Below are 57671 nucleotides of genomic sequence, written 5' to 3'. Positions count from 1 at the left end.
TCCGTCGTGGCCCGGGTCTCGACCTTCAGCTGGGCGTCCTGGGGGGCCACCAGGTGCCGGACGGGCGTCCCGTCCACCACGGGGAACCGCAGGCGCAGCGCCGGGTGCCGCTTGACCAGCCGGTTCACCGCGATCTGCAGCGGCAGCCGGCGCAGCGGCGTCCGGAACCTGAGCGCCACCGCCAGGTTCGACACGCCGCTGTCCGGCGCGAGCTGCTCCAGCACCCAGAACGAGTACGGCACCGCCGACAGCGGGCGCGGCTCCTCCACGGAGGCGGGCAGCTCCGGCTGCGGCCTCGGGACGGGGACGCGTTGCAGCGGATGATCGGGGTCGAGCGCGGCCCAGTCCACCCGGCCGCCACCCGTCCAGAAGCTGGCCACGGCGGCCAGCAACCCGGCCCGGTCGGGACCCGCCTCGACCTCGGCCCCGGGGTTCGCCCGCGTGAGGGCGGTGAGCGTGTCGTGCGGCGAGGGGTCGTCCACGAGGGCCGCCGGGTCCGGGACGGCCGGCAGGACGCCCCAGGCGGCGAGGGTGGCGGCCAGCCCGTAGGCGGTGGTGAGGGCGGGTGACGCCTGGACGCCGCGGGCTTCGAACACCTCTTCGCACACGTCCACGGCCTCGGTGAACACCGGCTCCACGCCGTACAGACCGGCTGCCCCGGCGGAGAGGGCCGGGCTGACCGGCTCCTGCTCGTAGTCGTGCTCCCGACCCAGCGCGAGGGCGGCCTCCGCGGCGCTCCGGCAGACCACCGCGCCGCGCACGGGGTGGTGGGCGCGTCCCTGCTGCAGGGTGCCCGCCACGTCGGCGTAGCGGTCCTCCGGCAGCCCGGCGAGGAAGCCGGCCAGGCTTCGCCGTACCGACTCGGCCTCCTCGCGGGTGCGGCCGGACCACACCACGACCCGCGGACGGCCGTCGCCCGGCGCGTGCACCGGCGGATACCCTTCCTCGACCTCCAGGTCGCCGGGCCAGATCACCCGGTGCACCAGGTCGCCGTCGAGCAGCGCCCGGTCGAGGAGGCGCAGGACCAGGGTGCCGCGCAGCGTTCCCGGCGGCAGCTCGCCGGCGTCGGTCACGGCGAGCTCGCACTCCCCGGCCAGCAGCGCGGCGCAGGCCTTGCCCACCCCGCCGTACAGCCGGACGACCTGCGCTCCTGGATCGTGCCCCGCCTCCTCGGCCGCCCCGGCCTCCAGCGGGAAACGCCCCACCGCGATCACCGCGACGGGCTGTTCGTGCGAGGTCACCGACCTTCCTCGCGGATCCTGGCGCGCACGTCGCGGCGGCTGCCGCCCAGCGGACGGCGGCGGACGCCGTCCTGCCGGGCCGGGGCGGCCTCCTGGCCCTTGGCGATCAGGTGCGAGAGAGCGCGCAGGTTCGGGTGGGTGAACATCGCGGTGACCGGCAGCTTCAGGCCCAGCGCCGCGGTGATCTCCTCGTGCAGCTCGACCAGCGCGAGCGAGTCGAAACCGGCTTCGAAGAAGTTGAGGTCGGGATCGAGGGCGCGGCCTAACCTGCGCTCCACGAGTGATGCAACCGCGTCGGCCTGGGTCATCCGGCGTCCTTCGTCTCGCCTGCGATCGGACGGGATCACCGTCCGCCTCCCAGCATCCTTCCCGAGCGCCATAATCCACCACAAGCCCGTATTCATCGGGATTTCGGGCACGCCAAAAGCCCGTGGAGCCGCCGCGCCGGGCCTGACATGGCGCTACGCGGCGGACGAGCACGCACCGAGCAGGAAAGCTCGCCGACCGTACGCGCCGGAGCGGCGGCCGGCTCCGTCACCCCCCGGCGAGCTCGGCCTTGAGGCGGTCGGCGATGTCGGTCCTGAGGGCCTTCTTGTCGATCTTCCCGACCTTGGTCCAGGCGAGCTCCTCGACGACGACGAGCCGTTCGGGCAGCTTGAAGCGGGCGACCTCCGCGCTCTCCATGCGCGCCCGGATCTCCTCCAGCGTGACCGTCGCCCCGGCCCGCGGCACGACGTACACGCACACGCGCTCCCCGAGCACGGGGTCCGGCATGGCCACGGCGGCGACCTGGCTCACGGCGGGAAGGGGGCATGGTCGCCAGGCCCAGCCGTCCGAGCAGTGCCTTGCCGGTGTGCTCGTCGTACCGGCCGGGCGGGACGGCCGGCGCCCGCCAGAGGGTCGAGGCGGCCGGGCGGGCCGGGCGCGCGCGGGCGTCGGCCAGCAGCGCGGCGGTGGCGGCGGCGACGCCGCGGGCGTCGGCGGCCACGGGCACGCCCGACCCGCGCAGGGCCATGCGGTCGCGGACGACGTCGTCGCCGGTGCCCGCCAGCCCGAGGACGACGGGGACGCCCGCAGTCAGGCCTTCGGCGACGGCGGCGACGACGTCCACCGCGTCCGGTTCGTGCAGCACGTACCCCGCGATGACGTCGACGCCAGGATCGGCGCCGGTGGCGGCGAGCACCGCCCCGAGCTCGGGCCCCGGACGGCCGGTGTCGACCGGGTTGCGCTGGAAGGTCAGCGGCGGCAGCAGCCCGGCCAGGGTCTCCCTGGTGCCGGGAGCGAGCTCGGGCACCCGGATCCCGCGTCCGCGCAGGTCGTCCAGGAGCAGCAGGCCAGGACCCGCCTGGGCGGTCACGATCCCCACCCCCGGGTCGGCGCACGGGCGGGCCCGCGTCACCGCCAGCGCGCCGACGGCGTCGACGAGTTCGCGTTCGTCGTCCACGAGGACCGCCCCCGCCTGGGCCAGCGCGGCGCGCGTGGTGCGCCAGGAGGTCGCCAGCGCCCCCGTGTGCGAGGCGGCGAAGGCCCCGACGTCGTGGCGGCCGACGACCAGGGCGACGACCGGCCGGGTCGCGGTGAGGCGGCGCACGCTCTCGACCAGCCGTGGGCCGTCCGCCACCGACTCCACGTGCAGCGCGACGGCGGCGGTGCGGGGGTCGCCGGCGAGGTGGTCGAGGACGTCGGGGGCGGTGACGCCGGCCGCGTTCCCGAGGCCGACGGCGAGGCTGACGCCGTGCCCGGCCTCGGTCAGCGCGAACGCCAGGGCGTGGTTGACGCCGCCGCTGGCGGCCACGACGGCCACGGCGCCCGGCCGCACCCGGTGGGCGCCGGGGACGAAGCTGGCGGTCAGCCGCGCGTGCGGGGCGAGGAAGCCGCTGGTGTTGGGGCCGAGGAGGCGCAGGCCCGAGTCCCGGGCCAGGGCGGCGAGCCGTCGCTGGTGCTCGATCCCGGCGCCGCCCGCCTCGGCGAACCCGCCGCCGCACACGACGGCGGCCCGCACGCCCGCCTGCGCCGCCTCGGCGAGCACGCCGGCGCAGGCCGCGGCGGGCACGCAGAGCACCGCGAGATCGACGGGCCCGGCCGCGGCGGCGGCGCCGACGGACGGGTGCATGGTGTCGTCGCGCGCGTTCACCAGCGCCAGGAACCCCCCGAAACCGGACAGCGAACGGGCCATGGCGGCGCCCAGCTTGCCCGGGTCCCGGGACGCGCCGACGACCGCGACACCCCGCGGACCGAACAACGGGCCAAGATCGCCCATGGGGGCACTGCCGCCTGGTCCGCGGCCGTCCACGTGCGCGCTCCGACCGGGTCCCAGGCCGTTCATGAGAGCACTCCGACCAGGTCGGCGCGGCCGGAGAGCACTGTGGTCAGCGCCCGGTCGCGGTCGGGCTCGCGTTCGATCAGCAGTGCGGGCAGTCCCGCGCGCATCCGTGCCTCCTCGCACAGCCGGGTACGGGCCAGGGCCGTGCCGCCGTGCACGGCGACCAGGGTCGCGCCGGCCGCGGCGAGCCCGGACAGGTCGGGCAGCCCGTCCTCGTCGTCCGGCGCCTCCAGCAGCGCGCCCCACGCGCCGGGCAGCGGCGTCGCGGAGAGCGGCAGGTCGTTCCTCCCCCGGACGGCGGCGGGAGCGCCGTCCGCGCCGGGCAGGACGTCGAGCAGCCGCCCGGACGCCGACCACCCGGCGGCCTCGAAGCCCGTCTCCAGGGGCGCGGCGCCGTGCCGGTCGAGCCACCGGCGGTGGGCCGCGGCGACGAACCGCGGCGCGCGTCTGGCCAGGCGCGCGTCGGAGATGCTGCGGGACAGGAAGTGGTAGGCGAACTGCCACGGCTCGAGAGCGTCGTGGTAGCTGCCGAAGCTCTCCCACCAGGCCAGGCTGGGCCGCGCCGAGTCCTGGATGTGCCGGACCGGCGGCTGGGCGGCCCGCTCGTAGCCGGCGAGCGCGGCCGCCAGGTCGCCGGGGTGCCCGGCCAGCGCCCGCGCGAGCGCGACGGCGTCCTCCATGGCCATCTTGGTGCCCGAGCCCACGGAGAAGTGCGCGGTGTGCGCGGCGTCGCCGAGCAGCACGACGGGCCGCGGGGCCGTCGTGTGCCAGTGGCGGGTGCGGCGGGTGCGGAAACTGGCCCAGCGGGAGTTGTTGGTGAGCAGCCGGCCGCCCGCGATGTGCTCGGCGAACAACGTCTCCAGGTACGCCTTCGAGCGCAGGTCGCTCTCCCCGGGCGGCAGGCTCTCGTCGAACGCGTCGAGGCCGGCCCGCCGCCAGGACGCCTCGTCGGTCTCCACGATGAACGTCGACATGGTGTCGGAGATCGGATACCCGTGCACCGCGAAGACGCCGTCGGGGCCGCGTTCGTGGACGAAGGTGAGCCCGTCGAAGAGGTGGTCGGTGCCGAACCAGACGAACTTGGCCGCGGCGGTCTCCACCTGCGAGCCGAGGCCGGGGCCGAGCTCCTCGCGGATGCGCGAGGAGGCCCCGTCTGCGGCCACCACCAGGTCGTAGCCGGCCAGGTCGGCGAGCGTCACCTCGGTGGAGAACCGCAGGTCCGCCCCGACCGCGCGGGCCCGTTCCTGCAGGAGCAGCAGGAGCGTGCGCCGGACGACCGCGGCCATGCCGTTGCCGCCGCACCTGATGCGCTCGCCCTTCAGCCGGACCTCGATGTCGTCCCAGTGCCTGCCGTGCTCGGCCAGGGCCGCGCGCAGCACGGGGTCCGCCTCGTGGATCGCCTCCAGGGTCCGGTCGGAGAAGACCACCCCGAAGCCGAAGGTGTCGTCGGCGCGGTTGCGCTCGAAGACGGTCACCTCCGACGACGGGTCCGCCTGCCGGATCAGCGCGGCGAAGAACAACCCGCCGGGCCCGCCGCCGGCCACCGCGATGCGCATGGCCCGCTACTCCTTGGTCGCCAGGCCGAGGATCCGGCCGAGCACGGCGCTCAGCGCCGCCTCCGGATCGTCCGCCATCGACGCGGACCGCCAGGCCACCATGTGGTCGGGACGGACCAGGAGCACCCCGTCCTCCCCGACCTCGGACAGGGCGCGGTAGTCGCCGTAGCTGTCCTCGTAGTCGCAGCCGCGGCCGATCGAGCGCACCCGGACGGGCACGCCCAGCCGCGCGGAGACGCGCTCGGCCGCCTCCCGCCAGGCCGCGCCGCCGACGCCGGTGAGCAGGGTGAACCTGCCCCGGCCGCACAGGTCGAAGGTGGAGACGCGCTGCTGGTCCCTGGTCAGCCACACGTGCGGCAGGTGGCGTCCCGGACGGGTGGAGGCGAAGTAGTAGACCTCCTCGTCCCGCGGCGCGGGCTGCTCGGGCGTGCCGTCGGGCACGATCGCGCCGGACGTGTAGTGCTGGTTGGTCTCGACGCCGTGCGTGTTGAAGCACATGATCGTGGCCTGCATCGCGGCGTCGAACGCCTGCCGCCGCTCGCCGCCCTCGGCCGTCAGCGACAGCAGGGCGTCGAGGGCGTCGCGCAGTTCCGCGGCGCCGGAGGCGGGCGGCAGGCGCAGCGCCATGAAGAGCTGCGGCATCAGCCCGTCACTGCGCTTGGCGCGCTGGACGATCTGCCTGGCGACCGGCAGCCGCTCGTCCCGGTAGCTGTCGAGCAGCGCCGGGGCGGCCTCGCCGCGCACCACCATGGCGAGCTTCCAGCACAGGTTGTAGCTGTCCTGGATGGAGGTGTTGGAACCGAGGCCGTTCATGGGCGAGTGCCGGTGCACGGCGTCGCCGACGCAGATGACCCGGCCCGCCATGTTGTCGGTGGCGTAGACGTCGTTGACCGCCCAGGTGGAGATCGACTCGACCGTCACCGGCACCTGGTCGTCGCCGATCAGCTGGTGGGCGATGCGGACGCCGTCCTCCTCGGTGAGCGAGGGATGCCCGGCATTGACGTCGTAGCCCCACACGCCGACCCACTTGGTCCACGGGCGCACCATGCGCAGCACGCCGATGCCGTTGCCGTCGTGGCCGACGCCCGGCTGGACGAACCAGTACATGTCACCCGGCCGGTGTTCGACGAAGCGGGTGAGGTCCGCCTCGAACACCACGTTGATCGAGCCGCCGAGCCCCATCTTGCCGACCAGCGGCAGGCTCGCCTGCGCGGCGACGGTCGAGTTGCCGCCGTCCGCGCCGATCAGGTACTTGCTGCGGATGCCGTACTGCTGCCCGGTCAGCCGGTCCTTGACCAGGGCGGTCACGCCGTCGTCGTCCTGCGTGAACGTCAGCAGCTCGGTGTTGAAGCGCACCGACGACCCGCGCGCGGCGGCGGCGTTGACCAGGATGGGCTCCAGCACGTGCTGCGGCAGGTCGCACACCGAGCACGGGCTGGCCAGGTCGTGCTCGGCCTTGAAGTGCGGGTGGGTGTACCACGTGCGCAGGCGGCCGAGCTCCTGGCCGGCGAGGCTGGTGGCGTACACGTGCTCGCCCATCAGGTGCTGCGGGGTGGCGTTCCTGGTCACCTCGCCCTCCAGCCCGAGGTCGCGCAGCACCTCGACGCCGCGCTGGTTGGTGATGTGCGCGCGAGGCGTGTTCGAGACCCCGGCGTACTTGTTGAGCACCACGTTGGCGATGCCGTACGTCGACAGCAGCGCCGCGGCGGTGGCGCCCGCCGGGCCGGCGCCGACGATCAGCACGTCCGTCTCCACGACGGGGGTGAGGGTTTCCATGTCAATGGCTCCTGGAAGGGAGGGACGTCAGTGCCGGTGGCCCCAGAGGTCGGGGCCGGGGATCTCGGTGACCTGCCAGGTCGCGTCGTCGATGAGCACGCCGCCGCTGCCGAACTCGGTGTGCACGCCCACCGGGGACTCGGCGTAGAAGGAGAACATCTGGTCGTTGCTGTGCCGGCCGAGCGTCATGGTGACCGGGACGTCGCGGTCGAGCACCAGGTCGTAGGTGCGCCCGACCTGGTCCATGTCGGGCACCTCCAGCATGAAGTGGTGCAGGAACGGCTGGTGGATGCCGAAGAACGGGCCGTCCACGAAGGCGATGCTGTGGTGGCGCGGGTTCGTGTGCAGGAACGTGGCCTGGAACGGCCTGCGCATCGTGTCGCTGATCTTGAAGCCCAGGACGTCGGTGTAGAACCGCTGCTGGGCCGCCACGTCCGGGCTGGCCAGCACCACGTGGCCGAGGCCGAGGTCGCCCGTGACGAACCGCTCGATGTCCCGCGCCGAGGTGAACTGCCCCTCGCCCGCCGAGGCCCCGTGGAACAGCTCCACCCGGTTGCCCGCCGGGTCGAGGAAGTGTGCCATGCCGGCCACGCGGCGGATCTCCAGCTCGCGCTGGGTCGCCTGACGGGCCAGGACGCCGTGGTCGCTCAGCTCGTCGAGCGCGGCGCTCAGCGCGCCGGCGTCGGCGACCTCCCAGCCGTAGTAGGCGCCGCCGTCCTGCTCGCCGGCCTCGACGGTGATGCGGTGGTGAACGTCGTCGATGCGGAAGTGGGTGACGCCGTCCTCCCCCGCGACCCGCTGCATGCCGAGGATGTCCGTGGCGTAGGCGGTGAAGGCGTCCGGCTCGCGCGCGGACAGGCCGAGGTAGCCGAGCTGCTTGATGTCCATGCCTGATGTCTCCTGTCGTACGGGGTCAGAACGCGTCGGTGAGGAAGCCCCGCAGCAGCGCCGCGTACTCGGCGGCGCGCTCGATCTGCACCCAGTGGCCGCAGTGCGGGAAGATGTGCAGCTGCGCGTTGGGCAGGTGCTGCTGCAGGAAGACGCTGGAGTCGGGGGTGACGAACCGGTCCTCGCGGCCGTGCACGATGAGGAACGGGTGCGGCATCCGGCGCAGCGCCGACGGCGGCACGGCCATCTCGGCGGGCGAGGAGGAGAAGAAGCGCTCGAAGGAACGCCGCACCTCGGGCCGCATGACCTCCTGGTAACGCGTCTCGGTGATCTCCGAGATCGACGTGCCGAGCGCGTCCTCGTCGTGGACGAACCACTTGGTGAGGTTCTCCAGCGCGCTGATCGTCGGGTCCTTGTAGAAGGACACCATCCGCATGACCTCGGGCGTCGGCTGCGAGTGCCCGCCCGCGCTGCCCATCAGGGAGATCCGGTCGAAGCGCTGCGGCGCCGTCATCACCAGGTGCATGGCCAGGGCGCCGCCCATCGAGTTGCCGACCAGGTGCGCCCGCTCGACGCCGCGGGCGTCCATCAGGGCGAGCACCTGCTCGACCCGCAGGCGCATCCAGCCGGTCAGGCTGCCCGGCATGTCCTCGGGATGGTCGGTGCGGCCGTAGCCGACGAGGTCGGGAGCCAGCACGTGGTAGTCGTCGCTGAGGGCGGGCACGAAGCCGCTCCAGTTCGACACCGCGTTGGCGCCGGGGCCGCCGCCGTGCAACAGGATCACGGTCTCGCGGTCGTCGTCGCCGCTTTCCAGAAAAAATGTGGAATAGCCGTTGGTCTCGACGGTGCGCTCGGTCACTGGAATGGGTTCCTTCCCGTGCTGTACGGGCATTGCCCGGCATGATCTGCTGATCGGGCGGACGGCTGTGATCGGCCCGCGGGGCGACGGCGGGCTTGCCACTCGCACCCCTCGCATTGCTAACTTGTGCGCTGTCGCACCACCGTAGACGGACACCACGTTGATGCGCTTCGTACGATCTGTCGTTAGTTGTCGGCGCCGATCCGACGCTGTGTCGCAGGACAGGAGCAACCCCGGTGAGCCTTGATGACGCCGTGCAAGATCTGGCCGATCGCCTGGGCGTGGCGCTCGTGGTGGTCGATCGCGACCTGAGGACCGCGGCGTTCAGCGTCCACGACACCGACGCGCGGCTCGCCCGGCTGGCCCGGCTGCTCGCCGGCTCGACCGCCCCGCTGACGAAGCCGCTGGTGGAGGAGCACCGGCTGCGCCAGGCCAGGCACGGCGTACGGGTCCCCCAGGACGACGGCGAGCTGGTCGTGCTGCCGCTGCGTCATGAGCAGCAACTGCTCGGCTACGTCTATTACGTCGAGGACCGGGAGGCGCCGCGCGCCGACGACCTCGCGGTGCTGGAATCCGCCGCGCCGGAAATGGGCGCGCTGCTGTCGCTGCGCATCTCCGATCGGCGGCACGGCACCGAGAATTCGCGGCAGCTGCTCGCGGAATTGCTCGGAGAATCGCCGGAGAAGCGCGCGAAGGCGGCCGGGAAACTCGTCCGGGACAATCTCATCGACGATGTCGAGCATTATTCCGTGCTCGTTCTCCGGGCCCCGGCATCGGCGCCCAGATCCATTACCCGGCTGGCCGTCGAGGCGACTCTGGAATTCACCACGAGATCGACGACGGTGAAAATCGTCGGCGCCGTTCTCGGGGCGGAGGGAATCGTTCTCTTCCCGCGTCCGGTGAATCACGACAGGCTCGAACGCGCGCTCGCCGGTCCCGGCCTGGAGGCGGTCGTGGCGGGCGTGGGCAGCGTGAAGCCGTCGCTGGCGGAGGCGGTCGACTCCTACCACGAGGCCCGGCTCGCCCACCGCGCCTCGCGCCTCGATCCGCAGCGGTACGGCAAGCGCGTCTTCTGGGACGACCTCGGCCTCGACCGCCTGCTCCTGCAGCTGCCGCTCGACCGGCTGACGCCGAGCCAGTTCCCCGACGGAGTGCGGCGCCTGCTGGACGCGCCGCACGGCGTCGAGCTCGCGGCGACGCTGGAGGGCTACCTCGACAGCGGCGGCGAGATCCAGAGCGCGGCACGGCGGCTGCGCATCCACCGCAGCACGCTCTACTACCGCCTCGACCGCATCCGGGAGGTCATCGGCTGCGACATCACCGACGGGTCGATCCGCCTGGAACTGCACGCCGGTCTCCGCATCGCCCGCCTGGCCGGGCTGTGGCCGCACGAGTGAGCCCCATGGCCGCGCGGTGGAAGCGCTCCGGCAGGCGAGGCGGGCGGGCCTCGCCGTCGTGTTGCCGTCCTGCCGGGATGTTGCCGCCCGCTTGCCCCCACCGGCAAGCCCGGCGTCGACCGGCGCGCAACCGCCGCCGCCGATCGTGGCTTCCGACCGCGATCGGAAGGGACGGCCGCCATGGAACAGCGCAGGGTGATCGAACGGCACGGCGTCTCCGCCATGCCCGAGCATCGCCGCACCGCCCGCCCCGCGAGCGTGACGTGGGTGCTCGTGGGGTCGAACCTGTCGCTCAGCGCGACGGTGTTCGGCTGGCTGCCCGTCACCTACGGCCTGAGCTGGTGGCAGATCGTCGCGGCCGCCGTGGCGGGCACCGCGCTCGGCCTGATGGTGGCGGCGCCGCTGGCGCTGCTGGGGTTCCGGGCCGGGACGAGCAACACGGTGGCCGCGGGCGCGCATTTCGGCGTGCGCGGCCGGCTGGTGGGCTCGCTGATCGGGCTGCTGCTGTCCCTGGGATACACGGCGGTGGCGATCTGGACGGGCGGCGAGGCCGTCGTGGCCGTCCTCGCCCGGTTGAGCGACGCCGTGCCGGACTCCGTGCCGGGCGCCGGGCCGGGCGAGGCGGCGCGCGCGGCGGCCTACGCGGGCATCGCGGTGCTGGTGGCGGCGCTGGCCGTCGGCGGGTTCGAGCTGATCTCCCGCATCAGCGCGCTGCTGGTGGCGCCGATGGCGCTGGTGCTGGCCGCCGGAGTGGTCGCGTACGCGCCGGGCTTCGACCCGTCCTGGTCCGCGGCCGCCGCCGGTCGGCCGGACGGCGCATCGGCGTGGATCCTCGCCCTGGTCACGGCCGGGATCAGCGGCCCGGTCGCCTACGCCACGATCATCGGCGACTACACGCGTTACCTGTCGCCCAGACGGCACAGCGCGGCGAGCGTGGTGTGGTCGTCGGCCGCCGGGCTGTTCTGCGGGCTGCTGGCGCCCACGTTGTTCGGCGCCTTCGTGGCGATCTCGACGCGGGCGGAGAGCGCGTACCTGGAGAGCCTGGTACGGGCGGCGCCGGCCTGGTACGTGCCGCTGCTGCTCTTCGCGGCCGTGGCCGGGTGCCTGGGCGCGGCGGGCGTGCCGCTGTACAACATGGGGCTGGAGCTGCACGGCCTGTTCCCCCGCACGTCCAGGACGGCGGGCGCGGCGGTGGCGACGGCGATCACCGTCGGGCTGGTGTTCGCCGGCCGTTCCACGGTGGGGGTGGAGCAGGCCGTGACCGGGTTCGTCGTGGTGCTGACCGTGCTGGCCACGCCGTGGGCGGTCATCGCGCTGATCGGGCACCTGCGCTGCGGACGGGTGTACGACGTGCGGGACCTGCAGGTGCACAACAAGAGCCTGTCGGGCGGCCGCTACTGGTACGCCGGCGGCTGGAACCCGCGGGCCTGCGCCGCCTGGCTGGCGGGGGCCGCCGTCGGCCTCCTGGACGCCGACAGCCCGCTCTACACCGGCCCGCTGGTCGTCGTGACCGGCGGCCTGGACGTCGGCTTCCTGCTGTCCGCGCTGGTCGCGGCCTGCGTCTACCTGCTGCTCGGCACTGGGCACCGGGCCGGCGAGCCGATCCCCGACTGGCGGCAGGCGTACCTGTGGCCCGCCGCCGGCCGCTGAAGAACACCCGTCCCCGCCCGACCTCATCAGGAGAGCGTCATGAGCCTCGACCACACCCGAGCGACCCGGCTGTGCCCGGTGAGCGACCTGGACGACCGGCTGCGGGCCGCGGTCACGGAATACGCCGGGCAGCAGCTGCTCGGCGACCTGGCGGAGACGGCCGACATCTGCTGCGAGACCCGCAGCGTCCCCGTCCCGCCGCCGGGCCGCGGGCGGCGTGGCCTGCTCAACGGGCTGTTCGGCGCGTTCAGGGCGGCCGGGCTGGAGAGCGGGCCGTTCACCACGGCCGCCGTCGTCACGCCGGGCGTGATCGTGATCGCCACCGTCACCGACGGGGGCACGCAGGTGCGGCTGGGCGCCAGGCTGGCGGACGTGTCGCTGCACGTCGCCGACCCCGCCCTGTACGGGCGGGCCACCGGGGTGGACGTGCAGGCGCGGTGGTTCGGGTCGTCGGACGCGAGCTCGTACCTGCTGCCGCTCGACACCGGGCCGGCCGGGCAGGCGTTCCTGGCCCGGCTGCGCGAGCTGACCGCCGCGGCCCGGCACAGGTGAGCGGTCAGGCGCGGCCCGTGCCCGCGTCGTCGCCGAACCGGACCGCGAGCTGCGTCCGGCCGCGCACGCCCAGCTTGCGGTAGGCGCTGGACAGGTGCGTCTCCACGGTCTTCACATCGATCACCAGCTCCTCGGCGATCTCCCGGTTGGACCGGCCGCGCGCCGCGAGCAGGGCCACCCGCCCCTCCGACGGCGTCAGCCCGTACGGCTCGGCCGGGCGGACGGGCTGCGCCGCCGCCGCGGCCCAGCCGTCCGCGCCGATCCCGGCGAAGACGGCGGCGGCCCGCTCGGCGCTCTGCCTGGCCGCGGCCCGCTGCCGCAGCCGTGTCTGCGCCTGGGCCAGCGCCAGCAGCGTGCGGCCGAGCTCGAACGGCATGCCTGCGGCGGTGAACTCCGCGCAGGCGGCGCGCAGCTCCTCGGCGGCCCGTTTGGGCGAGCCCGTGGCCACGAGCAGGAGGCCACGGGCCCGGCCCGCCACGCCCCTGGCCAGCGGCCGGCCGATCAGCCGCGCCGACCTGGCGGCCCGCTCGGCCAGCTCGGCGGCCCGGTCGAGACGGCCGAGCGCCGCCAGCGCCTCCACGTGGTCGGACACCGCGGTCGGGCACACCACTTCGAGCGCCGCTCCGAGGGCCGTGGCCGCCTGCTCCATGTGCTCCAGGTGCCGTGCCGCCTCGGCCGGGTCGCCCGCCGCCAGTTCGACGAAGCCGAGCAGGGCCCGCAGGCACAGCGCGCCCGTGCCCATGCCGGACCGCAACGCCACGGTCAGGCCCTCCTCGGCGATCGGCCGCGCCCGGTCCAGCTCGCGCCGGTGGGCCAGCACCAGCGCCTCGGTGAACAGGGCGGACGTGGACGGCGTCCCGGTCTCCTGCCCGGCGCGGCGGGCGAGCGCGGCGCGTTCGGCGGCGGCGTCGAGGTCGCCCGCCAGGCACTCCACCTCCGTGGCCCACATGAGCGCGGACGGGATGTAGGCCTCGACGCCGGCCGCCACCGCCGCCGTGCGGACGGTGTCGAGCGCCGCCCGTGCCGCCGGCAGGTCGCCGAGCGAGCGGTACAGGTAGCCGGCCACGTGCAGCGCGGCGAACGGGGAGCGGTCCAGCGGGTTGTCGTAGGACGGCTCGGGCACCGCGGCGGGCGGCCTGGCGGTGCGCATGAACTCGATGGTGATCGTGGCGATGGTGGCCTCGTCGTGCAGGGCGGCGTCCCCGGTGCGGGTGGCCACGGCCAGCAGCTCGCGGGCGTGCCCGGCGGCCCCGGCCAGGTGGCCGACATGCATGCGCGAGTACGCGAGGTCGGCCAGGATCGGCACGAGCAGCTCGACCGACTCCCCCGCCTCCAGCCTGGCCTGCTGGTTGGGGACGAGCGCGCCGGCGTAGTCCCCCTCGCAGAAGATCGCCCGGTTGAGCAGGAACAGCACCTCGGCCTTGACCGGCCCGGACGGGCACCGCTCCACGACGTCCTCCAGCAGCGCGCGGGCCCGGGACGCGCCGCCGCTGGTCAGCAGGTTCGCCGCGGCCTCGATCCGCCGCCTGGTGGCCAGGTCGTCCTGCTCGGGCGGGGTGAGCCGGGCGGCCCATTCGGCCAGCTCCCCCGCCGTGTACGGCGCCCCGCGGGCCACCGCCACCCGCGCCGCCTCGTGCAGGGCGTCGGCGGCGACCGCGTCGGGACCCGTCGCGGCCAACGCCAGGTGCCTGGCCCGCTCCTCCGGCCCGGCCGCCGTGCGGGCGAGCCTGGCGTGCATCTCGCGCCGCCTCGCGGCTCCGGCCGACTCCAGGACGGCGGCGCCGTACAGGGGGTTGGCGAAGCGCGGGACCGGACCGCCGGTGACGACGACGTGCCTGGCGACCAGCTCGGCCAGGCCCTCGTGCCCCGCGGGCAGGCCGTCCAGCAGCCCGGCGCGGGCGCGCGCGGCGGAGGCGAGCATCAGCGCCACCTCGGCCGCCGCCTCCGACAGGCCGTCCATGACGGTGCGTAACAGGTGCCGCAGGCTCTCCGGGACGGGCAGCTGCGCATCCGGGTCGGGCCGGTCGTCCAGGGTTCTGGCCAGCTCCAGCGCGAACAGCGGGTTGCCGCCGCCGGCCTCGTGGACGACCCGCAGCAGAGCGGGCCGCGGCGGCCGGCCGTACCGGGCGGTGAGCAGGGCGCCGATGGTGTCGGCGTCCAGGGGGCCGAGCTCGCGCCGTTCCACCCGGTCGGGAGGCACGGCGTGGGCGAGCGGGGGCCGGGACAGGTCGCCGGTGCCCGTGCCGGTGCCGGTGCGCAGCGTGGCCAGCACGCCGGCGGGCTGTTCCAGCCGGCGCAGCGCGAAGCCGAGCACCGCCTCGGTGGACGGGTCCAGCCATTGCAGGTCGTCCACGCCGATGATCAGCGGCCCCTCGTCGGCGTACCGTCTGAACAGGTGCAGCACGGCCAGCGCGACCGCCCGCTGGTCCGGCGGCGTGTGGCCGGGCCGCTGCCAGAGCAGCGCCACGCCGAGCGCGTCACGCAGCGGCTCGGGCAGCGCGCGGACCGCCGGGGAGTCCTGCTGCCCGTCGAGCAGGTCGCCGAGGCCGGAGTAGATCAGCCCGGTCTCCGTCTCCCCCGGGCGGCAGGCGAGCACCCGGCCCGCGCCGGCCCTGACGGTGGACAGGGCGGCCGTCCACAACGACGTCTTGCCCATGCCTGCCGCGCCACTGATCATGAGCATGCGGGGGCCGGCGTGCGGGAGGCCGAGCCATGCGCGCAGCGAGTCCAGCTCGGCGTCTCTTCCGAGGAGGCGTTCGCCCATGTTCACCTGCCGTGGAACCGCCCCTCGGCGCGGCCGGGACGGTGGGGGCATCGTTCCGTCACGGCTCGTGGAGCGTAACAAAGCATGATCCTCGGGGAAAATGTCGCGCGGGTTCAGGGGTTTCCCTGAGGACGTGACGGACCCCGGCGCCTTTACTCGTCGTCGACGATGTCAGCCCCCTGCCCGGAGGTAGCGCCCGGTGGCCGCAAACATCCGCGTCGCCGTACTCGGACCCGTCGAGCTCGTCGCCGGTCACCGGCGTACCGGCCTGCCGCGATCCCGCCTGCGCGCGGTGCTGGGCCTGCTGGCGTTCACACCCGGCCGGGTGGTGTCGGTGGAACGCCTGGTGGACGGCCTGTACGGCGAGCAGCCGCCGGCGGAGGCCGTGCGCACGCTGCACACCTACATCTCCCACCTGCGCCGCAGGCTGCGCGAGGCCGGTCTGCCCGAGGTCCTGGAGACCCGCGCGCCCGGCTACCGGCTGGCGCTCGTGCCCGGCGAGGTCGACGCCGCCGTCTTCGAGTCCGAGGTGCTGCTCGGCCGTGGCCTGCTGGCGGAGGAGGTCTCGGACCGGGCGGCCGGCGTGCTTGCGGGCGCGCTGGAGTTGTGGCGGGGCGACGTGCTCGCCGACTGCCAGGTGCACGGCTGGGCGCACGGGGAGATCGAGCGGCTCAGGGAGATGCGGCTGTCGGCGACGGAGGACGTCCTGACCGCGCGGCTGCGCCTCGGGCTGCACCGGGCCGCCGCCGAACAGCTGGAGCACCTGGTCGTGGAGCATCCGCTGCGCGAGCACCTGTGGGAGCTGCTCATGATCGCTCATGCCCTGTCGGGACGGCAGGGCGACGCCCTGGCCACCTTCCAGCGGGCCCGCCGGGTGCTCGACGAGGAGCTCGGCGTCGATCCCGGCCCGGCGCTGCGCGGGATCGAGGCGAACGTGCTGCGCCGCCGGCTCACCGCCGAGGACCTGTTGCCCCCGGGCGTCGCGCCGGTCGTGCGGCAGGTGACGGCCGCGCCGGCGGCTCCGGCGGGCGTGCGCACCGGCGTCCCGGCCCCGATCACCCGGCTCGTCGGGCGTGCGGCGGACCTGGCCGAGCTGCGTCCCCTCGTCGAGGGCCACCGCCTGGTGACGCTGACCGGCATGGGCGGCGTCGGCAAGACCCGCCTGGCCATGGCTATGGCCGCGGGCATGGCCGCGGGCATGGCCGCGGGCGCGGGCGCGGGCTTCGACGGAGTGCACTTCGTGGAACTGGCCCAGGTCGAGGACCCCGAGCTGGTGGCGCCGGCCGTCGCCGACCTGCTCGGCGTGCACACCACGGGCGGCCACTCCACGCTGCGGGCACTCGCCGAGCATCTGGGGACGCGGCGCGTGCTGCTCGTGCTCGACAACTGCGAGCACCTGGCCGACGCCTGCGCCGCCGTCGCGCACGAGCTGCTCACGAGCTGCCCGTCGGTGCACATCCTGGCCACCAGCAGGGAGACGTTGCGTGTGGGAGGCGAGCTGGTGTGGCGGGTGCCGCCGCTGGGCGCGCCGCCGTCGGCCGAGCTGTTCCTGGAACGCGCCGGGCTCGGCCCCCTCACCGGCCTGGACGACGACCAGCGGGCCGCACTGTCACTGATCTGCGCCGACCTGGACGGACTTCCGCTGGCCCTGGAGCTGGCCGCGGCCCGGGCCAGGGTGCTGACGCTGCCCCAGATCGCCGAGCGGCTGCACGACCACTTCACGTTGCTGACCGGCGGCCCGCGCACCTCGCCACCGCAGCACCGGACGATGCGGGCCGTCATCGACTGGAGCTACGCCCTGCTCGACGACGGCGAGCGCGAGCTGCTGGGCGCCCTGTCGGTGTTCCCCGGCGGTTGCGACCTGACGGCGGCCGCCGCCGTCTCGGCCGAGCACGACGTTCTCGACCTGCTGGGACGGCTCGTCGACAAGTCCCTGGTGACCGTCGAGCCCACGCCGTCCGGCGCCCGGTACCGCATGTCGCAGACGATCCGCCAGTTCGCCGCCGGGAAGCTGACCCCGCAGCGGCGCGACCTGATCGCGCGGCGGCACGCCGAGCACTACCTGGCCTTCGCCGAGAAGGCGGAGGGCGAGCTGAAGGGGCCGGGGCTCGGCGCGGCGCTGGACCGCGTCGCCGCCGAGCACGACAACCTGCGCGCCGCCTGCACCTTCGGCGCCGCCGACGAGGTGGCGCTGCGCATCGCGGGGGCCGTCTGGCGCTACTGCTACCTGCGCGGCCACTACTCCGAAGGCCGCCACTGGCTGGAGACCGCGTTGCGGCACGCCGGGGCCGCCGCGGAGCCGTACGTGGCCAAGGCGCTGGGCGGCGTCGCGACGCTGACCGCCTACGAGTGCGACTACGCCCCCGCCACCGGGTACGCCGAACGCGCCCTGGCCGCGTACCGGCGGCTCGGCGACGCGGCCGGCGTGGCGCGGGCGCTGAGCATGCTGGGCGAGATCGCCCGCGAGACCGGCGACTTCGACCGCGCCCTGCGGACCCACGAGCAGGCACGGCAGGAGTACCGGACCGCCAGGGACGTCTGGGGGGAGGCGTTCCAGGTCGAGATGCTCGCCCTGGCCTCGTGGCTGGCCGGGCGCTTCACCGAGGCGCGGGCGCGGGCGCGGGAGGCGCACGACGCGTTCGTCCGGCTGGGCGACAAGGAACGCATCGGCTGGACGCTGCTCGATCTGGCCGCCTGCGACCTGTACGACGGCGCCCCCGCACGCGCGCGCGACCTGCTGCTGGAGGCCCTGGCGCTCTTCGAGGACGTCGGCTTCCCCGAAGGGCTCGGCTGGGCCGACAACCTGCTGGCCCTGGCCGACCTGACCGGCGCCGGGCCGTCCGGGGCGTCCGGGGCGTCCGGGGCGTCCGGGGCGGATCTCGGGGCCGCGGCCCGGCGGCTGGGCCGCGCGCTCGACGTCCAGCACCGCCTGGGCGACCTGTGCCGGTCGTCGAGCGTGGTGGAGGCCATCGCCCGCACCCTGCACCTGGACGGCTCCCACGCCGCCGCGGCCGAACTGCTCGGCGGCGCCGCGGGGATCCGCGAGACGATCTCGGCGCCCGTGCCGCCGTGCGAGGCGGCCGACCTCGCCGCGCTGGAGAGCGGCCTGCGTGCGGCACTGGGGGCCGACGGCTACCAGGCCCGCCACACCGCCGGCCGCCGCCGCACCGTCGCGGACACGGTGACCGCGGCCCTGGCCGCCGCCGAGGCGACCGCCAGATGACGACAGGACACGTCATGCTCGTTCACGCCGCGAGACGACGACAGGACACGTCACGCTCGTTCAGGCCACGGAACGACGTCAGACGGACGTCACGTTCGTTCGGCGGCCGCGGGCTGAGGCGAGCCGGGTCACGCCGGCGCCGCCACGGAGCCGGCGGCGAGGAACCGGCGGCCGGGCGGCCTGACCTCCGCCGGTCCCCCGCCGTCGGGCGCCTCCCCGCCGTTCCCCGGCACTTCCCCACCGGCTCCGGGCACCTCCTCGCCGGGCCCTCGCGGCGCACCCTCGTCCGGCTCCGGCGGCAGCTCCTCGCCGGGCGTTCGCGGTGCCGCCCGTCCGGGGGCAGGCGGTGTATCGGGGGTGTGCAGCGATGCCACGTCGGCGCCTCCTTCGACGTTCCGTCCCGTCGTTCTCGCGACCAGGGCTACGCGGCTCCGGTTGCCGGAATGTTGCACCGCTGCTGCCCCCATGGCGGGACGGCTACATCGGCGCCGAGCGGGTGATGCAGCGGGGGTCCGGGTCCTGGGCGGTGGCGAAGAACGCCGCGAACACGACCTGGTCGTCCTTGCGGTCGGTGCTCGTGACGAGCGGCCGTCCGCCGTCGACCAGCGGCAGCGCGGTGTAGGTCGTTCCTGGTTCGACAGCGCGCTCGAAGGCCCAGGCGTTCCGGTAGCCGTCCCTGATCCGCATCTTCACCACAGTCGTGGACCCGCCGTGGTCGACGCGGAAGGTCAGCTTGTGCCAGGCGCGGCCCCCGCCCGGCAGGTTCTCGAAGGTGGCGGTCGCGTCGAGCTCGTACCGGAGCGCCTTGCTGCCGTACGTGTGACAGCCGAGCTGGAGGTCGGTCGCGGCGTGCGCCGGCGACGCCACCGCGAGCAGCAGAGCACTCGCGGCGGCGGCCGCCCCGGCCGCTTTGCCGGTTCCGATCACTGATCTGGTCATTGGTCCCCCTTGTGAGACTGACGTCGGACAGCCTCAGCAAAGAGGACCGCTGTTGCGCGGGGCTGGCCCCGCGCTTGCACCGCCGGTCAGCGTGGCCCGCGTCAGTCGTCGAGGGCCTGGTAGAGGGTGGTCCAGAAGTCGTTCATCAGGTGGGCCGGGTTGGGGACGGAGTAGCCGAGCTGGCAGAGCAGGACGCCGGTGAGCCCGTTGACCGGGTCGGCGTAGGCCGAGGTGCCGCTGCCGCCGTCCCAGCCGAACTGGCCGACCGGGGCGTAGTCGCCGCGGTAGGTGCGCACCGCCATGCCCATGCCCCAGCCGCCCTGCTGTCCCTGGCCGAAGGAGACGTGCACGTTGTTCCTGGCCAGGGCGGTACGGGCGTCGTTCTGCCGCGGAGTGAGCCGGTTGGTGGTCATCAGCTCGACGGCGGGCCGGGACAGGATGCGGGTGCCCCGGTGGGTGCCGCCGTTGAGCAACATCCGGAAGTAGGCGTGGTAGTCGTCGGCGGTGGAGACCAGGCCGCCGCCGCCTCCCTGGAACGCCGGCGGCTTGCTCCACCGCCCGCCCTCAGGCTCGTCCCAGACGAGGAACTCGCCGGTGGCCGGGTCGGGGGCGTACAGGGCGGGCAGCCGGTCGATCTGGTCGGCGGGCACGTGGAAGCCGGTGTCGGTCATGCCGAGCGGTTCCAGGACGCGCTCGCGCAGGAACTCCTCGAACGGCCGGCCGGTGACCCGGGAGACGAGCACGCCGACCAGGTCGCTGCTGATGTGGTACTGCCACTGCTCGCCCGGCTGGTACATCAGCGGCAGCTCGCCCAGGCGGCGCAGCCACTCGTCCGGCTCGGGCATCTCGACCGGCAGGTTCGGGGTGAGGCCCCGCTCGAAGATCGCGTTCATGATCGGCTTGCCCAGCGCGGTGAAGTCCATGCCGAGCCCGAAGGTGGAGGTCAGCACGTCCCGCACGGTTATCGGCCGGTGGGCCGGGACGGTGTCGTCCAGCGGCGCGCCGGGGCTGGTCAGCACGCGCCGGTCGGCCAGCTCGGGCAGCCACGGGTCGATCACGTCGTCCAGCCGCAGCCGGCACTCGTCCAGCAGCACCATGGCCGCCGCGATCGAGACGGGCTTGGACGTGGAGGCCATCCGGAAGACGGTGTCGCGGCGCATGGGCGCGCCGCCGTCGTGCCGCATCGTGCCCATCGCCTCGACGTGCGTCTCCTCGCCGCGGCTCACCAGGGCGACCAGGCCCGGGATCCGGCCCGAGTCGACGTGCCGGGCCAGCACCTCGCGCAGCCTGCGCAGCCCCTGCTCGGAGAAGCCGTTCCCGCCGATCGCCATGATGGTGTCTCCTTTGTCGCGGTGGTCGTTCCGCCGGACCGTTGTCCGGTCCGGCGGCCATGGGTCAACCTTCGCGAAGCGCCCTGACACCGGACCGTCACCGCACTGACGCCGCCGCTGACACGCCCGCTCCGGGCCGTCGGCGACGACGTGCCCAGGCCGCGCCTCGCCTCGGGCACGCGTGACGTCAGCGCTTGACGGAGACCAGCCGGTCCACGGCGAACGGGACGATCTGCGGCTGCGGGGCCTTCGTGCGCGCCGCGCTCTGGCCGCAGAGCCCCAGCAGGAGATGGTCGACGGTGGCGTAGTCGATCGGGCTGATCTCGATGATGCCGTTCTCGTCCAGGCTCTGGTACTTCGTGCGGTTGACGCCCATGGAGAGCTGGCGGACGCCGTCCGGGCTGGTGTAGGAGTCGGTGGCCATGCCGAAGACCCCGCCGCTGTGCCCCCAGAACCGTCCGCACGGCAGGTCGGTGGCGTAGATGCCGAGGCCGTAGGCCCCCGACACGCCGGCCACGGGCACGGTCTTCTGCATCTCGGCCAGCTCGGCCGGGCCGATCAGCCCGCCGCGCAGCAGCACCCGGTAGAACTGGTTGAGGTCCTCCATCGTGGACACGACGGCGCCCGCCGTGCTGATCCACGACATGTTGTAGACGCTGTAGTCCTTGGGCGGGTCGATGAAGCCGAACATCGACTCGTACGCCTTGGAGTGCGGTCCGGGGATGACCGGCGTGCGCGGGAAGGACGTGTGCCGCAGGCCCGCCTTGCGGATGACGTTGCGGGTGATGTACCGCTCGGCGTTCTCGCCCGTCACCTTCTCCAGGAGCAGGCCGGCGATCAGGTAGTTGGTGTTGGAGTAGATCCCCGGCGTGGCGCCCGGCTCGCCGGTGGGCGTGGCGGCCAGGCCCAGCTCGACCAGCTCCCGGCGGGAGAAGGTGCGGAAACGGTTGTCGTCGAGGCTCTCGAACGTGCCCTGGAGCAGCGAGGGGAAGGCCGGGCCCACGTGGTCGGCGATGTGGCTCGTGTGGTTGAGCAACATCCGCACGGTGATCTTCTGGCCGCGCTCGCCCGGCACCACGTCGGGCAGGTAGCGGGCGATGGGGGCGTCCAGCTCGACGGCGCCGCGGGCCACCTGCTGGAGCAGGGCCACCGCGGTGAACGTCTTGGTGATGCTGCCGACCCGGTGCAGCATGTCCGGGCGTACGGGGCGCCTCGTGGCGACGTCGGCCACGCCGGAGGCGCCCCGCCAGCTGCGCTCGCCGTCGCGGACGGTCGAGTAGATGCCGTACATGCCGGCCTCGTGCACGGCGTCCAGCGACTGCCGCAGCGCCTGCCGGTCGAGCCCGGTCTCCCGCGCGGGGGCGGCCTGCGCCGGGCCGGCCGCCAGCACCATCCCGGCGGTCAGGGCGATGGCCGAGGCGTTCTTTCCAAGCGTCCGGATGTTCATGGCGTAAGCATGATCCGAACGCGGTTCCGCGGTCAGTCCCGGCTGTCATCGGCTGCACATGACAGGAGTCATGACCGGCCGCGCAGCGGACGCACCCGGGTGCCGCCTCTCGGGAGGAACCCCCGGAACTTCCTTGTTACTTAGAGTTGTCGCTTATTTACTCTACGTATAACCTGGAGGCATGACACGTCTTCCCGCCTTCGCTTTGAGCGCCCTGGCCACCACGCTGGTCGCGGCGTCGCTCCCCGTCTCCGCCCACGCCGCCACCGGCACGTTCTTCTACACCAGGGCCAGCAACGGACAGGAGACCACCCTCAACATCCCGACGCCCAACGGCGCCTGCCTGCCGATCTCCGGCGGCGCCCGCAACGCCCACAACGACACCGACGCCGACGCCACCCTGTACACCAACAGCAACTGCACCGTCTTCGCCGGATTCGTCGGCTCCCGCAACTTCGAGACCTTCACCGCCCCCTTCCCGACCTTCGTCAAGTTCGGCTAGAGGCGCGCGCCTTCGACCCCCTACCGGGGGCGGGTGTCAACGAGCCGCTGTCGCCTGGGCCGCGGGCGTGAACCAGGCGGTCGAGGGCGGCGACAGGAGGCAGTAGAGCACGCCCCCGGCCAGCACGAGGCCGGCGACGCCCCCGATGCTCGGGCCGCTGATCATTCCCCAGAGCTGGGTGGCCGCCAGGACCGCCTCGACGGCCACTCCGGTCCAGCGGACCCACGGCCGGCGCGACCTCATCCTGGCCACGACCAGGCCGATGGTCACGCCGATCAGGACATAGATCAGGACGGGGATCAGCAGTATCCCGACGAGCGCCGCCTCCACGAGGCCCGTCACCAAGACGATGAGACTCAGGGCCACCAGGACCACCTGAATGCACATGACGGTTCGCGCGGCGCGCAGTACGGCGGGTAACGGCAGGATTCGCTCGTTCATCGGTCTCCTTCAGCAGATCGACCTGTTCCCCGAGGCTGATGCCATGATCTCCCTTCATTGTCGACCTGGTGACCGACTGCCGAAATTTGCCGCAAAAACGCAACAAGACCGGCATGCCCCAGGGCGTCAGGACGCCCGGAGGGCCCGTTCGAGGCCGCGGATCAGCTCGGTGAGCGTTCGCTCGTCGGAGCCGAACGTGATGCGGACATGCGTGTCGGGACCGTGCATGTCGGCGCCGCGTACGGTCGCGATGCCGTGCCGCAGGAGCGCGTGGTCGATGGCGGCCGGGGTCTCGCCGAGGCGTGAGCAGTCGGCGAGCAGGAAGGCGCCGCCCATGGGCCGGACGGGCCCGGGGAGGCCGCTCGCGGCGATGCCGTCGCAGACGAGGTCGCGCTTGGCCTGGTAGGTGGAGAGCGCCCGGTCGAGCCAGTCGCGCGGGCCGGTCAGGGCGGCGACCGCGGCCCGCTGGGGAACCGCTCCGCAGCACACCGCCTCCCACTCGAAGCGGCGGTTGAGCGCGTCGATGACCGGTGGCGGCGCCAGGACGTAGCCGAGCCGCCAGCTGGCCAGCGCGTAGTACTTGCTGAGGCTGGTGACGGTGACCAGGTGCGGCCAGCGGTCGGCGTACGCCTCCACCGGGTGGTAGCGGTGGCCGTCGTAGGTGAAGTGCTGCCATGAGTCGTCGGAGATGACGAGGAGCCCGTGGCGGGCGGCGAGGTCGACCACGGCCGCGAGGGTGGCGGCGTCAGGGAGATAGCCCGTCGGGTTGGTCGGATTGCACAGCAGCACGGCCCGGCTGCGGCTCGTGACGGCGGCCTCCAGACCGGCCAGGTCGAGCGCCCAGCCGTCGCTCTCGCGGGACGGGACGCCGACGGGCGTCGCGCCGGCCTCGCGGACGGCGCCGTCGAAGAAGTAGGTGGGGGTCGGCACGATCACCTCGTCGCCCGGCGCGAGCACCGTGCGCAGCACGAGGGAGAGCCCCTGCATCGCTCCGTGGGTGATCAGCAGGCGGCGCTCGGGATCGACGCGCAGGCCGTGCTCGCGCTCCAGTTCGGCGGCTATCGCGGCGCGCAGTTCCGGCAGGCCGCGGGTGTCGCGCGGATCGGGCAGGTCCATCGCGCCCGCCACCGCCCGCCGTACGTGCTCGGGCATGGGCAGGATCGGGGCGCCCGCGAGCGGGAGCATCCGCACGCCGTCGCGGGCGCTGCGCTCCGCGCGGGCGCGGGTGCTCATCGCCCCCAGCGCCGGGAAGTCGCTCGCGGCGGGAAGGGACCAGGAGTTTCGCTGCATGGGACGAAGCATCGCACACTGAGATATCAACAACAAGAATAGATATCTCTATCCAGTTCCCGACGACCGAGCTGCTGTATCAACGCTGTGAATTGGTATCCTGGCGCGATGTCCGACATTCATGGTGTGGTCAGCGGAACCCCGCACATCCCCGCGCTGCTGCTGGTCGGCACGGACGAGACCGGCCTCGACCGCACCAGTCAGGCATATCGGGCGATCCGCCGCCAGATCATCGACCTGACGCTGTCGCCCGGCAGCAGTTTCACCGAGACGTCGCTCGCCGAGCAATGGCGCATCAGCAAGACGCCGGTGCGCGAGGCGCTGGCCCGGTTGCGGCGCGACGGGCTCGTGACCGCGCTTCCGCGCGCGGGCTACGTCGTCAGCCCGATCACGCTGCAGGACACCGACGCCCTGTGCGCCCTGCGGACGCTGCTGTCCGGCGAGGCGGCCGCCGCCGCGGCGCGCCTCGGCGTCACGGCGCCGGCGCTCGAACGGCTCGAAGCGCTGTCCAAGGTGCCCATCGCGCTTGCGGCGGGCGAGGTGGAACAGGAGGAGTCGCTCCGCGCCGGCATCGAGTTCGAGGGCATCATCGCCAACTTCAGCGGCAACCCGCGCCTCGGCAAGGCGATCGTCGACGTGCTCGACGAGCTGGAACGGGTTCTGCGCATGGCCGCGTTGATCGATCCCGGCATCGCGAGCCCGCCCGGCGAGCTGGGGGCCGTCTACGAGGGGCTGCGCGCGCGTGACGCGGACGCCGCCCGGGACGCGATGCGCGCCCGGTGCGAACGCGTGCGCCGCGACCTGCTGCAGGTTCTGGCGAAGAGCACCTCGGTGAGCAGGGCGCACATCGAGCTGCCCGCCTCGCGCCCGCCGGCCTAGCCGGCGCCGGGCGGGGGCCGGGCCTGCGAGGTGCGGCGCGTGGCCGGTCGGAGGCGAGGCCGTCCGACCGGGCCCGCGGGGTGCGGCGCGAGGCCGGGCCGTCCGGTCAGACCGCCGTCGGGAAGGAGAGGTCGCCGCGGTGGCGCGGGCCGTCCTCCCTCTCCTCCGGCCACCGGCTGGTGACGGCCTTCGCGCGCGTGTAGAAGGCGACGCCCTCAGGGCCGTGCATGTGGTGGGCGCCGAACAGCGACTGCTTCCAGCCGCCGAACGAGTGGAACGCCATGGGCACCGGGATCGGCACGTTGACGCCGATCATCCCGACCTGGACGGAACGCTGGAAGAGGCGCGCCGCATGGCCGTCCCTGGTGAAGATCGCCGTGCCGTTGGCCAGGTTGTTGCCGTTGATCAGGCCGATCGCCTCCTCCAGCGAGCCGACCCGCACGACGACGAGCACCGGGCCGAAGATCTCGTCGCGGTAGACGTCCATGTCGGGCGTGACGTGATCGAACAGCGTCGGCCCGACGAAGAAGCCGTCGCCCCCGAGGTCGAGCTTGCGCCCGTCGACGACCAGGTCGGCGCCCGCGGCGACGCCGGAGTCGATGTAACCCCTGATCCGGTCGAGCGCCTCCGCCGACACGACCGGCCCCATCTCGGACCCGGCCTCCAGTCCCGGCCCGACCTTGATCGCCTGCGCCTTCTCGCGCATCAGCTCGACGAGCGGCCCGGCCACGTCGCCCACCGCGACGGCGACCGAGATCGCCATGCAGCGCTGGCCCGCCGAGCCGTACCCGGCCGCCACCAGATGATCGGCGGCGTGGTCGAGGTCGGCGTCGGGCAGCACGACGGCGTGGTTCTTGGCGCCGCCGAGCGCCTGGACGCGCTTGCCGCCCGCGGTCGCGCGCTCGTACACGTACCGCGCGACCGGCGTCGAGCCGACGAACGACACGCCGGCGATGTCCGGGTGGTCGAGGATCGCGTCGACCGCGACCTTGTCCCCGTGGACGACGTTGAAGACGCCGTCGGGCAGACCGGCTTCGGCGTAGAGGTCGGCGATGAGGTTGGCCGCCGACGGGTCGCGTTCGGAGGGCTTGAGCACGAACGTGTTGCCGGTCGCGATCGCGATCGGATGCATCCACAGCGGGACCATGGCGGGAAAGTTGAACGGCGTGATCCCGGCGCAGACGCCGAGCGGCTGCCGGAAGGAGAACAGGTCGACGTCGGTCGAGACCTGGTCGGAGTACTCGCCCTTGAGCAGGTGCGGGATCCCGCAGGCGAAGTCGATCACCTCCAGGCCGCGGACGAGCTCGCCTCTGGCGTCGTCGAGGACCTTGCCGTGCTCGGCGGAGACCAGCCGCGCGAGGTCGTCGAGGTGCTTGTCGACCAGCTCGCGGAAGGCGAACATCAAGCGCGACCGCCGCATGACCGAGGTGTCGGCCCAGGCCGGCAGGGCGGCCCGCGCGGCCCGCACGGCGGCGTCGACGTCGTCGGGCTCGGCCAGCAGCACGTCGGCCTGGTGCGTGCCGGTCGCGGGGTTCCATACCGGGGCGGTGCGGCTGGACCGGCCGGCGGTCTCGCGGCCGTTGATCCGGTGCCGGATCATCCTGACTGTCCCTGTGCTCACAGAAAGCTCACCTTCTCGTGGGGTGCTGGTTGCGGGTGTTCGGCGGCGCCGCGTCAGACGATCAGGTCGCCGCCGTTGATGTCGATGGCCGCCCCGGTGATGTACGCGGCGCGGTCCGAGGCGAGGAAGGCGACGAGCTCGGCGACCTCCCAGGGCTGCCCGGCGCGGGGCACCGGGAACGACCGGGTGGCGTGTTCGAGTGCCTCTCCGGGCAGCAGCGCGCGGGCCATCGGGGTGTCGATGAGTCCCGGGCAGACGGCGTTCACCGTGATGCCGTCGGGGCCGCAGTCCTTCGCCAGGTGCCGGGTGAGCCCGAGGACGCCGTGCTTCGCCGTCGTGTAGTGGGCGCCGCCCGCGGTGCTGATGGTCTTGCCGGCGGTGGAGGAGAAGTTGACGATGCGGCCCCAGCCTCGGGCGCGCATCGCGGGAAGCGCCTGCTGGCAGCACAGGACCGTCCCGAGCACGTTGACCGCCAGCACCTGGTTCCACTCGGCCCGGGTGATCTCCTCGAACGGGGTCGGCGGTGCGACGCCCGCGGCGTTGACCAGGATGTCGAGCCGCGACCGCGCCTCCAGCAGCGCGGCGAACGCCCTTTGGACCTGGTCGCCGTCCGTGACGTCCACCGCGAGCGACCGGACGCGGTCCGCCGGCACGGCCAGCGTCGCCGCCAGCTCGGCGGGGCCGGGCGCGGCCAGGTCGAACACGGCGACGGTCGCGCCGCGGCGGGCCAGCGCGTGGGCCGCGGCCAGGCCCATGCCACTGGCCCCGCCGGTCACGATCGCGACCCGGCCCGCCAGCTCACTGCCGTCGGCGCTGGTCGGCGCCCGCAGTCCGTCGGCGCTGGTCGGCGCCCGCAGTCCGTCGGCCGTGCTCATGAGCCGGCCAGGACGGCACGCGCGCGGCCGAAGGCGGCTGCGGCCCGTTCGAGCTGGCCGGCGGTGTGCGCGGCCGAGACCTGCACCCTGATCCGCTCCTCGCCGGCCGGGACGACCGGGTGGGAGAGCGCGAAGGCGAGGACGCCCTCGCGGCGCAGCGCCGCCGCCACGTCGCGGGCCAGCGTGCCGCCGCGCAGCATCACGGGGATGATCGGATGCTCCCCTGGCGGCACCTCGTAGCCGAGGTCGCGCAACGCCCGGCGCAGCCAGGCGGTGTTGGCGGCCAGGCGTTCCCGCAGATCCGGACGCCGCCGTGCGATGCGGATCGCCGCCAGCGCCGCCGCGGCCAGCGCGGGGGCCATGGCGTTGGTGAAGATGTAGGGCCGCGAGACCTGGCGCAGCGTCTCGACCAGCGCGCGGTCGCCCGCGACGAAGCCGCCGGCCGCGCCGCCCAGTGCCTTGCCGAGCGTCCCCGTCAGCACGTCGACGCGTCCCTTCAGCCCGAAGTGCTCGGGGGTGCCTCCGCCGGTCGGGCCCAGCACCCCCGTGGCGTGCGAGTCGTCCACCACGAGCACCGCGTCGTGGCGTTCGGCCAGCTCGCAGAGCCGGGGCAGCGCGGCGACGTCGCCGTCCATGCTGAAGACGCCGTCGGTGACGATGAGGCGGTGCCGCGCGCCGGCGGACTCGGCGAGGTGGCGTTCGAGCTCGTCGAGGTCGGCGTGGGCGAAGACGCGCCGCCGGGCCCGCGTGAGGCGGATGCCGTCGATCAGGCTGGCGTGGTTGAGCGCGTCGCTGAGGACGACGTCCTGCGGGCCGAGCAGGGCGTCGAAGAGGCCGAGGTTCGCGTCGAAGCAGGAGTTGTGGAGCACGGCGTCCTCGGCGCCGACCAGCTCGGCGATGCCCGCCTCCAGCTCGCCGTGGACGGCCCGGGTGCCGCAGAGCACTCGGCCCGCCGCCACCCCGAGCCCCGTCTCGCGCAGCGCCCGCCGGGCCGCGTCCAGGACCTCCGGGTCGCCGGCGAGCCCGAGGTAGTCGTTGGAGGCGAAGTTGACCAGCCACTCCCCCGCCACGCCGAGCGCCGGCCCCTGGGCGCCCGAGACCACGAGGTCGCGGCGCAGCCCGGTGGTCGCCCGGCGTCCGTCGAGCTCGGCGCGGAGCCGGTTCAGCAGCGCGGCGTTCACGCCCTGCCTCCCTGCCGGTCGGCGGCGGTCATGACAGGCTCCCGTCCAGCCGCTCCATCCGGCGTCCCGCGGTGAGCAGGACGGCCAGCCCGGCGACCATGATGATCGCGATGGCCAGCAGCGCGTAGGTGAAGCTGCCGGTCGCGGACGCGATCGTCCCGGTGAAGTACGGACCGATGAATCCGCTGACGTTGCTGACGGAGTTGATCAGGGCGATGCCGGAGGCGGCGGCCGCCTCGGTCAGGCCGATCGCCGGGATCCGCCAGAACTGCGGCATCGCGGTGATGATCCCGGCGACGCTCAGGCAGACGGCGAGCACGAACAGCGTGCCGCTGCTGGTGAAGGTCGCCAGCAGCAGCCCCGCCGCGCCGAGGGCCATCGGTACGGCCGTGGCCGTGACCGCCGTCCAGCGCGCGGCGAGGCGAGCCCAGGTCAGCAGGGCGACCGCGGCCACCACGTAGGGGATCGCGGACAGCAGCACGCTGCTGACGTCGGCGGAGTCGCCGACGCTCTGCGTGATGGACCTGATCATCGTGGGCAGGAAGAACTGCAGCGGGTAGAGCCCGAACGCGATCGCGAACCACGTCACGGCCATCGCCCACACCCGGCCGCTGGTCAGCGCCTGGCGCAGCCCGGTGAGCGCCCCGCGGGCGCGCTGTTCGGCGGCTTCGGCGGCCAGGAGGTTCTCGATGGCGGCCTTCTCCTCGTCGTCGAGCCAGCGCGCGTCGGCCGGGCGGTTCGGCAGGAAGACGAAGATCAGGACACTGACGACGACCGTCAGGATGCCCTCGACGAGGAACAGCGCCCGCCAGCCCGCGACGCCGAACAGGCTCTGGCCCCACTCCAGCAGCGCGGCGGCCAGCGGAGAGCCGATGATCGAGGACAGCGGGATCATCACGATGAAGGCCGACAGCGCCCAGGAACGCTGGCGGCGCGGGAACCAGAACGTCAGGTAGAGCAGGATCCCGGCGGCCAGACCGGCTTCGGCGAACCCGAGCAGGAGCCGCGCGGCGAACAGCGTGGCCGGGGAGTTCACGGCCGCGGTCGCCGCCGTGACCAGCCCCCACGTGATCATGATGCGGGCGATCCACTTCCGCGCGCCGAACCGGCTGAGCATCATGTTGCTCGGCACTTCGAACAGGACGTAGCCGATGAAGAACAGCCCGGCGGCCAGGCCGATCTGGCCGCTGCCGAGGCCCAGGTCACGGGACATGGGCGCGGCGATGTAACCGACGTTCGCGCGGTCGATGTAACTCGCCACGTAGGCGAGGCCGACCAGGGGCATGATCCGGACGCCCACCTTGCGCCAGGTGCGTGGTGAGACGGTGCTCGGTGGTGTCGCGACGGGTGAACTCATGGGGGGTTCCAATCGGTGTGGGGGGTGTGCAGCGGCTTCAGCGCGCCCGGCCTCGCAGCCTGGCGGTGGCGTCCCTGTCGATCACGCCGTCCGCGGTGATCACGACGCCGTAGTCCCGTTCGGCTCCCTCGTGGGTCACCTTGCCGTCGAGGACGTCTTCGAGGACCAGTTCGGGGATACGTTCGAAGGGGACGCCGTGCCCGCCGCCGCCGGCGGTCACGTGCCGGTGGCGGGTTCCCGCGGTCATCTCGAAGTGCGGTTTGGACTCCAGCACCCGTTCACCGGGACCGCCGGGGTCGAGCACGTTGAGCGAGGGGGTTCCCGGTGCGCCGCCGGCCAGCCCGTACGGCAGGAACCTGCGCCGGTCGGACCTGATCTGCACCTTGGCCTCGGCCGCCAGCAGCGTCATGTCGCGGAAGGTCGCCAGGCCACCGCGCCAGCGGCCCGCTCCGCCGCTGTCGGGGAGGTAGCCGTAACCGTCGATGCGGAGGTGGCCGGAGCGTTCCAGCTCCTCGACCGGCGTGTTGGTCAGGTTCGCGCCCAGGGAGCTGATCCCGTCGACGCCGTCGCGGTCGGGACGCGCGCCCCACGCCCCCGCCAGCGGGTCCCACAACACCATGGACTCCCCGTCCGGCCCGACGAGGCCGATCGCGATCCCGTCGGGCCCGCCTTCCCCGGCGGCCGGCACCCGGGCGGGGAACACCGGGGCGAGCGCCCCGAGGACGGCGTCGATGATCCGGAAGCCGACGAGCCCGCGGGCGCCGCGCGCGGCCGGCCGCCGGCCGTTGAGGATGGAGGCTTCCGGGATGACGAAACTGAACGGCCGGTAGAAGCCGCTGTTGGCCGGGATGTCGGAGGCGAGCACGCCCTGCAGGGCGGCGTAGGCGGCGGAGCGGGTGAAGGAGGCCGTCGCGTTGAGCGCGGAGTCCACCTGCGGCGAGGAGCCGGTGAAGTCGAGCTCGATCCCCGACCCGGACAGCGTGACCTTGACCCGGATCGGGATCGGCCCGGACCCGAGGCCGTCGTCGTCGATGTGGTCGAGGAACTCGTAGGCGCCCGGGACGGCCTCGGCGAGCGCGGCGCGCAGCAGGGTCTCGGAGTAGTCGAGCAACTCGTCGACGAGGGCGGCGAGCCCGTGGACGCCGTGCCGCGCCGCGAGCGCGCGCAGCCCCTCGGCCCCGGTGTGGCAGGCCGCGAGCTGCGATTCGAGGTCGCCGCGCAGCAGCTCGGGCTCGCGGACGTTGCGCAGGATCAGCCGCAGGAACGTCTCGTTCACCGTGCCGGCCTCGACGAGGCACGACGGCGGGATCTGCACGCCTTCGGCGAAGATGCTGGTCGACTGCACGGCCATCGAACCGGCGGCCCACCCGCCGACGTCGGTGTGGTTGACGACCGTGACCGCGAAGCCCAGGAGGTCCGCTCCGGCGAACACCGGGGCGACCGCGAAGATGTCGGGCAGGTGCATGCCGCCCAGGGACGGGTCGTTGAGCAGGTAGACGTCTCCCGGACGGATCCGGTCGCCGAACTCGTCGAGGATCGCCTCCATCGCGTCCGGGATGGACCCGAGGTGCACCGGCAGGGTGTTGGCCTGGGCGATCACCCGGCCGTGCGCGTCGCACAGGGCGGCGGAGAAGTCCATGCTGGACGCCACGAGCTGCGAGTGAGCCGTGCGCAGGATCGTGATCGCCATCTCGTCGGCGATCCCGGTGACGGCGTTGCGGAAGACCTCGAAGGTCACGGCGTCGCGGATCATGAGGCGCTCCAGGTGATGACGATGTTGTTGAGCCGGTCGAGGTGCACCCGGGCGCCGGGCGGGACGAGGGTGGTGGCGTCCATGTCCTCGACGACCATTGGTCCCTCGACCGGTTCCGGGCCGAGATCCGACCGGCCCACGACGGGCGTGGGCATGGTCCGCTCGAACCGGCACGCGCGGACGGCGGGCTCGCCGCCGGGGGCGAGGGGCAGGCTCAGCACGTCCGCGATGGACACCGGGGTGGGGAGCCGGCCGCGTACCCGGAGGTTGACCAGCTCCACCAGCTCGTCCGTGCCGGCCCGGCCGTAGGTGCGCCGGTGCTCGGCGTGGAAGCGGGACCGCGTCTCGGCGAGCAGGTCCTCGGTGAGGTCGCCGTCGGGCACCCGGATCCGCAGCTCGAATCGCTGGCCGCGGTAGCGCATGTCCAGGAGCCGGTCCACGACGGCGTCGGCGCCCAGCTGGTCGCGTACGAGGGCGGACAGCCGCGCGAACTCCGCGGCGAGCGCGCCCACGTCGGCGAGGCCGGCCCGGTACGGGGTGAGCTCCTGGCGTTCGGTGTCGGCCACGAGCAGGCCCAGGCTGCTGAACAGTCCCGGATGCACGGGCACGATCACGGTCGAGATCCCCAGCTCGCGGGCCAGCGCGGCGGCATACAGGGGGCCCGCGCCGCCGAAGGCGACCATGGTGGCCTCCCGCGGGTCACGCCCTCGTTCGCTGGTCACCGCCTTGACCGCGGTCGTCATGCTCGACACGGCCACCTGGTACGCGCCGCGCGCGGCGCCCGCCACGTCGTCGCCGAGCTGCTCGGCCACCGCCGACAACGCCTTCGCGGCCAGCTCGGGGTGGATCGCCACCCGGCCGCCGGCCAGCGCGTCGGGGCTGAGGTAGCCGAGCGTCACGTTGGCGTCGGTCAGGGTCGGCAGCTCGCCGCCCTGGCCGTAGCAGGCGGGCCCGGGACGCGAGCCGGCGCTGACGGGCCCCACGTGCAGGGCGCCCGCCGCGTCGACGGAGATGACGCTGCCGCCGCCGGAGCCGACCTCGGCGATGTCGATCGACGGCGCCCGCACCGGGTACCCGGCGCCGGAACTGAGACCGCGGGCGCCGTTCATGCCGCCGCCGACCTCGTAGTCGGCCGAGACGAACGGCTCACCGTGCTCGATCAGGGACGCCTTCGCCGTGGTCCCGCCCATGTCGAACGCGACCACCGTGGACAGGCCCATCAGCTGGGCGAGCTTCTGCACGGCGGTCACGCCGGCCGCCGGACCGGACTCGATGATCTGCACCGGCCGTCGCGCGACGGAGGCCGCGTCGAGCAGTCCGCCGCTGGACTGCATGACCAGCAGGGGCGCGCGCACCTTCGCCGAGCGCAGCCCCGCTTCGAGCCGGGTGAGGTATCCGTGCACGGTGGGGCCGACGTAGGCGTTGACCGTGGCGGTGCTCGTGCGTTCAAACTCGTGCGGCTGTGGGGAGACGTCGACCGACGCCGTGACGTACACGCCGGGCAGTTCGGCTCGCAGCAGCGCGGCGACCCGCCGTTCCTCGTCCGGGCGTACGTAGGAGTTGATCAGGCACACGGCCACCGCTTCGATGCCGTCCGCGCGCAGGCGTCCGGCCAGGGCGCGGATCTCGTCCTCGCCGGCCGGTGGGGCGAGCCGGCCGTCGGCCGTGATCCGCTGGTCGAGTTCGTGCCGGTCGCGTCGCCGGGCGAGGGGTTCGGGCTTGGACCATGACAGGTCGTAGAGCACCGGCCGGCGCAGCCGCCCGATCTCCAGCACGTCGCGGAAGCCGCGGGTGGTGACCACCGCGGTGCGCACGCCGTTCATCGACAGGATCGCGTTGGTGGCGACGGTCGTGCCGTGCAGCATCGCGACCACGGCCTCGGGCCGGGCCCCGGCCAGGGAGAGCACGCCGGTGGTCGCCGCCACCACGCCGGCGCCGTAGTCGGGCGGGGTGGACAGCACCTTCATGGGGACGACCTCGCCGTCCGGCCCCAGCGCGATGACGTCGGTGAAGGTGCCGCCGATGTCGGCGCCGACTCGCCAGCCGGCCGGTCGAGGATCGTGACTGGGGGGCACTGGATCTCCTTCGTTCTACGGAGCGACTGGGATCACAGTACGAGTGGGTTGAGATATCAGCAATGCCTAGTTGTCATTTTTATATGAGTCAGGTGATATGACTTGCCTAGGTCGTCAGCGTGATTCCGGCTGGTCCCACCCTTGGCTGCGCGCGTCGTCCTTGGCGAGACAGAGCATGCGCAGATGGTCGCGGAGCGCGGAATGCGTGACCGCGCCCAGCCGCCCTTCCCAGGGCTGCACGGCGGAGCGGGCGTACCGCAGGTCGGAGACGGACACCAGGTGGCCGGGGCCACGTTCGGTGAACGTGGCGGCCCGCATCGCGTCGGTGAGGGTGCCGTCGGTGGCGACACGCAGCAGCACGGTCAGCCAGCCGTTCAGTTTCTCGCACTCCCCGCCGGTCAGATCGACGCCGTGGCGGCTCAGGAGCGGCCCCAACTGCGCGCCGCGCACCAGCACCTCACCGGCTTCATCGGCTTCGTCGACCGCGGACACGGCCCGCAGGTCGGTCACGAAGGCGTCGCCGAACGGCCGGGGGCCCTTGTGCCCGTCCTCGCCCCACGACCCTGTTCCCGCCAGCAGATCGGGGTCGAACCAGAACAACGACCCGCCCAGGTCGAACCGCCACGTCCAGGGCGAGAAGGGGTGTGCACCATCCGGATCCGGGAGGTGCCCCGCCTCCCGGCCCGACAGGGCGTCGGCGGTGGCCCAGTCGTTCGGGAACAGGAACTCGTCGAAGGTGTCCGAGGCGTAGTACACGCCGTACCTGGCGGCAGGGTCCACGGCCGGCCCTCCACCGAGCAGGATCTCGAACGCAGCGGCCAGCGCGGCCTCCCACTCGCTGGAGTCAGCCGCCGGGTTCGTCTCGGATGTCACGCTGAACACTCCTCATGTCATGTCACGCGGATTGTCGCAAGCTATCGGACACCCACCGCCCATGACCTACCTCTGCGCCCGTGACCGGCGGCTGAGCTGCCTGCGGTGCACCACGAGGCCGGCCAGCGTCAGCAGCGAGAGGAGGGCGAGCTGCCACCAGTTGTCCGGATTGCCGCCGAGGTCCAGGTCGGCCGCGTGGTTCACCACGTGCAGCGTGTTGGCGACGAGGAACCCGACCAGCACGACCGACAGCACGTCGCGCCACACCAGCGCGCTCAGCATCATCAGCCCGATGCCGATCTGGAAGACCCCGGCGTCGTGCAGGAAGTGCACGTGATCGGGGAAGCGGGCGAAGACCGCGAACCCCGCCGGGTCCAGGCGCATCCACACGCCGAAGCCCAGCATCGTCAGCGCGCCGACCGCCACGGCCGCCTGGACGAAGATCCTGGCAGGCCTGCTGTAGCCGTTCGTCATCGCATGTCCTCCAGTCCGTCGGGAACGCTCGGGTGCACCGGGGTCCAGCCCAGGTCGCGGGTGGCCTTGGCGTGCGAGACCCGCATCGTGGTGTCCATCAGCAGGCAGCCCAGGTACGGCACGGTCAGCCTGACCAGCCATCTCGGGATCACGACGGGACGCGGCGTGCCGTGCGCGCGGGCGACCGCGGTCAGGAAGTCGCGCCAGCTCATCGGCCGGTCGTCCACGATGTTGTACGCCTGCCCCGCGGCGCCGCGTTCCAGGGCCGCGACCGCGGCCGCCGCGGCGTCGTCCACGTGGACGAAGGAGGTGGTGCCCGTCCGGCCGCGCGGCAGCACGGGCGCCCGTTTGCGCATCAGGTCGGCGAACAGGTCGCTGAAGGCGTTCCTGCCGTAGAACATGCCGTAGCGCAGGGCGATGCCCTCGATGCCCTCGGCGGCGAACACCTGGCTCTCGGTCGCCACGCTGGAGTCGGTCACCAGGTCGGCGACGGTGCCGACGTGCACGCCGAACTCGTCGTCCTCGGTCAGCACGCGGTCGCCGTGGTCGCGGTAGCCGTACCCGGTGATCAGCGACTGGGTGACGAACCGGCGCGCGCCGACGGCCCGCGCGGCGTCCAGCAGGTGCGCGGTCCCGCGGTCGCGCAGGGCGAGGGTGGGGTCGTCGGGGCGCAGTCTGCGCGAGGCGCCGCGCAGCGCCGTGGCCTGGTGCATGACGACGTCGGCGGCGTGCCCGTCGAGCGCGCGCAGCAGCGCGTCCCGGTCGAGCACGTCGGCGACGACGGCGTGCGCGCCGCGGTCGGTGACGAGCCGCCGTCTGGCGGGATCGCGGACGACGGCGACCACCTCGTGCCCCGCCGCGGCCAGCGCCGACAGCAGCGGAATCCCGATCGCGCCGGTCGCCCCGGCCAGCAGTACCTTCATCGCCCCTGCTCCTTCGCCCGTCGCCCGTGGGGGTGTGTCACGGAGACCTCCTCAGCTGGATGGACAGCACTGCGAGGACGGGACAGCCGCTCCCGATGTGACAGACCGGGACGGGAAGGCGCGCGGGCGGTTGCCGGCCGCTACTGACCGTCCGGCTGCTCTCCGGGGCCGGAGGCGCACGAGATGATCAACGTGATGAGGTCGCGCATGGGGGTCAGCAGCTCCGGATAGGCGTCGGCGTCGAGGTCGTACAGGCGCAGGGTGCCCTTGCGCCGTACCGTCAGCAGACCCGCGTCGCGCAGGATCTTGAGGTGGTGGGAGGTGGCGGGCTGGGACAGCTCCAGGTGCGCGGCGATGTCGCCGACGCTGCGCGGGGCCGCGGACTCCAGCAGGTGGACGACGATCTCCTGCCTGCGCTCGTCCCCGAGGGCGGTGAACAGCGGCCGGGTCCGGGCGAACAGCGCGAGGACGTCCCGGGCCTCGATCGAGCCGCTCATGCGGGCAGCGAGTCGCGCACGGCGGACAGGCGGCCGACCGGCAGCGCCCTGGCGGACCCTTCGGCGATCCAGCCGTCCAGCATCAGGCGGGTCTGCGCGCTCACCTTCGTGAAGTGGGTCTCCAGGTAGCGGCGCAGGTCGAACGGGAGCAGCCGGGGCAGCACGCGCAACGCCAGGCCCACGGCCCAGGACGGAACGGGGACGGGAGCGCGCAGCCCGTGCTGGGCGCGGACCACCGCGACGGCCTCCCGGACGGCCGCGGCTGCCCCTCGCAACCGCGGGCCGGACGCGGGCAGCCGCCAGCCGGAGGACTCCAGCGCGGCGATGTAGGGGATCATCCGGGCGGCGGTCAGCTCTCCCGTGCCGGCCCGCGTCACCCGCCTGGCCCGCACGCCGCCGGCCCGCAGCGCGGCGACGACCTGCGGGGCGCGCGCTCCGGTGACGCCCGTCGCCGTACCGGGCGGCACCCAGTACGCCACCCCCGGCGCGGGGACCTCGCGCTCCAGCGGCGCCTGGTAGGCCAGCAGCGTCGGGGCCACCTGGACGATCTGCTCCTGCGGCCAGACGCCGGCCAGGGTGCGCAGATCGCCCGGGTCCTGGCCGATGGTGACCACCGTCGCCGTGCCGGTCACCGCACGCAGCGCGCCCGTCCAGTCGCCGCGCAGCGCCGGGGAGTCCACGCAGAGCCACACCATGTCCCACTGTTCGCGGGGCGGCTCGCTGCGCACCTCGTACGGCGTGATCCGCTCGGTCACCGGCGCCCGCCCCCGCCTGAGCCGGTACACCGGAGCCCCTTCCCAGCCCTCCCGGCCCGGCCGGACGAGATAGCTGACCCGGGCCCCGCCCGCGGCCAGCCACGCCCCGAAGACCTGCCCCAGCGCGCCGGCACCGACAATCAGCACCTTCGTCATCACTGCTCCATACATCTAAATATTTGGATATACGGAACACTACCACCGGAGAGATCTCCGGCGCGCGCGACGTCTTTCCGCGCCGCGGACACCTTGACAGCGGGCCCCGGGCTGCCGATGATCGAGGCGCTATACCGATTTATCTCCAGCCCCCATGCAGCCTCGCGAGAACGAGTGGACTGGACTTAACCGATATAGCAAACCATCCCCCATGCCCTGAGGAGTCGATCGTGAGTTCACCGCTCATGCGCAGAAGGACCCTGCTGGCAGCGCTGGCCGCGACCGCCGCAGGTGCCGCGTTACCCACCGCGGCACACGCCGAGCGCCGCGCGGCCGCCAAGACCGGCCCGCTCTCGGTGGTCTACATCGAGGTCAACAGCGAGAGCATGACCAACGTCGCGAAGTACACGCTCGCCCGAGGCGGCGCGCAGGTGTTCGACATCGCGGTCATCTTCGCCGCCAACATCAACTACGACGGCACCAAGGCCTACCTCCACTGCAACGAGAACGTGCAGCGGGTGCTCGACAACGTGGCGACCGAGGTCCGCCCGCTGCAGCAGAAGGGCATCAAGGTCCTGCTGTCGATCCTCGGCAACCACCAGGGCGCCGGCTTCGCGAACTTCCCGTCCCGGCAGGCCGCCGACGCGTTCGCCCAGGAACTGGCCGACGTGGTGACGACGTACGGGCTCGACGGCATCGACTTCGACGACGAGTACGTCGAGTACGGCAGGAACGGCACCGGCCAGCCGAACGACTTCTCCTTCGTCTACCTGGTCCAGGCCCTGCGCCAGAAGCTGCCGAACAAGCTCATCACGCTGTACGACATCGGCCCGGCCGCCGACCGCCTGTCCTACAACGGCGTCAGCATCAACAACACCTTCGACTACGCCTGGAACCCCTGGTACGGCACCTGGTCCGTGCCGAACGGCCCGACCTCCAGGTCCCGCCTGTCGCCGGCCGCCGTGTCGTTCACCGGCACCAGCTCGTCCACCGCCGCCTCCCTGGCCCGCCGTACGGTCAGCGAGGGGTACGGCGTCTTCCTCACCTACAACCTCACCTCGGCGAACACCGCCTCCTACATCTCGGCCTTCACCAGCAAGCTGTACGGCAGCTCCGCCGTCTACACCCCCTGACGCCTCCGCCCTGAACGCACGTGAGGGGCGCCCGGGACGGGCGCCCCTCACCGGGAACGTGCGGTCAGCGGCCGAGCCGCAGGGTGACCAGCTCGAACGGCCGCAACGTCACCGGGATCGACCGGCCGGGCCGCTCGGGCTCGGCCAGCGGGCGCTCCAGCAGGTCGGTCACGGTCACCGAGGTGACGGGGAAGCCGGCCGTGAGCGTGGCCGCCGCCCGGCCGCCGCGCGACTCGTGGAAGCGCACCACGACGTCGCCGCTGCCGTCGTCGGCCAGCTTGACGGCGGTGATCACGACCGCGTCGTCGTCCACCGTGACCAGCGGTTCTACCTCGGCGGCGCCGGACAGCACCCGCTCGGGCAGGTTGAGGAACCAGCCCTCGCGCACCGCGTCGCCGATCGTCGCGCCGGGCAGCAGCGCGTGCCGGAAGGTGTGCCTGCCCTGGTCGGTCTCGGGGTCGGGGAAGCGGGGGGCGCGCAGCAGCGACACCCGCAGGGTCGTGGTGGTGCCGCCGTCCGCGCGCACGGTCCGGGTCACGTCGTGGCCGTAGGTGGAGTCGTTGACCACGGCCACGCCCCAGCCGGGCTCCTCCAGGTGCACGAACTTGTGGTTGCACGCCTCGAACTTGGCCGCCTCCCAGCTCGTGTTGGTGTGGGTGGCGCGGTAGGCGTGGCCGTACTGGCTCTCGGAGGCGTAGCGCTCGGCGCGCACGTCGAGGGGGAAGGCCAGTTTGAGGAACTTCTCCGTCTCGTGCCAGTCGACCTCGGTGGCGATGTCGACCCGCCGCCCGTCCAGCGAGATCACCTGCGTGACGGACGACCCGCCGAACGAGCGGGTGACGCGGACCGAGCCGGGCCGCTCGCCGGCCGTCACCTCGTCGGCGGCGGTGAGGTCGGCGACGGTGTTGCGGTAGAACTCGTCCACGTCCCAGGCGTCCCACATGTTGGGGAAGTCCTGGTGCAGCTGGAGCAGGTTGGCGGCCTGGCCGGGGGGCAGGCTCTCGCGCCGGGCCCGCAGGTCGTAGGCGGAGACGATCAGGCCGCGGCCGTCCACCTCGACCCGGAGCAGGCCGTTGTGCAGCACGAAGCCGCCGCCCTCGCGGGGTTCCCTGCTCGTCGGGGCCCCCGGTACGGCCGGGGCCGCGCCGCCGGCCGGCACGCCGTTGCGGGCGTGCGGGGCCGCGTTGAAGACCAGCTCGTGGGGGCCCTCTCCGGCCAGGGCCCGCTGGGCGTCGTCGATCAGGCCGGTCAGCTCCTCGGCCAGCGCCGCGTAGGTGGCCCTGGCCTCGCGGTGCACCCAGGCGATCGACGAGCCGGGCAGGATGTCGTGGAACTGGTGCAGCAGCACCGTCTTCCAGATGCGGTCGAGCTGCTCGTACGGGTAGGGCGCGCCGGCCCGTACGGCGGCCGTGGCGGCCCACAGCTCGGCCTCGCGCAACAGCGACTCGCTGCGCCGGTTGCCCTGCTTGGTCTTGGCCTGGCTGGTCAGCGTGGCGCGGTGCAGCTCCAGGTAGAGCTCGCCCACCCAGACCGGCGGGTCGGGGTACTCGGCCTCGGCCTTGGCGAAGAAGGCGGCGGGGGTCTCCCAGGTGACGGTGGCCGAGCCCTCCAGGTCGCGCAGCCGGGCGGCCTTGGCCACCATCTCGCGGGTGGTGCCGCCGCCGCCGTCGCCCCAGCCGGTGGGGGCCAGCGAGTGCCGGGCGACGCCTTTGTCCTTGAAGTTGCGGGCCGCGTGCGCGATCTCCCGGCCGTTCATCGAGCAGTTGTAGGTGTCGACCGGCGGGAAGTGCGTGAACACCCGCGTCCCGTCGATGCCCTCCCACAGGAACGTGTGGTGCGGGAACGTGTTCGTCCGGCTCCACGAGATCTTCTGCGTGAGCAGCCGCTTCGAGCCCGCCGCCTTGATGATCTGCGGCAGCCCGGCCGCGAACCCGAACGTGTCGGGCAGCCACACCTCCTCGTTGTCGACGCCGAACTCGTCGATGAAGAAGCGTTTGCCGTGCACGAACTGGCGGGCCATGGCCTCGGAGCCGGGCATGTTCGTGTCGGACTCCACCCACATGCCGCCGGTCGGGACGAACCGCCCGGCCGCCACGGCCTTGGTCACCTTGGCCCACACCTCGGGCCGGTGCTCCTTGATCCACGCCCACTGCTGGGCCTGCGACATCGCGAACACGAACTCCGGCTCGTCGGCCAGCAGCGCCGTCATGTTGGAGGCCGTACGGGCGACCTTGCGGACGGTCTCGCGCAGCGGCCAGAGCCAGGCCGAGTCGATGTGGGCGTGCCCGACCGCGCTGATCCGGTGCGCCGAGGGCACGGCGGGCGCGGACAGCACGCCGGCCAGCTCGGCGCGGGCCGCCCCGGCGGTGGCGTTGACGTCCTGGAGGTCGATCGCGTCCAGGGCGCGGTCGATGGCCCGGGTGAGCTCCGCGCGGCGGCCGCTGTCGGCGGGCAGCTCGTGCATCAGCTCCCCGGCCACCTCCAGGTCGAGGATCAGGTTCCACACCGTCTCGTCGAACACGGCCAGGTCCATGCGCGCCAGCCGGTACTGCGGCTCGCTGCCCGCCGTCTCCTTGTCGCCGAGCAACGTGGGCACGAACGGCTTGTAGTCCAGCACGACCGGGTTGGAGGCCGCCTCGATCCGCAGCTCGACCTGCTCGCCGCCGGCCACCGGCGCGCCGACGCGCACCCACTGGTTACGCGGGTTGAGCCCCTTCACGGGCGTGCCGTCGGGCAGGTAGACCAGGCCCTCGCACTGGAAGCCGGGCATGTTCTCGTCGAAGCCGAGGTCGAGCACCGCCTCGACGGTCCGGCCCGCCCAGGCGGGCGGGACGGTGCCGGTCACCGTGAACCAGCTCGTCGCCCACGGCGCGCCCCAGGCCGCGCCGACCGCGATCGGCTCGGTCGGGGCCGCCAGCCCTTCGGCGACGGGTACGGGCTCGCCCGGCGCGGTCCAGACGCGCACGTCCATCGGCACGGACTCGGGATAGACGGCCGGGCGCAGACGTTCGTCCAGCACGCGCTTGAGGCGGGCTTCGACCAGGGTGCGGTCGTCATGCATGGAGAGAGACTCCTCGTTCTCGGAACCGGCTCAGCCCTTGATCGCGCCCTCGGCGACGCCCCGGAAGAAGAAGCGCTGCAGCGAGGCGAACAGGAGCACGATGGGCAGGAAGGAGATCATTGTCCCAGCGGCGATGAGACGGGGGTTGGCGCTGAACGTGCCGTTGAGGTACTGCAGTCCGACGGTCAGCGTGAAGTTCTTCGGGTCGTTGAGCACGATGAGCGGCCACAGGAAGTCGTCCCATGCGCCGATGAACGCGAAGATCGTGATCACGCTCAGCATGCCGCGCACGTTCGGCAGCCCGAGCCGGACGAGCCGCTGCCAGGGGGTCGCCCCGTCGATGACCGCCGCCTCGTCCATCTCCTTGGGGATGGCCTGGAAGGCGGTGCGCATCAGCAGCACGTTCAGCATGCCGATCGCGCCGGGCAGCGCCACGCCGAGCAGCGTGTCGGCCAGGCCCATGCCGCGCACGGTGACGTACTGGGAGACGATCGTCACCTCGCCCGGCAGCACGAGCGTGGACAGGAACAGCACCAGGAGCAGCTTGGCGCCCCGGAACTCCAGCCTGGCCAGCGCGAACCCGGCCAGCGTCGCGCCGACCGCGTTGCCGCCCACCACGATGACCGCCACGATCACCGAGTTGAGCGCGTACGTCCACACGGGGATGGTGTCCGCGACGCGCGCGTAGTTCTCCAGCGTCGGCTGGTGCGGGACGAAGCTGGGGGTCTGTGCGAAGACGTCCTCGAACGGGCCCTTCAGCGAGGTGGACAACTGCCACAGGAACGGCAGGATGGTGATCGCCAGGACGAGCAGCAGCAGCGCGTACCGCAGGACCAGCTCCCCCGGCCTGGTGGCGCCGAACCCGCCCCGGCCCCGGCGGCGGCCGCCGTGCCGCCCCGGGCGGGCCACCGCGGCGGCGGGTCGCGGGCTCGCCTTCATAGCGGCCATGTCAGTCCGCCTTCCTGTTGAGCCGGGTCAGCAGGAGCATCGGGCCGATCGTGATGACGAAGAGCAGGATGCTCAGCGCCGAGGCGTAGCCGAAGTGGCCGTAGAAGCCGCGGCTGTACATCTGGATCAGCATGACCAGCGACATCGCCCGCCCGCCCGGACCGCCGGTGCCGTTGGACAGCACGAACAGCTCGGAGAACACGCGCAGGGCCGACACCGAGACCAGCACCGACACCAGCAACATCGTGTTGCGCACGCCGGGCACCGTCACGCTCCAGAACCGGCGCACGGCCCCCGCCCCGTCCACGGCCGCGGCCTCGTGCAGTTCGCGCCGCACGTTCCCGAGCGCCGACAGGTAGATGATCATGTAGTAGCCCAGCCCCTTCCACACCGTCAGGGTGATGGCGCTGAGGACCAGCAGCCACCGGTCGGTCAGGAACGGCAGCGGCCCCTGCAGCACGCCCATCGCCTGCATGAGCCCGTTGATCAGGCCCCGGTCGCTCAGCAGCCAGCTCCAGATCAGCGCGACCACGACGGCGGAGGCGACGACCGGCGTGTAGAAGGCGGTGCGGAAGAACGTGATGCCGGGGATCTTCTTCTCCACCAGGATCGCCAGCAGCAGCGGCAGCAGGGTGAGCACCGGCAGGCAGACCAGCATGAACACGACGCTGTTGAGCAGCGCGTCGCCCAGCTGGTCGTCGTCGAGCATGCGGCCGAAGTTGGCCAGCCCGGTGAAGTGCCCGCCGCTGAGCGGCTTGGCGTTGGTGAAGGCCAGCACCAGCGTGTTCAGCGAGGGCCAGACGTTGAAGACGAGCAGCCACAACGCGGCGGGCGCCACCAGCAGCCAGGGGGTGAGCCGGCGGCGGAGGGCGCCCTGTGCGGGGATCGCGGGGGTGATCACTGGTTGAGCAGCTCGTTGCACTTGGCGACCGCGGCGTCCAGCGCCTCCTTGGCGGAGACCTCGCCGTTGAGCGCGAGGGCGATCTGCTGGCGGATGAACTTGCTCATCGCCTCGGTCACCTCGACCGGCTGCAGCACCTTGGCGCTGGCCAGCGACTTGAAGGCGATGACCTTGGCGTCGCCGGCGTTGGTGCCGTCGCTCCGGGTGAAGAACGGGTCGCCGGCCGAGGCCTTGGTGCTGGGGAAGACGCTGACCTCGTGCGCGAACGCCGCCTGGTTCTCGGCGCTGGTCACCCAGCGGGCCAGCGCGATCGCCGCGGCCGGGTTCTTGCTCTTCTTCGACACCGACAGGCCCTGCACGTACAGCGGCGGGGTGCCCATCGCGGTCGAGGGCACGACCTTGGGCGCGAGCGAGGGGTTGTCGGTCTTGACGGCGATGATGTGGTTGGCGCCGGCCGTCGTCCAGGCCACGGTGCCCTCGTTGAACAGCTTGGCGTTGCCCGCGTAGGTGTCGGTCAGCACGTCGCGCGGCAGTAAGCCCTCCTTGAAGGCGGCCCGGTACTTCTCGATCACCGCGACGGCCTCGGGGGTGTTGAAGACGAAGCTCTTGCCGTCGTCGGACAGCAGTTTCACGCCCGCCTGCGCCAGGTCGCCCAGCTCGGGGCGGCGGCTCATCAGGTAGGTCTTGCCGCCGGACTTCTCCTTGTACGTCCTGGCCTGCTCGACCAGCTCGTCGAACGTCGTCGGCGGCTTGGCCGCGTCGAGTCCGTTCTTCTTCATCAACTCGGAGTTCCAGTAGTTGACGTCGGTGTTGAGGTACCAGGGGTAACCGTAGGTGCCGGGGTAGCCGCGGAAGGTGTAGGCGTCGATGCCGCCCGCGACGTACTCGTCGGCGAGCTTGGGGTCGGCGGCGGCGACGTCGAGCAGCATGCCCTGCTGGACCAGGGGCCTGGCGAAGTCCGGGGGCAGGTTGGTGACGTCGGGGAGTGTTCCGGAGGCGGCCTGGTTCAGTACCTTCTCGGAGTAGGCGTCCGCCGGCTGGTCGAGCCATTCGACCTTCGTGCCGGGGTACTTCTTCTCGAAGGCGGCGATGACGCCCTCGACGTACGCCGTGAACTTGGGCTTCAGGGCCCACGTCTGGAGGCTGACAGTGCCCTTCACCTCTCCCGTGGCCGCCGCGGTCGGGGCGGCGGCTCCCGGCTCGGCGGACCCGCCGAGGCCGCAGCCCGAGACGACCATGACGGCTGCCACCGCCGGGCCCGTCCAGTACCTACGCATGGCGCTCTCCTTGGTTACTAAATCGCTCTAGTTGCGGGACTATTCACCTGGCTAGACTCGTGTGTCAATAGCTGAGACGAATTCGTGAAGGAGCAGTGGTGCGCCGACCGACGATCACCGACATCGCCGAGCGGGTCGGGGTTTCCAAGGGCGCGGTGTCCTTCGCGCTCAACGGCCGCCCGGGGGTCGGAGAGGCCACCCGCGCGCGAATCCTGCAGGTCGCCAAGGAGATGAACTGGCGTCCGCACAGCGCCGCCCGGGCCCTGGGCGGGGCGCGCGCGGAGGCGGTGGGCCTGGTCATCGCCCGCCCCGCCAGCGCACTCGGCGTGGAGCCGTTCTTCGCCCAGTTACTGTCCGGCCTGCAGTCGGGGCTGTCGGCCCAGGCCGTCGCGCTGCAACTGCTGATCGTGGAGGACGCCGAGGCCGAGATGGAGATCTACCGCGAGTGGACCTCCGCCCACCGGGTCGACGGCTTCGTCATGGTGGACCTCATGGTCCGCGACCCGCGCATCGCGGTGCTGGAGGAGCTGGGCGTGCCCGCCGTCGTCCTGGGCGGGCCGGGCCGGCACGGGTCGTTGTCGAGCGTCTGGGCCGACGACCGGGAGGCCATGTTGTCGATCGTGGACTACCTGGCCGCGCTCGGTCACCGCAGGATCGCGCACGTCGCGGGCCTGCCGGCGTTCCGGCACACCCAGCGGCGCGCCCGCGCGCTGCGCGACCGGGCGGGGCGGCTGGCCCTGGAGGAGGCGGTGTCGGTGCACACCGACTTCAGCGACTCCGAGGGCGCCGCCGCGACGCGCGCGCTGCTGTCGCGGCCCCGCCGGCCCACCGCCATCGTCTACGACAGCGACGTGATGGCCCTGGCCGGGCTGGGGGTGGCCGGCGAGATGGGGGTGAAGGTGCCCGACGACCTGTCCATCGTGGCCTTCGACGACTCGGTGCTCACGCGGATCACCCACCCCGCGATCACCGCGCTCTCCCGCGACACCTTCGCCTTCGGCAAGCGGCTGGCCGAGGTGATGCTGGAGGTCATCGCCGACCCTGAACAGCGCAAGGACGTCAAGACCGAGACCCCCCGGCTGACGGTCCGGGAGAGCACGGCGGCTCCGGGGGCTTGGCAGGGCGACTAAATCGCTTTAGGCTCCGCCGGGAGATCGTACGACCCCCGGAGGACGCGTGCCCCTGCTCGACCCCCTTCGCCACGGCGCCAACTACGTGCCCTCCGCCGGCTGGTTCCACAGCTGGCTCGACCTGTCGCTCGACGCGGTCCGCCGCGACTTCGAGGACCTGGCCTCGATCGGCCTGGACCACGTGCGCGTGTTCCCGATCTGGCCGTGGATCCAGCCCAACCCGGGGCTGGTCCGGCAGCGCGGCGTGGCGGACCTGCTGGCGGTGATCGACGTCGCGGCCGAGTTCGGCCTGTCCGTCGCCGTGGACCTGCTCCAGGGGCACCTGTCCAGCTTCGACTTCCTGCCCTCCTGGGTGCTCACCTGGCACCGGCGCAGCCTGTTCACCGACCGCGGCGCGCGCGACGCCATCGCCGCCTACGCCGACCGGCTCGCCCGCGCCGTCGCCACCCGCGGCAACGTGTTCGCCGTCACGCTCGGCAACGAGGTCAACAACCTCTACCCCAGCAACGCCACCACCCCAGAGGCGTCCACGGCGTGGGCCGCCGAGCTGATCGACGTCGTGCGTGCGGCCGCGCCCGGCCTGCTCGCCCTCCACTCCCTGTACGACGCCACCTGGTACGACCCGAAGCACCCCTTCCACCCCGCCGACAACGTGGACCTGGGCGACCTGACCACGGTGCACTCCTGGGTGTTCAACGGCGTCTCCGCGATCGACGGCCCGCTCGGCCCGGCCACCGTCTCGCACGCCGACTACCTGGTCGAGCTGGCCGCGGCCACCTCGCTCGACCCGGCCAGGCCCGTCTGGCTGCAGGAGATCGGGGTGCCCAGGCCGGACGTGCCCGAGGCCGCGACCGCCGAGTTCGTCCGCCGCACGCTCGACGCGGTGACCGTCAACCCCGCCCTGTGGGGTGTCACCTGGTGGTGCTCCCACGACCTGGACCGTTCCCTCTCCGACTTCCCCGAGCGGGAGTACGAGCTGGGCCTGTTCACCGTGGACCACCGTCCCAAGCCGGCGGCCAAGGAGCTCGCCGCAATCATCGGCGAGCGCCGCGGCCGTGCCGAGGCGAGCCGTCCGGCCCTGCGGTGCGACGTGGACCTGCGGACCGAGCCCGGACGCCGGGCCGAGGTCGCGCCGGGCAGCGCCTTCCACGCCGCATGGGTCCGGCTGCGCCAGGCCGGGCCCGTGGCCATCGTCGCCGGCGACCGCGCCGACGACCCCGCCCACCTCGCGACCCGGCGCATCGGCACCGTCCTCACCCCGGAGTGAACGGCGGGCCGACCGCGTGATCATCGATTTCCTGAAGGGAAGACCGTGTCAGTCGCCATCGTCTCCGTGGAGTCCACGGACCTGTTCACGGGCACCGAGGACGCCCCGCGCCAGCTGCTGCGCGTGACGCTCGACGGCCCGCCGGCCCGGGTCGCCGTCACCGGCCCGGGCGTGTCCGGGGAGGCGGAGGGCGCGGGCGAGGTCGAGGTCCCGCTGGAGATCGCCGACCCGGTCCCGGGGGCCGAGCTGCCGGTCGTGGTGACGGCGGGCGGCGCGCGGGCCGAGGCCGTGGTGGTCGTGGCCGAGCCCGGCTGGACGATGTTCCTGGTCTCCCACTTCCACTACGACCCGGTGTGGTGGAACACGCAGGCGGCCTACACCTCGCCGTGGGAGCTGCTGTCCGGGGACGCCACCACCCGCCCGCTGTGGGAGCGCAACGGGTTCGCGCTGGTGGAGGCGCACCTGGACCTGGCGCTGCGCGACCCCGTCTACAAGTTCGTGCTGGCCGAGATCGACTATCTCAAGCCGTACTTCGACGTCCGTCCCGAGCGCCGGGCCGACCTGCGGCTGCTGATGGAGCGCGGGCAGGTCGAGCTGGTCGGGGGGACGTACAACGAGCCCAACACCAACCTCACCGGCGCCGAGGTCACGATCAGGAACATCGTGTACGGCATCGGCTACCAGCGCGACATCCTCGGCGGGGACCCGGCGACGGCGTGGCAGCTCGACGCGTTCGGGCACGACCCGCAGTTCCCCGGATACCTCGCCGCGGCGGGGCTGACCGGCAGCGCGTGGGCGCGCGGGCCCTTCCACCAGTGGGGGCCGATCCAGAAGAACTTCGGCGAGGCCAAGGACGACGCCCGGGTGATGCAGTTCCCGAGCGAGTTCGAGTGGATCGCCCCGTCGGGGCTCGGCGTGCTGACGCACTTCATGCCGCACCACTACTCGGCCGGCTGGTGGATGGACTCCGCCGCCGACCTGGCGAGCGCCGAGCACGCCGTGTACGAGCTGTACCGCAAGCTCAAGCCGGTCGGGGCGACGCGGAACCTGCTGCTGCCCGTGGGCACCGACTACACCCCGCCCAACAAGTGGGTCACCGAGATCCACCGTTCCTGGAACGCCCGCTACGTCTGGCCGCGCTTCGTCTGCGCCACCCCGCGCGACTTCCTCGACGCGGTCCGGGCCGAGCTGGCGGCCACCGGACGCCGTCCCAGCCCGCAGACCCGCGACATGAACCCGGTCTACACCGGCAAGGACGTCTCCTACATCGACACCAAGCAGGCGCAGCGGGCGGGCGAGGTGGCCGCCGTGGACGCGGAGAAGCTGGCCACCCTGGCCGCGCTCGAAGGGCTCGGGACCTACCCCGAGGCCGCGCTGGACAAGGTGTGGCGGCAGCTGGCCTACGGGGCACACCACGACGCGATCACCGGCAGCGAGTCCGACCAGGTCTACCTGGACCTGTTGTCCGGCTGGCGCGAGGCGTACGACCTGGCCGGCGCGGTGCGCGACGTGTCGCTCGCCTCGCTCGTCGCGCGCGTGGACACCGGCGGCGAAGGCGTCGCGGTCGTCGTCGCGAACACGTTGTCGTTCGACCGGTCGGCGCCGGTGGCCGTACGGCTGCCCGCCGGGCTCGACGGCGGACGGGTGCTCGACGACGCCGGCGTGGACGTGCCGTGCGTCGTGGACCGGGGGACCCTGCGTTTCCTGGCCGAGGACGTGCCCGCCACCGGGTGGCGCACCTGGCGTCTCCTGCCGGGATCGTCCCGGCCCGGTGCGGCGGCCGCATGGATCTCCGCGCCCGGCGTGACCGTCGAGAACGCCCGTTACCGCGTCACCGCCGACCCCGGCCGCGGCGGCTGCCTGTCGGCCGTCCTGGACAAGAAGGCGGGGCGCGAGCTGCTCCGGCCCGGCTGCGTCGGCAACGAGCTGCGGGTCTACGAGGAGTACCCCGCCCATCCCGACTTCGGCGAGGGCCCCTGGCACCTGGTGCCCAAGGGCCCGGTCGTCGGCGCGGCGCAGGGCGCGGCCGAGGTGCGGCGCGAGACCTGCCCGCTCGGCGAGCGCCTGGTGATCACCGGCACGGTGGACGGCATCGGCTACGAGCAGACCGTCACCCTCTGGGACGGCGTGGACCACGTGGACCTGACCACCCGCGTCCTGGACTACCGCGGCGCGGACCGGCTGCTGCGGCTCAGCTTCCCCGCCGATCTGCCCGGCGCGCTGCCGGTGAGCGAGGTGGCCGGGGCCGTGGTCGGACGCGGGTTCGCCCTGCCCGACGTGGACGCCGCCGAGGCGCCGTGGACCCTCGACAACCCCGCCAACACCTGGTTCGGCCTGGGCTCCACCGCCCGCGTCGCCCTCGCCGGCCCGGACGGCCGGCCGCTGGGCGAGCGGGCGCTCGGCGTGGCGGAGGTGGTCGTGCCCGGCCCGGACGACGCCGCCGGCGTGCGCGACCTGCTGGTGGCGCTGGTCAGGGCCGGGGTCACCGCGACCACGGCCGGGGCGGACTGGTCCAGGTACGGCTGGCTCGACGTCGACTCCAACCTGCCCGACTTCCGCGTCATGGTCGGCGGCCCGCGGGAGAACGACGCGGTGCGCGAGCTGCTGGAACGCGCGGGCCCTGCCTATGCCGAGGTCCTGGAGCGGGACGGGCGCGTCTGGGTGCCCGCCGCCCGGCCGCTGCGCGAGGTCTGGCGGCCCAACGCGGACCTGCGTGACCTGCGGGCGCTGCCCGCCCTGGTCACCACCGATCCCGCCGCACTGACCGCCGACCTCGCCGACGCCCGCGTGAGCTCCGCCTGCCCCGGCGAGGTCCCGGAGTCCGAGCTGCTCACCGGCCACACCGTCGCGCTGCTCACCTACGGCCTGCCGGGGTTCGCCGTCGATCCGGCCGGCACGCTGCACCTGTCGCTGATGCGCTCGTGCACCGGGTGGCCGTCCGGGGTGTGGATCGACCCGCCCCGCCGTACGCTGCCCGACGGAGCGGGCTTCCAGCTCATGCACTGGACCCACGAGTTCCGTTACGCGCTGGTCTCCGGCGAGGGCGACTGGCGCACGCTGACGCTGCCCGCCCGGGGGCAGGAGTTCAACCATCCGCTGTACGCCGTGATCGCCGAGCCGCACGGGGGCCCGCTGCCGCCGACCCGGTCGTACCTGAAGGTCGAGCCCGCCCGCGAGGTGCTGGTCGGCACCCTCAAGCCGACCGGCAACCCGACCGCGCACGGGTCGGCCGCCGCGGCGGACCCGGCCGCGGGGGTGACCGTGCGGCTGATGGAGTCCACCGGGCTCGGCCGCGACGCCGTCCTCTCCGGTGTGCTCACCCTCCGCGAGACGCACCGCGCCGACCTGCTCGAACGGCGGCGCGGACCCGTCCAGGGGGCTGTCGCGCTGACCGGCGCCGAGGTCGCCACCGTGATCGGCCTGCCCTCCCTGCCGACCGGACCCGTCCTGCCGCCGAAAGGCTCGGCCCGCGGCGGTGCGGTGCTCGGGCCTGCGGGTGGGTCGCCGCGCGGCGGTGCGGTGCTGGGGCCGGTGGCCGAGGTGGCTCAGCCGGTGCATGCGCGGTACTGGCTGCACAACCGGGGGCCGGCGCCGATGGGCTACCTGCCGGTGAGCGTCACGGCGTCGCCGGGCCTGGTGCGGACCGGGGGCGAGCCCGCCGAGCTGACGGTGGTGCTCTCCTCGCACCTGCTCGACGCCGACGTGGAAGGAGCCGTGGAGATCCTCGTCCCCGAGGGCTGGACGGCCGGTGTGACGCGGCGCCCGTACCGGCTGGCGGCGGGCGGGCACGTACGGTTCCCGGTCACGGTGACCCCTCCCCCGGGCGTCGGGCCCGGCCTGTACTTCGTCGCCGCCCGGATCCGGCACGACGGCCAGACCGTCGAGGACGTGGTCACCGTCGCCGTCGGCGACCTGCCCGGCGTGCTGCCCGTGCCCGGTGAGATCCCGGAGGAGTGGGTGGCCGCGCAGGGCAGCAAGGACCGTCCCGGCCGCGACACCGGGCTGTCGGTGGAGGTGACCACGCCATCGGTGCGCGTCGCCCCCGGCGGGCGGGCCGTGCTGGGGCTGGCGCTGCACAACCGCACGAACGGCGAGATCCGGGGCGAGCTGCAGGTCGTCTCGCCCTGGGGCACGTGGGACCTGATCGCCGCCCCGGTCCGCGGGTTCGTCCTGGCGGCCGGCGAGCGCACGGTCGCCGAGTTCGAGGTGTCGGCACCCCGCGACGCCGCCTCCGGCTCCGCATGGGCCCTGGGCAAGGTCATGTGGTTCGGCCGCTGCCAGTACGCGCCGACCGTCGAACTGCTGGTGACCCCGTGACCCGCTCCCCCCGCCCCGACCATCCCCGGTGCGATTCTGAGACCTCCGCGCATGAGGCCGGCCATCCGGACTTCGCCCATGCGCCCGTCACCGGCGAGCCGGTGGCGGCCGGTGTGGGGCCGGTGCTCGGGTGGCTCGACGGCTGCCCGCTCCCCCGCTTCGAGCTGGACCGGCGGCTCGCAGCCCTGCGGGCCGGCCCGAGGTCCGCGGCGCTTCCGGCACCGGGCACGGCCGAGGACCGGCAGCTCACGCGCTGGGTGGCCCAGGTGGTGCTGACCGAGCACCTGTGCGCCGCCGAGGCCACAGCCCGCGGACTGCCCCTGGACAAGCCCCCACCACCCCGCCCCGACCGGTCCCCCACCGACGCGCTCGCGGCACGGCCCGGCCAGCCCGCCAACGCCCCTGCGGTACGGCTCGATCAGCGGGCGGCTGTTGAGTTGGGGTCGATCGTTGCGGCGGCCTACGAGGGCAGCGCCGCCGTCCGGGCCGTCTACGAGGCCGTCACCGCCGGCGTCACCGTCTCGGCGTCTGAGGTAGCCGGGTACCGGGAGGCCACCGCGCGACCGCCCGCCGGACCGACATGGCGGCTACGCACCCCGGACGGCGAGTTCGACGCCGAACCGGGTTCGCTGCCCGTCGCCCTGGCCGAGGCCCTGGCCGCCGCCGCACCGGGCCGGACGGTGACCGCCGGCCCTTGGACCGCCACCCTCGTCGCCTGTCACGACCCCGCCCCGGACCGGGACGCACCCGCCGACGGCCTTCTCGACTCCGCGCGCAGGGTGGCGTTCGTACGCTGGCTCGACCACGCCCGCGCCCACCGGCTGCGACTGGTGCCGGGCCTCGAACACCCCGGCGACCCCGCACAACCCGACAACCACCACCGCCACTGACCCAACCGGACCCGGCCCGTTCACATCCCTCGCCCTCGACCAGGCGGCGGCACCCCGCGACCCGGCCGGCCGTTCACGTGCTCGCCGCCCGTACCGAGAAGCTCAGCCCAGTTTCCCGGAGCCTTGGGCGCTGCGGCGCGCTTCGAGGGCGTCCAGGATCAGGTCCAGGCCGTAGCCGAACTCGCTGGTGTGGTCGTAGCCCGGCCGCAGGGCGTGGTCGCGGATCATCTCGGCGAGGTACGGCAACTCCTTCTCCGGCAACTGCCGGAGGATGTCACCGGCCACGTCCTCGACATCGTCAGGCGTCGCCATCGGCAGGTTCGCCTCCTGCAGGACGAACCCCGAGACGTAGCTGTCGATCAGCGACACGGCGTGCGCGGCCATCGGCAGCGTGAACCCCGCCTCCCGCAGGACGCCCAGGACGGCGTCGTGGTGGCGCAGCGTCGCCGGCCCCGGATCGCGGCGGGAGTCCATCAGGCCGAGGGCCCAGCTGTGCCGCGACAACACCGTGCGGGCGGAGACGGCTCGCGTACGGATCGCATCGCGCCAATCGTCACATCCGGCACCCGGCAACTCGATCGCCGCGAACACCATGTCGACCACGCCGTCGAGGATCGCGTCCTTGTTGGGCACGTGGTGGTAGAGCGACATGGCCTCCACGCCCAGTTCCTGGGCCACCCGGCGCATCGTGATCGCCTCCGCGCCGCCCCGGTCCGCGACCCGGATCGCGGCTTCCAGGACGAGGACTCTGCTGAGCGGTTGCGACGGCATGACGGCTCCGGTGAGGACGGGTTGACAGCCTTACGAGCGTAAGCCAACCTTACACCCGTAAGCGGCCTTACGACCGTAAGGCTGTCCTGGCGCTTGACGGAGCTCGCAGAAGGAGATTTCCATGCCGATGCCGAAGTGGTGGGGGCACGTGAACAAGAAGGTGTTCAACCCCCGCGCGATAACCGGCGGCAAATGGCCGGTGCTGATTCACGTCGGCCGCGTTTCCGGCGCCACGTACCGCACGCCGCTCGACGCGCATCCCGTCGACGGCGGTTACCTGTTCGTGCTGGTTTATGGATCGCGTTCGGACTGGGTGCAGAACGTCCTGGCGGCGGGGAACGCGCGGCTCCGCGTCGGCGGGAGGGAGGTGGAACTCACCGCCCCCCGCCTTGTCGGGGAGGACGAGGCGTTCCAGGCCCTCCCCGAGAAAGTGGCACGCCCACCGAAGCTGCTCCGCATCACCGAGTTCCTGCGCATGGACCTGCTCACCGGCTGACCGCCACGACGATCTCGGGACAAGAATCGTGCACACGAACAGGCGGGCAACCGCAATTGCCGGCACGCTGGTCATCCTTGGCATGATCGCCGGCGCGCTGAGCGTCGTTCCCGCTGTCGATGAACCACGCCGTCTCGCTCTCGTCTCCGCACACGAGGGCCAGGTCCTCCTCGGCGCAGTCGCTCAGTCCATCATGATCCCCGCCTATGTCGGGTTCGCGCTGTTGCTGTATCCGATGGTGCGGGCGCAGAACGAAGCACTCAGCCTGGGTTTCCTCGGGTTCAGGCTGATCGCGGCGACGTTCCACTTCGTCGGCGTCATCATCCTGCCCTTGTTCCTCGTCCTGGGCCAGGAGCTCACCCAGGCCGACGCTGCCGCCGCACCCGGCATCAAGGCCGCAGGAGAATTACTGCGGACGGCGCGCGATCTGGTCAATCACGTCGCATTGATCATCTCGCTGAGCCTTGGAGATCTCCTGTTGTTCCGCATTCTGTGGCGGTCGAGATCGATCCCTCGATGGTTGTCCGGGTGGGGACTCCTGGCGATCGCGGCAGCCGTGTCGGCGAGTCTCCTCGTGCTGCTTCGCGTGATCGACGTGGTCACGCCGCTCTATCTGGCCATGAACGCGCCACTGGCCCTGCAGAGCTTCGTCTTCGCCGTGTGGCTGATGACGAGAGGCTTCGTCACGAAGAACCCGTAGCTACCGCCGCCGCCGGCTCGTCAGGTAGGACAGGGCCTTCGCGAAGGCGGCGTCGTGGCCGCCGTTCAGTTCCTCGTCGCTGAGGACGCCGGGGACGGACAGGTGCGGCGGGATGCCCGTGACGTCGAAGGAGGTCCCGTCGCGGGTCAGGAAACGCTCGTTGGGCAGCGCGAAGCTCCACCCGTTGGGCAGCCGCCGCCACAGGAAGTCGGAGAAGGCCCCCTGGGTGTTCTCCCCGATCCGCTCGGGCCGGGGCGTCCGTCCCGTCATGGCCTGGGTGAACGTCTCGCCCGCGCTGATGGTCAGGCTGCTGGTGAGCATCGCGATGGGGCCCGTGTACAGCGGTCCGGCCGCCGGCCGTACCGGCACCGGCTGAGGACGGGTGAACCCGGGCGGATCGCCCGGGGTGTTGCGGGCCTGCTTGGCGTACGCCTGGTACGGCCTGCCGGTGAGCCTGGAGGCCAGCCGCAGGCCGAGTGCGTCGTAGCCGCCCAGATTGACGCGGACGTCGAGGATGAGACCGCGCAGCCGGCCGGGCCCCGACGTGCGGGACACGGTGAAGATCTCGTCGAGCGCCCGGTCCTGCTCGGCCGCGTTGGGCTCGAAGCCGCCGTCGGCGTAGCCGTCGAACGCGCCCAGCCGCAGGTAGCCCAGGCCGCCCGGGAGGTCGGCGTACCCGATCACGGCTCGTCCCCACTGTTGCAGGGGTTTGCGGGTGTCGTTCCGCTCGACGAACTCCCGGACGCGTTCGGTGAAGGCCACGAAGGCCGGCACCCCGTCCAGTTGCCTGGTGCCCGGACGCAACGGTCTGGCGAACTGCCTGCCGCCCGCGATGAGCGCGGTGTGCGCGTCCCCGAGCTCCTTGAGCACGTCGCGCAGTACGGCGAACAGCTCCTCGTCCCCGCTGCCCGGACCGATCCTGGACCGGTACCGGTCCCGTACGGCTCGCCAGTCGACGCCCTTGGTGGCGAAGAACGGGTAGTTCTCGGCGAAGGTCGTCCAGAAGACGTCGAACACCTTCACCTGATCAGCGGGCGTGGGGATGGCGCAGGCCCGGGGCAGGCGGGGCAGCCTGCGCAGGTCGATGGCGCCGACGCTGCCCGGGTACCGTAGCCGCGCCCGGCCGGCCCCCCGCGTCTCGACGACGATCCGCCGGGCGCCTTCCCGGGCCGTGAAGGACGCCGAGTCGCGCGTCCGCGCCGTATGTTCCGCCGAGAGCACCCCGCGCAGGCAGCTGATCGCCGTCGTGTCGTAGGTGGTGAGCCGCCCCTGGCCGATGTCGAAGACGGTGCCGTACCCGTCGGCCCGCCAGAGGCCGTCCAGCGGCTGCCGTCCGGCGGCGGCGTCCGCGGGCGGTGCGGCGACCTGCCCCGCCACGGCGACGCCCAGCGCGGCCAGTACGGCGGCCAGCCGCCGGGCCGTCCGTCCGCGCCCCTTTTTTCTGCTGTCGAGATCGCTGTTGTCGGTCATGGTGCTGTCGAGATCGCTGTTGTCGGTCATGGGATCCGACGCTAGGCAGCGTGCTTCGGCGCAGGCGTCCGACGGCGGTGGGCCGGCTCTTCGGCGCAGGCGTCCGACGGCGGTGGGCCGGCTCTTCGGCGAACGACTTCGCGCCCGTACTGACCGCGTTCTCCCGTGAAGGATTTCGGGCCGGCGCGGTAAGTACAGGTGACCGCATACGCCAGGAAAGGTCGGTATGCATGACAATCCCTCGCGAAGCAGTCGAGGTCGACGACGCGCTCCTCATCGAGAGATCGCTCGACGAGCCCGAGATCTTCGCCACGTTGTTCGACCGGCACGCGCCGCTCCTGCACCGTTACGTGACCAGACGGTTGGGCCCCAGCGAGGCGGAGGACGTCGTGGCCGACACCTTCCTGGCCGCCTTCCAGCACCGCGGCGGCTACGACCGGAGTCGCCCCGACGCCCGGCCATGGCTGTACGGCATCGCCTCCAACCTGATCGGCCGGAGGCGGCGTACCGAGATGAGCCTCTACCGCGCCTACGTGCGCAGCGGCGTGCATCCGGCGGAGCTGTCCGGCTCCCGGGTCGAGGACGAGGTCAACACGCTGGCCGTCAACCGCCCGCTGGCGCTGGCCCTGATGGAGCTCGCACCGGCCGATCGCGACGTGCTGCTGCTCGTCGCCTGGGCCGAACTGAGCTACCAGGAGGTGGCCGACGCGCTGGCCGTCCCGCCGGGAACCGTCGCCTCGCGACTCAACCGGGCCCGTCTTCAGATCCGTCAAGCCCTGAGCAGACAAGGAGAACGCCGATGGACGCCCTGAAGGCCATGTGGCAGACCGTTCCCCCCGCCACCCCGGACGAACTCGCCGGCGCACGGCAGCGACTGCTCCGCGGGATGCAGCCCCGGCGACGCGTCGTCACCGGCCCTCGCCTGCTGGTCGCGGCCGGAGTCGCGGCGGCGATCACCGTCACACCGTTGGTCGGCGGAACCGGGCCCGCCGCCCACGCGGTGACCAGAGGCCCGGACGGCACGGTCGAGGTCACCGTCAACGAGCTGCGCGATCCCGCCGGCCTGGAGGCCAAGCTCGATGCGGTCGGCGTCAAGGCCGACGTGACCTTCCTGGCTCCGGCCACGCGGTGCGCGGGCCCGCGATTCACCGGCGTCGACCGCGCCTACGGCGGGGAACCGGCTTCGCACCCGAGCGAGCTGCGTTCGCTGGTGGAGGAGTCGCGATCGTACAGGGCCACCCGGGTGAAGTCCGTCCGGACGCTCCAGATCTTCCCGCAGTACATCAGACCGGGCGAGACGCTCGTGGTGGAGTTCCGCGACAACGGGAACCCGCAGGTGCCCTGGCAGCTCGGCGCCTGGCTGGCCCAGGCGGGCACCCCCGTGCAGCCGTGCACGCCCGTCGCGGACGCTCGGTGACGAAAACTGACGGGACTGGGCCTCGCCCCCGGGCAGGCTTCATCCTCGCGGCCGGTGGCCGGCGGCAGGTGGGGTGGACGGCAGCCGGCGGAGGTGGACGGCGGCGTGCCAGTACGCGGGGTTGCCGGGCACGGTCCACGCCCTCTGCACCACGGCTCCGAGGCCGGGCGCGTCCCAGGACTGCGTGTCGTACCGGCTCAGGTCCGTCAGGATCGCGTCGTGCACGGCCCCGAACCGGTGCAGGAGCAGTGAGGCGGGGAGGTGCCGGCCCGCCTCGACGCCGCCGACGTTCAGC

The 57671-nt window shown here is 73.0% G+C and carries 47 protein-coding genes and 1 pseudogene (2 of these 48 running past the window's edge); 15 read left to right on the top strand and 33 right to left on the bottom strand.

Annotation, left to right across the window (positions count from 1 at the left end):
• The 8 genes and pseudogenes from AB0J71_RS34080 to AB0J71_RS34045 form a co-directional block, all read right to left on the bottom strand.
• On the bottom strand, positions 1-1241 hold the 5' end (the start) of the coding sequence (locus AB0J71_RS34080) for an amino acid adenylation domain-containing protein (protein WP_364418015.1). It extends 2719 nt beyond the left edge of the window; the window shows 1241 of its 3960 coding nt (coding positions 1-1241); it begins with the start codon at positions 1239-1241; the stop codon falls past the left edge of the window.
• Positions 1238-1549 carry an acyl carrier protein gene (locus tag AB0J71_RS34075; protein WP_352323355.1) on the bottom strand — a complete coding sequence of 104 codons (312 nt, stop codon included), beginning with the start codon at positions 1547-1549 and terminating at the stop codon, positions 1238-1240. Before AB0J71_RS34075 ends, AB0J71_RS34080 begins: the two co-directional genes overlap by 4 nt.
• 226 nt (positions 1550-1775) lie before the next feature.
• Positions 1776-2015 carry a hypothetical protein gene (locus AB0J71_RS34070; protein WP_352323366.1) on the bottom strand — a complete coding sequence of 80 codons (240 nt, stop codon included), beginning with the start codon at positions 2013-2015 and terminating at the stop codon, positions 1776-1778.
• Positions 2016-2658: 643 nt separating this feature from the next.
• Positions 2659-3501 (bottom strand): annotated as a pseudogene (locus AB0J71_RS34065) (CoA-binding protein); the annotation flags it as partial.
• A gap of 62 nt (positions 3502-3563) precedes the next feature.
• Positions 3564-5120 carry an FAD-dependent monooxygenase gene (locus AB0J71_RS34060; protein ID WP_364418013.1) on the bottom strand — a complete coding sequence of 519 codons (1557 nt, stop codon included), beginning with the start codon at positions 5118-5120 and terminating at the stop codon, positions 3564-3566.
• A 6-nt stretch (positions 5121-5126) separates the two neighbouring features.
• Entirely contained in the window at positions 5127-6896 is a 1770-nt protein-coding gene (locus AB0J71_RS34055; protein WP_364418011.1) for an FAD-dependent monooxygenase, read from the bottom strand.
• 27 nt (positions 6897-6923) lie between these two features.
• A complete protein-coding gene (locus AB0J71_RS34050; RefSeq protein ID WP_364418009.1) occupies positions 6924-7784 on the bottom strand; it encodes a VOC family protein in 861 nt (286 codons plus the stop codon).
• A gap of 25 nt (positions 7785-7809) precedes the next feature.
• A complete protein-coding gene (locus AB0J71_RS34045) occupies positions 7810-8643 on the bottom strand; it encodes an alpha/beta hydrolase (RefSeq protein WP_364418007.1) in 834 nt (277 codons plus the stop codon).
• A 236-nt stretch (positions 8644-8879) separates the two neighbouring features.
• Between AB0J71_RS34045 and AB0J71_RS34040 the strand changes: the two genes are divergently transcribed.
• From AB0J71_RS34040 to AB0J71_RS34030, 3 genes are all read left to right on the top strand, one after another.
• Positions 8880-10040 carry a helix-turn-helix domain-containing protein gene (locus AB0J71_RS34040; RefSeq protein WP_364418005.1) on the top strand — a complete coding sequence of 387 codons (1161 nt, stop codon included), beginning with the start codon at positions 8880-8882 and terminating at the stop codon, positions 10038-10040.
• A 180-nt stretch (positions 10041-10220) separates the two neighbouring features.
• A complete protein-coding gene (locus AB0J71_RS34035) occupies positions 10221-11690 on the top strand; it encodes a cytosine permease (RefSeq protein WP_364418003.1) in 1470 nt (489 codons plus the stop codon).
• Positions 11691-11729: 39 nt separating this feature from the next.
• Positions 11730-12242 (top strand): hypothetical protein, encoded by a 513-nt coding sequence (locus tag AB0J71_RS34030; protein WP_364418001.1) that lies wholly within the window; start codon positions 11730-11732, stop codon positions 12240-12242.
• A 4-nt stretch (positions 12243-12246) separates the two neighbouring features.
• Here the strand turns inward: AB0J71_RS34030 and AB0J71_RS34025 are convergent, their stop codons facing one another.
• Complete coding sequence (locus AB0J71_RS34025) at positions 12247-15006, bottom strand: AAA family ATPase (RefSeq protein WP_364417999.1); 2760 nt, start codon at positions 15004-15006, stop codon at positions 12247-12249.
• 199 nt (positions 15007-15205) lie between these two features.
• Here AB0J71_RS34025 and AB0J71_RS34020 point away from each other — a divergent pair, with 199 nt between their 5' ends.
• On the top strand, positions 15206-18229 hold the full coding sequence (locus tag AB0J71_RS34020; protein WP_364417997.1) for a BTAD domain-containing putative transcriptional regulator: 3024 nt from the start codon (positions 15206-15208) through the stop codon (positions 18227-18229).
• Positions 18230-18357: 128 nt separating this feature from the next.
• On the opposite strand, the gene AB0J71_RS34015 is transcribed toward AB0J71_RS34020, so the two are convergent.
• From AB0J71_RS34015 to AB0J71_RS34000, 4 genes are all read right to left on the bottom strand, one after another.
• Positions 18358-18603, bottom strand: coding sequence for a hypothetical protein (locus AB0J71_RS34015; protein WP_352327256.1), 246 nt, complete (start codon positions 18601-18603; stop codon positions 18358-18360).
• A gap of 103 nt (positions 18604-18706) precedes the next feature.
• Complete coding sequence (locus AB0J71_RS34010) at positions 18707-19168, bottom strand: hypothetical protein (RefSeq protein WP_364417995.1); 462 nt, start codon at positions 19166-19168, stop codon at positions 18707-18709.
• Between the two features lie 101 nt (positions 19169-19269).
• Complete coding sequence (locus tag AB0J71_RS34005; protein ID WP_364417993.1) at positions 19270-20499, bottom strand: serine hydrolase domain-containing protein; 1230 nt, start codon at positions 20497-20499, stop codon at positions 19270-19272.
• A 187-nt stretch (positions 20500-20686) separates the two neighbouring features.
• Complete coding sequence (locus AB0J71_RS34000) at positions 20687-21946, bottom strand: serine hydrolase domain-containing protein (RefSeq protein ID WP_364417991.1); 1260 nt, start codon at positions 21944-21946, stop codon at positions 20687-20689.
• 181 nt (positions 21947-22127) lie between these two features.
• On the opposite strand from AB0J71_RS34000, the gene AB0J71_RS33995 reads away from it, so the two are divergent.
• Entirely contained in the window at positions 22128-22448 is a 321-nt protein-coding gene (locus AB0J71_RS33995) for a hypothetical protein (protein WP_364417989.1), read from the top strand.
• 36 nt (positions 22449-22484) lie between these two features.
• On the opposite strand, the gene AB0J71_RS33990 is transcribed toward AB0J71_RS33995, so the two are convergent.
• On the bottom strand, positions 22485-22889 hold the full coding sequence (locus AB0J71_RS33990; protein ID WP_364417987.1) for a hypothetical protein: 405 nt from the start codon (positions 22887-22889) through the stop codon (positions 22485-22487).
• Positions 22890-23015: 126 nt separating this feature from the next.
• Positions 23016-24179, bottom strand: coding sequence for a pyridoxal phosphate-dependent aminotransferase (locus tag AB0J71_RS33985; protein WP_364417985.1), 1164 nt, complete (start codon positions 24177-24179; stop codon positions 23016-23018).
• Between the two features lie 108 nt (positions 24180-24287).
• Between AB0J71_RS33985 and AB0J71_RS33980 the strand changes: the two genes are divergently transcribed.
• The gene (locus tag AB0J71_RS33980) at positions 24288-25058 is read left to right on the top strand and encodes a GntR family transcriptional regulator (RefSeq protein WP_352330652.1); all 771 of its coding nucleotides are present in this window, start codon (positions 24288-24290) and stop codon (positions 25056-25058) included.
• Between the two features lie 106 nt (positions 25059-25164).
• Here the strand turns inward: AB0J71_RS33980 and AB0J71_RS33975 are convergent, their stop codons facing one another.
• The 11 genes from AB0J71_RS33975 to AB0J71_RS33925 all read right to left on the bottom strand — a co-directional run bounded on the left by AB0J71_RS33975 (position 25165) and on the right by AB0J71_RS33925 (position 37598).
• Positions 25165-26658 carry a CoA-acylating methylmalonate-semialdehyde dehydrogenase gene (locus AB0J71_RS33975; RefSeq protein ID WP_364418024.1) on the bottom strand — a complete coding sequence of 498 codons (1494 nt, stop codon included), beginning with the start codon at positions 26656-26658 and terminating at the stop codon, positions 25165-25167.
• Between the two features lie 74 nt (positions 26659-26732).
• Positions 26733-27554 (bottom strand): SDR family NAD(P)-dependent oxidoreductase, encoded by an 822-nt coding sequence (locus AB0J71_RS33970; protein ID WP_364417983.1) that lies wholly within the window; start codon positions 27552-27554, stop codon positions 26733-26735.
• Positions 27551-28735, bottom strand: a complete 1185-nt coding sequence (locus tag AB0J71_RS33965) for a glycine C-acetyltransferase (protein WP_364389511.1) — start codon at positions 28733-28735, stop codon at positions 27551-27553. Before AB0J71_RS33965 ends, AB0J71_RS33970 begins: the two co-directional genes overlap by 4 nt.
• A 28-nt stretch (positions 28736-28763) precedes the next feature.
• Positions 28764-30092, bottom strand: coding sequence for an MFS transporter (locus tag AB0J71_RS33960; RefSeq protein ID WP_352325002.1), 1329 nt, complete (start codon positions 30090-30092; stop codon positions 28764-28766).
• Positions 30093-30129: 37 nt separating this feature from the next.
• Positions 30130-31845: a hydantoinase B/oxoprolinase family protein gene (locus tag AB0J71_RS33955; protein WP_352325003.1), complete on the bottom strand. Its 1716-nt coding sequence runs from the start codon at positions 31843-31845 to the stop codon at positions 30130-30132.
• Positions 31842-33920 carry a hydantoinase/oxoprolinase family protein gene (locus tag AB0J71_RS33950; RefSeq protein ID WP_364417981.1) on the bottom strand — a complete coding sequence of 693 codons (2079 nt, stop codon included), beginning with the start codon at positions 33918-33920 and terminating at the stop codon, positions 31842-31844. The genes AB0J71_RS33955 and AB0J71_RS33950 overlap by 4 nt, the downstream gene beginning before the upstream one ends.
• 114 nt (positions 33921-34034) lie before the next feature.
• On the bottom strand, positions 34035-34793 hold the full coding sequence (locus tag AB0J71_RS33945) for a hypothetical protein (protein ID WP_364417979.1): 759 nt from the start codon (positions 34791-34793) through the stop codon (positions 34035-34037).
• Positions 34794-34859: 66 nt separating this feature from the next.
• The gene (locus AB0J71_RS33940; RefSeq protein WP_364417978.1) at positions 34860-35267 is read right to left on the bottom strand and encodes a hypothetical protein; all 408 of its coding nucleotides are present in this window, start codon (positions 35265-35267) and stop codon (positions 34860-34862) included.
• On the bottom strand, positions 35264-36190 hold the full coding sequence (locus AB0J71_RS33935) for an NAD(P)-dependent oxidoreductase (RefSeq protein ID WP_364417976.1): 927 nt from the start codon (positions 36188-36190) through the stop codon (positions 35264-35266). The genes AB0J71_RS33940 and AB0J71_RS33935 overlap by 4 nt, the downstream gene beginning before the upstream one ends.
• 140 nt (positions 36191-36330) lie before the next feature.
• The gene (locus AB0J71_RS33930) at positions 36331-36687 is read right to left on the bottom strand and encodes a metalloregulator ArsR/SmtB family transcription factor (RefSeq protein WP_352325009.1); all 357 of its coding nucleotides are present in this window, start codon (positions 36685-36687) and stop codon (positions 36331-36333) included.
• Positions 36684-37598 (bottom strand): 2-dehydropantoate 2-reductase N-terminal domain-containing protein, encoded by a 915-nt coding sequence (locus AB0J71_RS33925; protein ID WP_364417974.1) that lies wholly within the window; start codon positions 37596-37598, stop codon positions 36684-36686. Before AB0J71_RS33925 ends, AB0J71_RS33930 begins: the two co-directional genes overlap by 4 nt.
• A 230-nt stretch (positions 37599-37828) precedes the next feature.
• Here AB0J71_RS33925 and AB0J71_RS33920 point away from each other — a divergent pair, with 230 nt between their 5' ends.
• Positions 37829-38731, top strand: a complete 903-nt coding sequence (locus tag AB0J71_RS33920; protein ID WP_352325011.1) for an endo-beta-N-acetylglucosaminidase H — start codon at positions 37829-37831, stop codon at positions 38729-38731.
• Positions 38732-38795: 64 nt separating this feature from the next.
• Here AB0J71_RS33920 and AB0J71_RS33915 read toward each other — a convergent pair whose 3' ends face one another.
• The 4 genes from AB0J71_RS33915 to AB0J71_RS33900 are packed head-to-tail and all read right to left on the bottom strand — an operon-like array spanning position 38796 to position 44918.
• On the bottom strand, positions 38796-41792 hold the full coding sequence (locus tag AB0J71_RS33915) for a glycoside hydrolase family 38 C-terminal domain-containing protein (RefSeq protein WP_364417972.1): 2997 nt from the start codon (positions 41790-41792) through the stop codon (positions 38796-38798).
• A 30-nt stretch (positions 41793-41822) separates the two neighbouring features.
• Positions 41823-42740 carry a carbohydrate ABC transporter permease gene (locus AB0J71_RS33910; RefSeq protein WP_352325014.1) on the bottom strand — a complete coding sequence of 306 codons (918 nt, stop codon included), beginning with the start codon at positions 42738-42740 and terminating at the stop codon, positions 41823-41825.
• A gap of 1 nt (position 42741) precedes the next feature.
• Positions 42742-43641: a sugar ABC transporter permease gene (locus tag AB0J71_RS33905; RefSeq protein ID WP_352325015.1), complete on the bottom strand. Its 900-nt coding sequence runs from the start codon at positions 43639-43641 to the stop codon at positions 42742-42744.
• Positions 43638-44918 (bottom strand): sugar ABC transporter substrate-binding protein, encoded by a 1281-nt coding sequence (locus AB0J71_RS33900; RefSeq protein WP_352325017.1) that lies wholly within the window; start codon positions 44916-44918, stop codon positions 43638-43640. The genes AB0J71_RS33905 and AB0J71_RS33900 overlap by 4 nt, the downstream gene beginning before the upstream one ends.
• Positions 44919-45016: 98 nt before the next feature.
• Here AB0J71_RS33900 and AB0J71_RS33895 point away from each other — a divergent pair, with 98 nt between their 5' ends.
• From AB0J71_RS33895 to AB0J71_RS33880, 4 genes are read left to right on the top strand one after another with little or no spacing between them, the layout of a single operon-like run.
• A complete protein-coding gene (locus AB0J71_RS33895; RefSeq protein WP_352325018.1) occupies positions 45017-46048 on the top strand; it encodes a LacI family DNA-binding transcriptional regulator in 1032 nt (343 codons plus the stop codon).
• A gap of 46 nt (positions 46049-46094) precedes the next feature.
• A complete protein-coding gene (locus AB0J71_RS33890; RefSeq protein ID WP_364417970.1) occupies positions 46095-47315 on the top strand; it encodes a glycosyl hydrolase in 1221 nt (406 codons plus the stop codon).
• Between the two features lie 45 nt (positions 47316-47360).
• Positions 47361-51632 carry an NEW3 domain-containing protein gene (locus AB0J71_RS33885; protein ID WP_364417968.1) on the top strand — a complete coding sequence of 1424 codons (4272 nt, stop codon included), beginning with the start codon at positions 47361-47363 and terminating at the stop codon, positions 51630-51632.
• Entirely contained in the window at positions 51629-52522 is an 894-nt protein-coding gene (locus AB0J71_RS33880) for a hypothetical protein (RefSeq protein WP_364417966.1), read from the top strand. Before AB0J71_RS33885 ends, AB0J71_RS33880 begins: the two co-directional genes overlap by 4 nt.
• 102 nt (positions 52523-52624) lie before the next feature.
• On the opposite strand, the gene AB0J71_RS33875 is transcribed toward AB0J71_RS33880, so the two are convergent.
• Positions 52625-53293: a TetR/AcrR family transcriptional regulator gene (locus AB0J71_RS33875; RefSeq protein ID WP_364417964.1), complete on the bottom strand. Its 669-nt coding sequence runs from the start codon at positions 53291-53293 to the stop codon at positions 52625-52627.
• A gap of 121 nt (positions 53294-53414) precedes the next feature.
• Here AB0J71_RS33875 and AB0J71_RS33870 point away from each other — a divergent pair, with 121 nt between their 5' ends.
• The gene (locus tag AB0J71_RS33870) at positions 53415-53789 is read left to right on the top strand and encodes a nitroreductase family deazaflavin-dependent oxidoreductase (protein ID WP_352327107.1); all 375 of its coding nucleotides are present in this window, start codon (positions 53415-53417) and stop codon (positions 53787-53789) included.
• Between the two features lie 28 nt (positions 53790-53817).
• On the top strand, positions 53818-54489 hold the full coding sequence (locus AB0J71_RS33865) for a DUF4386 domain-containing protein (RefSeq protein ID WP_364417962.1): 672 nt from the start codon (positions 53818-53820) through the stop codon (positions 54487-54489).
• Here the strand turns inward: AB0J71_RS33865 and AB0J71_RS33860 are convergent, their stop codons facing one another.
• Positions 54490-55989: a S41 family peptidase gene (locus AB0J71_RS33860; protein WP_364417959.1), complete on the bottom strand. Its 1500-nt coding sequence runs from the start codon at positions 55987-55989 to the stop codon at positions 54490-54492.
• A gap of 200 nt (positions 55990-56189) precedes the next feature.
• Here AB0J71_RS33860 and AB0J71_RS33855 point away from each other — a divergent pair, with 200 nt between their 5' ends.
• Together AB0J71_RS33855 and AB0J71_RS33850 are read left to right on the top strand one after the other, a co-directional pair.
• On the top strand, positions 56190-56771 hold the full coding sequence (locus AB0J71_RS33855; protein ID WP_364417957.1) for an RNA polymerase sigma factor: 582 nt from the start codon (positions 56190-56192) through the stop codon (positions 56769-56771).
• Positions 56759-57376 (top strand): hypothetical protein, encoded by a 618-nt coding sequence (locus tag AB0J71_RS33850; RefSeq protein ID WP_352327111.1) that lies wholly within the window; start codon positions 56759-56761, stop codon positions 57374-57376. The genes AB0J71_RS33855 and AB0J71_RS33850 overlap by 13 nt, the downstream gene beginning before the upstream one ends.
• Positions 57377-57415: 39 nt before the next feature.
• Here AB0J71_RS33850 and AB0J71_RS33845 read toward each other — a convergent pair whose 3' ends face one another.
• On the bottom strand, positions 57416-57671 hold the end of the coding sequence (locus AB0J71_RS33845; protein ID WP_364417955.1) for a hypothetical protein. The gene runs 275 nt beyond the window's last position; only the last 256 of its 531 coding nucleotides appear in the window; its start codon lies beyond the right edge, outside the window; the stop codon is at positions 57416-57418.

The sequence above is a fragment of the Nonomuraea sp. NPDC049637 genome (genome assembly GCF_040675235.1).
Taxonomy (GTDB): Bacteria; Actinomycetota; Actinomycetes; order Streptosporangiales; family Streptosporangiaceae; genus Nonomuraea.
Note: the sequence above shows the minus strand (reverse complement) of the source record. Positions and strands in the feature narration are given on the sequence as shown.

Bases quoted from the DNA above. Each gene is read 5' to 3' on its own strand.
- AB0J71_RS34060 (WP_364418013.1), bottom strand. From the start codon at position 5,120: ATGCGCATCGCGGTGGCCGGCGGCGGGCCCGGCGGGTTGTTCTTCGCC.
- AB0J71_RS33925 (WP_364417974.1), bottom strand. From the start codon at position 37,598: ATGACGAAGGTGCTGATTGTCGGTGCCGGCGCGCTGGGGCAGGTCTTC.
- AB0J71_RS34005 (WP_364417993.1), bottom strand. From the start codon at position 20,499: ATGGCGATCGGCGGGAACGGCTTCTCCGAGCAGGGGCTGCGCAGGCTG.
- AB0J71_RS34010 (WP_364417995.1), bottom strand. From the start codon at position 19,168: ATGACCAGATCAGTGATCGGAACCGGCAAAGCGGCCGGGGCGGCCGCC.
- AB0J71_RS33930 (WP_352325009.1), bottom strand. From the start codon at position 36,687: ATGAGCGGCTCGATCGAGGCCCGGGACGTCCTCGCGCTGTTCGCCCGG.
- AB0J71_RS33910 (WP_352325014.1), bottom strand. From the start codon at position 42,740: ATGGCCGCTATGAAGGCGAGCCCGCGACCCGCCGCCGCGGTGGCCCGC.
- AB0J71_RS34035 (WP_364418003.1), top strand. From the start codon at position 10,221: ATGGAACAGCGCAGGGTGATCGAACGGCACGGCGTCTCCGCCATGCCC.
- AB0J71_RS33860 (WP_364417959.1), bottom strand. From the start codon at position 55,989: ATGACCGACAACAGCGATCTCGACAGCACCATGACCGACAACAGCGAT.
- AB0J71_RS33995 (WP_364417989.1), top strand. From the start codon at position 22,128: ATGACACGTCTTCCCGCCTTCGCTTTGAGCGCCCTGGCCACCACGCTG.
- AB0J71_RS33850 (WP_352327111.1), top strand. From the start codon at position 56,759: ATGGACGCCCTGAAGGCCATGTGGCAGACCGTTCCCCCCGCCACCCCG.
- AB0J71_RS33955 (WP_352325003.1), bottom strand. From the start codon at position 31,845: ATGATCCGCGACGCCGTGACCTTCGAGGTCTTCCGCAACGCCGTCACC.
- AB0J71_RS34030 (WP_364418001.1), top strand. From the start codon at position 11,730: ATGAGCCTCGACCACACCCGAGCGACCCGGCTGTGCCCGGTGAGCGAC.
- AB0J71_RS34050 (WP_364418009.1), bottom strand. From the start codon at position 7,784: ATGGACATCAAGCAGCTCGGCTACCTCGGCCTGTCCGCGCGCGAGCCG.
- AB0J71_RS34055 (WP_364418011.1), bottom strand. From the start codon at position 6,896: ATGGAAACCCTCACCCCCGTCGTGGAGACGGACGTGCTGATCGTCGGC.
- AB0J71_RS33915 (WP_364417972.1), bottom strand. From the start codon at position 41,792: ATGCATGACGACCGCACCCTGGTCGAAGCCCGCCTCAAGCGCGTGCTG.
- AB0J71_RS33875 (WP_364417964.1), bottom strand. From the start codon at position 53,293: ATGCCGTCGCAACCGCTCAGCAGAGTCCTCGTCCTGGAAGCCGCGATC.
- AB0J71_RS33940 (WP_364417978.1), bottom strand. From the start codon at position 35,267: ATGACGAACGGCTACAGCAGGCCTGCCAGGATCTTCGTCCAGGCGGCC.
- AB0J71_RS33900 (WP_352325017.1), bottom strand. From the start codon at position 44,918: ATGCGTAGGTACTGGACGGGCCCGGCGGTGGCAGCCGTCATGGTCGTC.
- AB0J71_RS34000 (WP_364417991.1), bottom strand. From the start codon at position 21,946: ATGAACATCCGGACGCTTGGAAAGAACGCCTCGGCCATCGCCCTGACC.
- AB0J71_RS33960 (WP_352325002.1), bottom strand. From the start codon at position 30,092: ATGAGTTCACCCGTCGCGACACCACCGAGCACCGTCTCACCACGCACC.
- AB0J71_RS34025 (WP_364417999.1), bottom strand. From the start codon at position 15,006: ATGGGCGAACGCCTCCTCGGAAGAGACGCCGAGCTGGACTCGCTGCGC.
- AB0J71_RS34075 (WP_352323355.1), bottom strand. From the start codon at position 1,549: ATGACCCAGGCCGACGCGGTTGCATCACTCGTGGAGCGCAGGTTAGGC.
- AB0J71_RS33870 (WP_352327107.1), top strand. From the start codon at position 53,415: ATGCCGATGCCGAAGTGGTGGGGGCACGTGAACAAGAAGGTGTTCAAC.
- AB0J71_RS33985 (WP_364417985.1), bottom strand. From the start codon at position 24,179: ATGCAGCGAAACTCCTGGTCCCTTCCCGCCGCGAGCGACTTCCCGGCG.
- AB0J71_RS33970 (WP_364417983.1), bottom strand. From the start codon at position 27,554: ATGAGCACGGCCGACGGACTGCGGGCGCCGACCAGCGCCGACGGACTG.
- AB0J71_RS34070 (WP_352323366.1), bottom strand. From the start codon at position 2,015: ATGCCGGACCCCGTGCTCGGGGAGCGCGTGTGCGTGTACGTCGTGCCG.
- AB0J71_RS33980 (WP_352330652.1), top strand. From the start codon at position 24,288: ATGTCCGACATTCATGGTGTGGTCAGCGGAACCCCGCACATCCCCGCG.
- AB0J71_RS33935 (WP_364417976.1), bottom strand. From the start codon at position 36,190: ATGAAGGTACTGCTGGCCGGGGCGACCGGCGCGATCGGGATTCCGCTG.
- AB0J71_RS33855 (WP_364417957.1), top strand. From the start codon at position 56,190: ATGACAATCCCTCGCGAAGCAGTCGAGGTCGACGACGCGCTCCTCATC.
- AB0J71_RS33975 (WP_364418024.1), bottom strand. From the start codon at position 26,658: ATGATCCGGCACCGGATCAACGGCCGCGAGACCGCCGGCCGGTCCAGC.
- AB0J71_RS33990 (WP_364417987.1), bottom strand. From the start codon at position 22,889: ATGAACGAGCGAATCCTGCCGTTACCCGCCGTACTGCGCGCCGCGCGA.